40 protein-coding genes and 1 tRNA gene (2 of these 41 only partly in view) are annotated in these 57,671 nt (G+C 60.5%); 18 read left to right on the top strand and 23 right to left on the bottom strand.

Annotated elements, in window-relative coordinates:
- From hemH to FNV92_RS31435, 3 genes are all read left to right on the top strand, one after another.
- A protein-coding gene (hemH, locus tag FNV92_RS31445; RefSeq protein WP_143843177.1) for a ferrochelatase crosses the window boundary here: on the top strand, positions 1–320 show its final stretch. Its footprint begins 718 nt before the window's first position; only the last 320 of its 1,038 coding nucleotides appear in the window; its start codon lies off the left edge, out of view; its stop codon occupies positions 318–320.
- Between the two features lie 225 nt (positions 321–545).
- A complete protein-coding gene (locus FNV92_RS31440; protein ID WP_015688766.1) occupies positions 546–1,547 on the top strand; it encodes an SPFH domain-containing protein in 1,002 nt (333 codons plus the stop codon).
- Between the two features lie 52 nt (positions 1,548–1,599).
- Positions 1,600–2,043, top strand: a complete 444-nt coding sequence (locus FNV92_RS31435) for an NfeD family protein (RefSeq protein ID WP_143843178.1) — start codon at positions 1,600–1,602, stop codon at positions 2,041–2,043.
- Positions 2,044–2,077: 34 nt separating this feature from the next.
- On the opposite strand, the gene FNV92_RS31430 is transcribed toward FNV92_RS31435, so the two are convergent.
- Positions 2,078–2,398: a winged helix-turn-helix transcriptional regulator gene (locus tag FNV92_RS31430; protein ID WP_143843179.1), complete on the bottom strand. Its 321-nt coding sequence runs from the start codon at positions 2,396–2,398 to the stop codon at positions 2,078–2,080.
- Between the two features lie 73 nt (positions 2,399–2,471).
- Here FNV92_RS31430 and FNV92_RS31425 point away from each other — a divergent pair, with 73 nt between their 5' ends.
- Entirely contained in the window at positions 2,472–3,023 is a 552-nt protein-coding gene (locus tag FNV92_RS31425; RefSeq protein ID WP_143843180.1) for a carboxymuconolactone decarboxylase family protein, read from the top strand.
- Between the two features lie 149 nt (positions 3,024–3,172).
- Here FNV92_RS31425 and FNV92_RS31420 read toward each other — a convergent pair whose 3' ends face one another.
- Entirely contained in the window at positions 3,173–4,180 is a 1,008-nt protein-coding gene (locus FNV92_RS31420; protein WP_168213465.1) for a KpsF/GutQ family sugar-phosphate isomerase, read from the bottom strand.
- Positions 4,181–4,373: 193 nt separating this feature from the next.
- On the opposite strand from FNV92_RS31420, the gene FNV92_RS31415 reads away from it, so the two are divergent.
- Positions 4,374–6,131, top strand: coding sequence for an outer membrane beta-barrel protein (locus tag FNV92_RS31415; RefSeq protein WP_143843182.1), 1,758 nt, complete (start codon positions 4,374–4,376; stop codon positions 6,129–6,131).
- A 175-nt stretch (positions 6,132–6,306) separates the two neighbouring features.
- Here the strand turns inward: FNV92_RS31415 and FNV92_RS31410 are convergent, their stop codons facing one another.
- Both FNV92_RS31410 and gltB read right to left on the bottom strand, forming a co-directional pair.
- Complete coding sequence (locus FNV92_RS31410; protein ID WP_143843183.1) at positions 6,307–7,758, bottom strand: glutamate synthase subunit beta; 1,452 nt, start codon at positions 7,756–7,758, stop codon at positions 6,307–6,309.
- 156 nt (positions 7,759–7,914) lie between these two features.
- Positions 7,915–12,648, bottom strand: coding sequence for a glutamate synthase large subunit (gene gltB, locus FNV92_RS31405; protein ID WP_143843184.1), 4,734 nt, complete (start codon positions 12,646–12,648; stop codon positions 7,915–7,917).
- Positions 12,649–13,138: 490 nt separating this feature from the next.
- Here gltB and FNV92_RS31400 point away from each other — a divergent pair, with 490 nt between their 5' ends.
- Entirely contained in the window at positions 13,139–13,873 is a 735-nt protein-coding gene (locus FNV92_RS31400) for a hypothetical protein (protein ID WP_143843185.1), read from the top strand.
- 240 nt (positions 13,874–14,113) lie between these two features.
- On the opposite strand, the gene FNV92_RS31395 is transcribed toward FNV92_RS31400, so the two are convergent.
- The gene (locus FNV92_RS31395; protein WP_143843186.1) at positions 14,114–14,884 is read right to left on the bottom strand and encodes an alpha/beta fold hydrolase; all 771 of its coding nucleotides are present in this window, start codon (positions 14,882–14,884) and stop codon (positions 14,114–14,116) included.
- A 154-nt stretch (positions 14,885–15,038) separates the two neighbouring features.
- Positions 15,039–15,509, bottom strand: coding sequence for an Hsp20 family protein (locus FNV92_RS31390; RefSeq protein WP_015688756.1), 471 nt, complete (start codon positions 15,507–15,509; stop codon positions 15,039–15,041).
- A 208-nt stretch (positions 15,510–15,717) separates the two neighbouring features.
- Here FNV92_RS31390 and FNV92_RS31385 point away from each other — a divergent pair, with 208 nt between their 5' ends.
- Positions 15,718–16,665, top strand: coding sequence for an alpha/beta fold hydrolase (locus FNV92_RS31385; protein WP_015688755.1), 948 nt, complete (start codon positions 15,718–15,720; stop codon positions 16,663–16,665).
- Between the two features lie 129 nt (positions 16,666–16,794).
- On the opposite strand, the gene FNV92_RS31380 is transcribed toward FNV92_RS31385, so the two are convergent.
- Positions 16,795–19,551: a di-heme-cytochrome C peroxidase gene (locus tag FNV92_RS31380; RefSeq protein WP_143843188.1), complete on the bottom strand. Its 2,757-nt coding sequence runs from the start codon at positions 19,549–19,551 to the stop codon at positions 16,795–16,797.
- A gap of 184 nt (positions 19,552–19,735) precedes the next feature.
- Positions 19,736–21,532, bottom strand: a complete 1,797-nt coding sequence (locus tag FNV92_RS31375) for an adenylate/guanylate cyclase domain-containing protein (protein WP_143843189.1) — start codon at positions 21,530–21,532, stop codon at positions 19,736–19,738.
- Between the two features lie 235 nt (positions 21,533–21,767).
- On the opposite strand from FNV92_RS31375, the gene FNV92_RS31370 reads away from it, so the two are divergent.
- Positions 21,768–22,400 carry a LysE family translocator gene (locus FNV92_RS31370; RefSeq protein ID WP_143843190.1) on the top strand — a complete coding sequence of 211 codons (633 nt, stop codon included), beginning with the start codon at positions 21,768–21,770 and terminating at the stop codon, positions 22,398–22,400.
- 68 nt (positions 22,401–22,468) lie between these two features.
- Positions 22,469–22,879, top strand: coding sequence for a GFA family protein (locus tag FNV92_RS31365; protein WP_143843191.1), 411 nt, complete (start codon positions 22,469–22,471; stop codon positions 22,877–22,879).
- 5 nt (positions 22,880–22,884) lie between these two features.
- Here the strand turns inward: FNV92_RS31365 and FNV92_RS31360 are convergent, their stop codons facing one another.
- On the bottom strand, positions 22,885–23,637 hold the full coding sequence (locus FNV92_RS31360) for a sulfite exporter TauE/SafE family protein (RefSeq protein ID WP_143843192.1): 753 nt from the start codon (positions 23,635–23,637) through the stop codon (positions 22,885–22,887).
- A 90-nt stretch (positions 23,638–23,727) separates the two neighbouring features.
- Between FNV92_RS31360 and FNV92_RS31355 the strand changes: the two genes are divergently transcribed.
- Positions 23,728–24,618: a LysR substrate-binding domain-containing protein gene (locus FNV92_RS31355; RefSeq protein ID WP_015688749.1), complete on the top strand. Its 891-nt coding sequence runs from the start codon at positions 23,728–23,730 to the stop codon at positions 24,616–24,618.
- Positions 24,619–24,730: 112 nt separating this feature from the next.
- Here FNV92_RS31355 and FNV92_RS31350 read toward each other — a convergent pair whose 3' ends face one another.
- The 3 genes from FNV92_RS31350 to FNV92_RS31340 all read right to left on the bottom strand — a co-directional run bounded on the left by FNV92_RS31350 (position 24,731) and on the right by FNV92_RS31340 (position 27,941).
- Complete coding sequence (locus FNV92_RS31350; RefSeq protein ID WP_143843193.1) at positions 24,731–25,696, bottom strand: Bug family tripartite tricarboxylate transporter substrate binding protein; 966 nt, start codon at positions 25,694–25,696, stop codon at positions 24,731–24,733.
- Positions 25,697–25,723: 27 nt separating this feature from the next.
- Positions 25,724–26,506 carry a histidinol-phosphatase gene (gene hisN, locus FNV92_RS31345; RefSeq protein ID WP_143843194.1) on the bottom strand — a complete coding sequence of 261 codons (783 nt, stop codon included), beginning with the start codon at positions 26,504–26,506 and terminating at the stop codon, positions 25,724–25,726.
- Between the two features lie 544 nt (positions 26,507–27,050).
- Positions 27,051–27,941 (bottom strand): N-formylglutamate amidohydrolase, encoded by an 891-nt coding sequence (locus tag FNV92_RS31340; RefSeq protein WP_143843195.1) that lies wholly within the window; start codon positions 27,939–27,941, stop codon positions 27,051–27,053.
- A gap of 355 nt (positions 27,942–28,296) precedes the next feature.
- Between FNV92_RS31340 and cpdR the strand changes: the two genes are divergently transcribed.
- Complete coding sequence (gene cpdR / locus FNV92_RS31335; RefSeq protein ID WP_007597092.1) at positions 28,297–28,656, top strand: cell cycle two-component system response regulator CpdR; 360 nt, start codon at positions 28,297–28,299, stop codon at positions 28,654–28,656.
- A 76-nt stretch (positions 28,657–28,732) separates the two neighbouring features.
- Positions 28,733–28,807, top strand: a tRNA-Val gene (locus tag FNV92_RS31330).
- A 662-nt stretch (positions 28,808–29,469) separates the two neighbouring features.
- Here FNV92_RS31330 and FNV92_RS31325 read toward each other — a convergent pair.
- From FNV92_RS31325 to FNV92_RS31305, 5 genes are all read right to left on the bottom strand, one after another.
- On the bottom strand, positions 29,470–29,679 hold the full coding sequence (locus FNV92_RS31325) for a hypothetical protein (protein WP_143843196.1): 210 nt from the start codon (positions 29,677–29,679) through the stop codon (positions 29,470–29,472).
- Between the two features lie 798 nt (positions 29,680–30,477).
- Positions 30,478–31,155, bottom strand: a complete 678-nt coding sequence (locus FNV92_RS31320) for a 4'-phosphopantetheinyl transferase family protein (RefSeq protein ID WP_143843197.1) — start codon at positions 31,153–31,155, stop codon at positions 30,478–30,480.
- Between the two features lie 2,151 nt (positions 31,156–33,306).
- A complete protein-coding gene (locus FNV92_RS31315) occupies positions 33,307–34,230 on the bottom strand; it encodes an alpha/beta fold hydrolase (RefSeq protein WP_143843198.1) in 924 nt (307 codons plus the stop codon).
- Positions 34,218–34,988, bottom strand: a complete 771-nt coding sequence (locus FNV92_RS31310; protein ID WP_143843199.1) for a serine aminopeptidase domain-containing protein — start codon at positions 34,986–34,988, stop codon at positions 34,218–34,220. The genes FNV92_RS31315 and FNV92_RS31310 overlap by 13 nt, the downstream gene beginning before the upstream one ends.
- Before the next feature lie 8 nt (positions 34,989–34,996).
- The gene (locus FNV92_RS31305) at positions 34,997–41,392 is read right to left on the bottom strand and encodes a non-ribosomal peptide synthetase (protein ID WP_143843200.1); all 6,396 of its coding nucleotides are present in this window, start codon (positions 41,390–41,392) and stop codon (positions 34,997–34,999) included.
- A 366-nt stretch (positions 41,393–41,758) separates the two neighbouring features.
- On the opposite strand from FNV92_RS31305, the gene FNV92_RS31300 reads away from it, so the two are divergent.
- Together FNV92_RS31300 and FNV92_RS31295 are read left to right on the top strand one after the other, a co-directional pair.
- A complete protein-coding gene (locus FNV92_RS31300) occupies positions 41,759–43,162 on the top strand; it encodes an oligosaccharide flippase family protein (RefSeq protein WP_168213466.1) in 1,404 nt (467 codons plus the stop codon).
- Positions 43,163–44,606: 1,444 nt separating this feature from the next.
- Positions 44,607–45,365, top strand: a complete 759-nt coding sequence (locus FNV92_RS31295; RefSeq protein ID WP_143843202.1) for a hypothetical protein — start codon at positions 44,607–44,609, stop codon at positions 45,363–45,365.
- Positions 45,366–45,397: 32 nt separating this feature from the next.
- On the opposite strand, the gene FNV92_RS31290 is transcribed toward FNV92_RS31295, so the two are convergent.
- From FNV92_RS31290 to FNV92_RS31275, 4 genes are all read right to left on the bottom strand, one after another.
- On the bottom strand, positions 45,398–45,796 hold the full coding sequence (locus tag FNV92_RS31290; protein ID WP_143843203.1) for a hypothetical protein: 399 nt from the start codon (positions 45,794–45,796) through the stop codon (positions 45,398–45,400).
- Positions 45,797–45,905: 109 nt separating this feature from the next.
- Positions 45,906–47,015: a GNAT family N-acetyltransferase gene (locus FNV92_RS31285; RefSeq protein WP_083850105.1), complete on the bottom strand. Its 1,110-nt coding sequence runs from the start codon at positions 47,013–47,015 to the stop codon at positions 45,906–45,908.
- Between the two features lie 25 nt (positions 47,016–47,040).
- Entirely contained in the window at positions 47,041–47,868 is an 828-nt protein-coding gene (locus tag FNV92_RS31280; protein ID WP_168213467.1) for a glycosyltransferase family 2 protein, read from the bottom strand.
- A gap of 1,592 nt (positions 47,869–49,460) precedes the next feature.
- A complete protein-coding gene (locus tag FNV92_RS31275; protein ID WP_334266078.1) occupies positions 49,461–50,825 on the bottom strand; it encodes an undecaprenyl-phosphate glucose phosphotransferase in 1,365 nt (454 codons plus the stop codon).
- 594 nt (positions 50,826–51,419) lie between these two features.
- Here FNV92_RS31275 and FNV92_RS31270 point away from each other — a divergent pair.
- From FNV92_RS31270 to FNV92_RS31260, 3 genes are all read left to right on the top strand, one after another.
- The gene (locus FNV92_RS31270; protein ID WP_168213468.1) at positions 51,420–52,229 is read left to right on the top strand and encodes a heparin lyase I family protein; all 810 of its coding nucleotides are present in this window, start codon (positions 51,420–51,422) and stop codon (positions 52,227–52,229) included.
- A gap of 145 nt (positions 52,230–52,374) precedes the next feature.
- A complete protein-coding gene (locus tag FNV92_RS31265) occupies positions 52,375–53,469 on the top strand; it encodes a glycosyltransferase family 2 protein (RefSeq protein WP_168213469.1) in 1,095 nt (364 codons plus the stop codon).
- Between the two features lie 440 nt (positions 53,470–53,909).
- Positions 53,910–55,040 carry a polysaccharide biosynthesis/export family protein gene (locus tag FNV92_RS31260; protein WP_244623799.1) on the top strand — a complete coding sequence of 377 codons (1,131 nt, stop codon included), beginning with the start codon at positions 53,910–53,912 and terminating at the stop codon, positions 55,038–55,040.
- Positions 55,041–55,213: 173 nt separating this feature from the next.
- Here FNV92_RS31260 and FNV92_RS31255 read toward each other — a convergent pair whose 3' ends face one another.
- The gene (locus FNV92_RS31255) at positions 55,214–56,005 is read right to left on the bottom strand and encodes a heparin lyase I family protein (RefSeq protein ID WP_015688727.1); all 792 of its coding nucleotides are present in this window, start codon (positions 56,003–56,005) and stop codon (positions 55,214–55,216) included.
- 25 nt (positions 56,006–56,030) lie between these two features.
- Entirely contained in the window at positions 56,031–56,861 is an 831-nt protein-coding gene (locus tag FNV92_RS31250; RefSeq protein ID WP_051026626.1) for a polysaccharide deacetylase family protein, read from the bottom strand.
- A 537-nt stretch (positions 56,862–57,398) separates the two neighbouring features.
- Here FNV92_RS31250 and FNV92_RS31245 point away from each other — a divergent pair.
- Positions 57,399–57,671, top strand: the start of a protein-coding gene (locus FNV92_RS31245; RefSeq protein WP_168213470.1) for a glycosyltransferase family 4 protein. 753 nt of this gene lie beyond the right edge of the window; 273 of the gene's 1,026 nt are visible here — the first part of the coding sequence; the start codon lies at positions 57,399–57,401; its stop codon lies off the right edge, out of view.

Here is a 57,671-nt window from a genome sequence, read left to right as displayed (position 1 = left end):
GCCGCCGGCTCGGCATGGACGAGACCAAGCTGCTGCTGACGTTCCAATCGCGCTTCGGCTTCGACGAGTGGCTGCAGCCCTACACCGACAAGACCATGGAGCGCCTCGCCAAGGAAGGCGTACGAAGCATCGCCGTGGTGACGCCCGGCTTCTCTGCCGACTGCCTGGAGACGCTGGAGGAGATCGCGCAGGAGAACGCCGAGATCTTCAAGCACAATGGTGGCGAACAGTTTTCCGCGATCCCCTGCCTCAACGACAGCGAGCCCGGCATGGACGTCATCCGCACCCTGGTGCTGCGCGAGCTGCAGGGCTGGATTTGAGAGGCGTCCGCGCGGTACGGCTCGAAATCTTAACTTTTGCCGCTAGGTTTGCGTCTGCTCGCTTTCAAGAGCCTTTCGCAAATACATAATCGCGACCGGTCCTTGTCCGCACGTCTTGTGCGGAATCACGCTGATACCGACGTTACCGGCGACCGCTGAACCGGTAAGGTCGCGATCCCGACCAATGACAGCGCGGGAAACGGCTTTTCCTGCCTTGGAGGATATATGAGCGGCTTCGACATTTTCGCGATTGTTCTGGTTTTGCTCGTCATCGTCACCCTGGTCGCCGGCGTGAAGACGGTGCCGCAGGGCTATGACTGGACCATCGAGCGGTTCGGCAAATACACCCAGACCCTGAGCCCCGGGCTCAATCTGATCGTGCCCTATTTCGATCGCGTCGGGCGCAAGATCAACATGATGGAGCAGGTGATCGACATTCCCGAGCAGGAGGTCATCACCAAGGACAACGCCACCGTGACGGTGGACGGCGTCGCCTTCTACCAGGTGTTCGACGCCGCGAAGGCGAGCTATGAGGTCTCCAACCTGACCCAGGCCATCACCGTCCTCACCATGACCAACATCCGCTCGGTGATGGGCGCGATGGATCTCGACCAGGTGCTTTCGCATCGCGACGAGATCAACGAGCGCCTGCTGCGCGTCGTCGATGCCGCGGTGTCGCCCTGGGGCCTCAAGGTCAACCGCATCGAGATCAAGGACATCGTGCCGCCCGCCGACCTCGTCGAGGCCATGGGCCGGCAGATGAAGGCCGAGCGGGTCAAGCGCGCCGACATCCTGGCCGCCGAAGGCCAGCGCCAGTCCGAGATCCTGCGCGCCGAAGGCGCCAAGCAGGGCCAGATCCTCCAGGCCGAAGGCCGCAAGGAAGCCGCGTTCCGTGACGCCGAGGCGCGCGAGCGGTCTGCCGAGGCCGAGGCCAAGGCGACGCAGATGGTCAGTGACGCCATCAGCAAGGGCGACGTCGCGGCGCTGAACTATTTCATCGCCGACAAATATATCAAGGCGTTCGGGCAATTGGCGGACTCGCCGAACCAGAAGATCATCATGCTTCCGATCGAGGCGACCAGCATTCTCGGCTCGCTCGCCGGCATCGGCGAGATCGCCAAGGCGACGTTCGGCGAGAGTGCGGCATCCGCCGCCGCGGCCGCACGCCGCGGTTCGGTGCCGACGACCGGCGCTACGCCGCCGGTGGTGCCGCCACGGCAGGGATAAATCAAGCGCATGCCCCGTCCAGGGGCACGCGCCAATTCTCGGAGGTCGCGTCATGACCGACATGTTCGTATCGCTCGGTACCTGGAACTGGCTGATCTTCGGCTTCATCCTGATGGCGCTGGAGGTGCTGGCACCGGGCATCTTCCTGTTCTGGCTCGGGCTGGCCGCGCTGCTGGTCGGCCTGATCTCGTTCACGGTCGTCATATCCTGGCAGATCCAGCTCGTGATGTTCGCGGTATTCGCTGCCGCCGCGGTACCGGTGTGGCGCCGGCTCGCCCGGCCGAATCTGGATGCAAGCACCAGCCCCTTCCTCAACAAGCGCACTGAAGCGCTGCTTGGTCGCGAGTTCACGCTGGAGAAGCCGATCGTCGACGGCAACGGCACCATGCGCATCGGCGACACGGTGTGGCGTGTCGCCGGTCCCGATACGCCGGCCGGAACGCGGGTTAAGGTGGTGCAGGTGGACGGCGTCAATTTGACGGTGGCTACGGCGTAGTCGCTCTTACCCTCCCCCTCCAGGGAAGCGAGCTCTACCTCCGCCACTTCTCCGCAAACCGGTGCAGCGGCATGACCATCTCGCACAATTCCCGCCCGAGCGGCGTCAGTCCATAGCCGCCGCCGTCACCCAGCTCCACGAACCCCGCCGCGCGCAACTCCGTCAGGCGCGCCTGCAGCACCGTCGGTGAGGCCTCGTCGCAGGCCGTGCGCAGTGCGCGCGAGGTGAGGGGCGCGTCACGCAATTCCCAGAGGATACGCAAGCTCCAGCGCCGGCCCAGCAGGTCGAGCAGCGCCATGATCGGCCGCCCGGTGCGCGAGCCACGGACCTTGCCTGATGCTGGCTGTTTCGTCATCCCGGCCCTCTTGCGCGATGCTACAAATAGTGTAGCACTATGCTACATTAATTGTAGCATATGGAGACGGCGAATGTCCCAGCCTGAGCCGCGCATTGCCCCGCTCACGCCGCCTTATCCCCCGAGGATCCAAGCGCAATTCGACCGCATCATGCGCGGCGCGCCACCGCTGGTGCTGTTCCGGGTGATGGCGGGCCACAGCCGCGCCTGGGACAAGTTTCGCGCCGGCGGCCTGCTCGATCCCGGTCCGCTCTCCCTGCGCCAGCGTGAGATCGTCATCGACCGCACCTGCGCGCTGACCGGATGCGAGTATGAATGGGGCGTGCACGTTGCGATCTTCGCTGGCCCGGCGAAACTCACCGCCGAGGAGATCCGCGCGACCGTCGAGGGCGATGCGGCGTCACCGTGCTGGTCGTTGGCCGAGCAGGCGCTGATCGCAGCCGTGGATGCGCTGCATCACCTTGCAACGCTGAGTGACGCCGAATTCGCCGCGCTCGCGAACCATTACGACGAGGCGCAGATTCTGGAGATCATGCTGCTGTGCGGCTTCTATCGCACGGTGTCGTATCTGGCGAACGGGCTGCGACTGCCGCTGGAGCAGATTGCGGCGCGGTTTCCGGCGTAGCTCTAACCGCCGTCATATGTGAGGAGCGCCTCACCCTCGCTGTCATTCCGGGGCGCGCCGCTTGGCGCGAGCCCGGAATCCATCGAGAGAAGAACTCCGCGGCCCGATGGATCCCGGGTTCATCGCTTTGCGATGCCCCGGGATGACGATCAGGCCACGCCCGCGCGCAGCAGATCGTGCAAGTGCACGATACCGACCACCTTGTCCGCTTCCGTTACGACCAGCGTGGTGATCTTGCGCGTGTTCAGCACCTCGATCATCTCGCTGGCGAGCATCGAGGGCGGCACGGTTTTCGGCTGCTTCGTCATGATGTCGTCGACTGCCACCGTCAGCAAATCGGGCCGCATGTTGCGGCGCAGATCGCCGTCGGTGATGATGCCTGCGATTTTGCCGGCATCATCGACGATGCAGACGCAGCCCAGTCCCTTCGCCGACATCTCCATGATCGCATCCGACATCTCGGCGCCGAGCGGCTTGACCGGAATCTCCGCGCCCGTGCGCATGTAGTCGCGGACGAATTTCAGCATCGCGCCCAGCTTGCCGCCGGGGTGGAAGTGCGCGAACTCCAGCGCGGTGAAGCCGCGGCCTTCGAGCAGCGCGATCGCGATGGCGTCGCCGATGGCGACTTGCATCATGGTCGACGTGGTCGGCGCCAGATTGTGCGGGCAAGCCTCGCGCGCTTTCGGCAGCTCGATCACGAGGTCGGCGGCCTGGCCCAGCGAGGACGTCGCGCTGGACGTCACCGCGATCATGGGGATCGCGAAGCGCGCCGAATAGTTCACGAGCGTCTTCATCTCCGGCTGCTCGCCGGACCAGGACAGCGCCATGATGACGTCGTCGGTGGTGATCATGCCGAGGTCGCCATGGGCGGCCTCCGCGGTGTGGACGAAGAAGGCCGGCGTGCCGGTCGAGGCCAGGGTCGCCGCGATCTTGCGTGCCATGTGGCCGGACTTGCCGAGCCCGGTGACGATGACGCGGCCCTTGGCATTGCGGATCAGATCGACCGCCTTGGCGAAGGTCTCGCCCAGCGGGCCGCGCAGGGCGGCGGCGAGGGCGTTGATGCCGCCGCTCTCCGTCTCAAGCGTGCGGAGCGCGGATTCGACGCTGGCAGGGTTGGAGCCGGATGATTGGGTCATCAGCGGTTTCGATCTCGGCATGTTTTCGTCCAAGGAAGGGTGGGGCGGTGGCCCGTTGGCGCCTGCTTAGCACGCCCGGGCGGGCGAGGCGACGCGACCTCCGGGACCCTCAACCGGTCATTAACCATAATTGTTTTAACTCCATTAACGATGGTCTCCGCCAGCCGGCGGGGACGATCGTGAAAGTATCTGATTTCGTTGGGGTAATTCTATCGTGGGGTCGTCTCCAGGCACCGGCCGGAGCAAACGCGCGCATTTCCTGCGCGCGGCCTTGCCGTGCTTCGTGCTGACCGCCCTCGGAAACGCGCCGGCGGCGGCCCAGAGCCTCACCCCCGACCTCTTCAATCCCACCCGCGGCGGCTTCGCTTCGCCCGACACGCTGCCGACGCGCCGCACCGCAGGCGTCCCGCAGGCGCCGTCGGACACTCTGCCGACGCCGCCCGACCCCAATGCCGATCCGCGCAAGCGCCAGCAGACGCCGGCGAGCTCACGCGTCGGCCAGAGCCCGACCAATCAGGTCCCGACCTATGGCCTGCCTGCCGCCAATGGCGCCAGCAGCTCCGGATACGACTCGCTCAACCGTAAGCGGCAGCAGCCCAAGCTCTATCCCGGCCAGCCGAAGCCGAAGCGCGCCGGTCCCGGCTCGCCTTTGCCGACCACGAAGCCGCAGCCGTCGACGCTCGGCCTGCCGAAGATCGCGCCGCCGCCATCCGCCTCCGCCAACAAGGCGCCGGTGCCGGCCGCGATGGCGGGCACCGTGCCTGGCCAGCCGCTGCGCCGCCGCCTCAAGGCTGACAATGATCCGTTCGGCGCGGTCGGCGATTACGCCGGCAGCTTCCTGATCAAGGGCGGGCTCGAGCTCTCCGCCGGCTATGACACCAATCCGGCGCGCCTCAACAAGCCGGTCGGCTCGCCGGTCTATGTCGTTGCGCCAGACCTCCTCGTCGTGTCCGACTGGGAGCGCCACGCGCTGGTCGCCGATCTGCGCGGCTCGTTCTCGGGCTACACCAACAACATGCCGGCGACGATCGACGGCTCTGCTTCGCCCTCGCCGGTCGAGATCGATCGCCCCGACTTCACCGGCCACATCGACGGCCGCCTCGACGTCGACCGCGATCTCAAGCTGACCTCGCAGCTGCGCCTGCGGCTCGCCACCGATAATCCCGGCAGCCCGAACGTGCAGGCCGGCCTGCAGAAATATCCCATCTACGCCACCTATGGCACCACCGTCGGCTTCGACCAGACCTTCAATCGCTTCCAGGTCGCGGCCGGCGCCACCATCGATCGAACCGCCTACACGGATTCGAAACTCACCGACGGCTCGGTCTTCGACAACCACGACCGCGACTTCAACCAGTATGGCGGCGTCGGGCGCTTCTCCTACGATCTCAAGCCGGGCCTGAAGCCGTTCGTCGAGATCCAGGGCGACACCCGAATCCACGACGAGGCCGCCGACCGCAACGGCTACTTCCGCGATTCGAACGGCGGCTACGCCAAAATCGGTTCGTCCTTTGAGTTCTCGCGCATCCTCATCGGCGAGGTCTCGGTCGGCTATTCCGCGCGCAACTATGTCGATCCGCGCCTCAGCCAGCTGGCGGGCTTCCTCACCTCGGGCTCGCTGATCTGGAACGCGAGCGGCCTCACCACGGTAAAATTCTCAACCGACACGCAGATCGCCGAGACAACGATCCCCGGCTCCTCCGGCGTGCTGGTGCACACCTACGCCGCCGAGGTCGATCACGACTTCCGCCGCTGGCTGACCGCGGTCGGCAAGTTCACCTACGGCACCTACGACTATCAAGGCCAGAACCGCAACGACAAGACCTACTCGCTCGAAGGCAATCTGATCTACAAGATGAACCGCAACATCTGGATCAAGGGCACGCTGCGCCACGATATCCTGGATTCGAACGTCGCGGGATCGAGCTCGCAAGGGACGGTGGTGATGCTGGGGGTGAGGCTGCAGAATTGACGTCTGTTGGCGTGCGTTTGGTGTGAGAGAGGCGCGATGGCGCGGCTCTCTCCGCTCGTCATTCCCGGGCGCGCCGTTTGGCGCGAGCCCGGAATCCATCGGGCCTCAGGGCCGTGGATGAATGGATTCCGGGCTCGCGCTTCGCGCGCCCCGGAATGACAGTGTAACGGCTCACCTACCTTGGCAGATCCGTCTTCCCCATCAGGAACGTATCGATCGACCGGGCGCACAGCCGGCCCTCGCGGATCGCCCACACCACCAGCGACTGGCCGCGGCGCATGTCGCCGGCCGAGAACACGTTCGGACGCGAGGTCTGGTAGTCCAGCGTGGTGGCCTTGACGTTGCCGCGCGGGTCGAGCTCGACCGAGAGCAGCTTCAAGAGGCCCTCGTGCACGGGATGGACGAAGCCCATCGCGAGCAGGACGAGGTCGGCGTCGAGAACGAACTCGGTGCCGGCAATCGGCTTGAACTTGTCGTCGACGCGGACGCAGTGCAGCTTCTTGACCTGACCGTTCTCGCCGGAGAACTTCTGGGTCAGCACGGCGAATTCGCGGACGGCGCCTTCGGCCTGGCTGGAGGAGGTGCGCATCTTCAGCGGCCAGTTCGGCCATGTCAGGCCCTTGTTCTCGTGCTCGGGCGGTGCGGGCATGATCTCGAGCTGGGTCACCGACAGCGCGCCCTGGCGCAGCGAGGTGCCGATGCAATCTGAGCCGGTGTCGCCGCCGCCGATGACGACGACATGCTTGCCGCCAGCCAGAATCTCGGTGACGCCGCCCAGCGGTTCCTCGGAGACGCGGCGGTTCTGCTGCGGCAGGAAGTCCATGGCGTAATGGATCCCGGCGAGGTCGCGGCCGGGGATCGGCAGGTCGCGCGGGGCTTCGGCGCCGCCAGTGAGCGCAACGGCGTCGTACGCGTTGAGCAGCTCGCGCGGATCGACATTGCCTTCAGCGCCGACATGGCTGTTGTAGTGGAAGGTGACGCCTTCGCCTTCCATCTGCGCGATGCGGCGGTCGATGACGCCCTTCTCCATCTTGAAATCAGGGATGCCGTAACGCAGCAGGCCGCCGGCCTTGGCGTACTTCTCGAACACATGCACGTCGTGGCCGGCGCGCGCCAGTTGCTGCGCGCAGGCCATGCCGGCCGGACCCGCGCCGATCACCGCGACCTTCTTGCCGGTCTTGTGGGAGGCAATTTCAGGCTTCAGCCAGCCATTGTCCCAGGCCCTGTCGACGATGGCGCATTCGATGGTCTTGATGGTGACCGGGTTGTCGTCGATGTTGAGTGTGCAGGACGCTTCGCATGGCGCCGGACAGATGCGCCCGGTGAATTCAGGGAAATTGTTGGTCGAGTGCAGGTTGCGCGAGGCTTCTTCCCAGTTGCCCTGATAGACGAGGTCGTTGAAATCGGGGATCTGGTTGTTGACCGGGCAGCCCGGCGTGCCCGGCGAGACCGAGCCGGTGCCGTGGCAATAGGGAATGCCGCAATTCATGCAGCGCGCGGCCTGGTCGCGCGTTTCCTTCTCGGAGAGTGGAACGACGAATTCGTGAAAATGCTTCACGCGCTCGGCGACCGGTGCGTACTTGCGGTCATGCCGTTCGATTTCCAGAAAACCCGTGATCTTGCCCATTAAACCCGAAGTCCCTGCCGCTTGAATTCGTTTTCTCTCTAGCTAGACCCTCATCCTGAGGAGCGCGGAACGCGCGTCTCGAAGGATGAAGGCCCGGCTGGTGGTCTCATGGTTCGAGACGGCGCTTCGCGCCTCCTCACCATGAGGCTCCTTTGTTTACGCCCCGATCGCGATTTTCGGCTCGGCGTCCGCGTTGGCGGCCAGTTCGCGCAGCGCGCGCCGGTACTCGACCGGCATCACCTTGCGGAATTTGGGCAGCCAATCCTTCCAGTTCGCAAGGATGTCGGCGGCGCGCTTGGAGCCGGTCGCTTTCGCGTGGCGCGTGATCAGGATGTGCAAGCGCTCGACGTCGGAGGCGAGCAGATCCTTGAACACGTCGACCCGCCCATGGGCCTCGAGATCGCCGCTGGCGTGATAGCTGTCGGCGTTGATCATCTCTTCCGACAGCACCGGCTCGAGTTCGACCATCGCCATGTTGCACAGCTTGTCGAAATCGCCGGCCTCGTCCAGCACATAGGCGATGCCGCCGGACATGCCGGCCGCGAAGTTGCGCCCGGTCTTGCCGAGCACGACCACGATGCCGCCGGTCATGTATTCACAGCAATGATCGCCCGCGCCCTCGACCACGGCGACCGCGCCGGAGTTGCGCACGGCGAAGCGTTCGCCGGCGATGCCGCGGAAGTAGCACTCGCCCTGGATGGCGCCGTACATCACGGTGTTGCCGACGATGATGCTCTCTTCCGGCACGATGGCGGAGTTCTTCGGTGGCTTGACGATGATCTTGCCGCCCGACAGTCCCTTGCCGACATAGTCGTTGGCTTCACCTTCCAGCTCGAAGGTGACGCCTTGCGCCAGCCACGCACCGAAGGCCTGGCCTGCGGTGCCCTTGAGGCTGACCTGGATGGTGTCGTGCGGCAGGCCGGCATGGCCGTAGATCTTGGCGACCGCGCCCGACAGCATCGCGCCGGCGGAACGGTTGGTGCTGTTAATGGCGGCGTCGATCTTCACCGGTGCGCCGCGATCGAGCGCGGGCTGCGCCTTCTCGATCAGCGTACGGTCGAGCACGGCTTCCAGATGATGGTTCTGGCGCTCGGAGTGATAGATCTTCTGGCCCTTCTCTTCCTTCTGCTTGACGAACAGCTTGGAGAAATCGAGGCCCTTGGCCTTCCAGTGCGCGACCAGCTTGGTCTGGTCGAGCAGCTGAACCTGGCCGACCATCTCGTTGAAGGTGCGGAAGCCGAGCGAGGCCATGATCTCGCGGACTTCCTCGGCGACGAAGAAGAAGTAGTTGATCACGTGCTCGGGCTGGCCGGTGAAGCGCTTGCGCAGGATCGGGTCCTGCGTCGCGACCCCGACCGGGCAGGTGTTGAGATGGCACTTGCGCATCATGATGCAGCCGGCCGCGATCAGCGGCGCGGTGGCGAAGCCGAACTCGTCGGCTCCGAGCAGCGCGCCGATCACGACGTCACGGCCGGTACGGAAGCCGCCGTCGACCTGGACCACGATGCGGCTGCGCAGCCGCTCGCGCACCAGCGTCTGATGGGTTTCGGCGAGGCCGATTTCCCAGGGCGAGCCGGCATGCTTGATCGAGGTCAGCGGCGAAGCGCCGGTGCCGCCCTCGAAGCCTGCGATGGTGACATGGTCGGCGCGCGCCTTGGCGACACCCGCGGCGACCGTGCCGACGCCGATCTCGGAGACCAGCTTGACCGAGACGTCGCCGGTCGGGTTGACGTTCTTGAGGTCGTAGATCAGCTGCGCCAGATCCTCGATCGAGTAGATGTCGTGGTGCGGCGGCGGCGAGATCAGGCCGACGCCGGGCGTCGAGTGGCGAACCTTGGCGATTGTCGCGTCGACCTTGTGGCCGGGCAGCTGGCCGCCTTCGCCGGGCTTGGCACCCTGCGCCATCTTGATCTGCATCATGTCGGAGTTGACGAGATACTCCGTGGTGACGCCGAAGCGGCCCGAGGCGACCTGCTTGATCGCCGAGCGCATGCTGTCGCCGTTCGGCAGCGGCTTGAAGCGGTCGGCTTCCTCGCCGCCTTCGCCGGTATTCGACTTGCCGCCGATCCGGTTCATGGCGATCGCGAGCGTGGTGTGCGCCTCGCGCGAGATCGAGCCGAAGCTCATCGCGCCGGTGGCGAAACGCTTGACGATGTCCTTGGCCGACTCGACCTGGTCGAGCGGCACCGGCTTGCGCTTGTCCTCCTCGGCGTTCTTGATCCGGAACAGGCCGCGCAGCGTCAGCAGGCGCTCCGACTGCTCGTTCAGGATCTTTGCGAAGGCGCGATAGCGGTCCAGCGAATTTCCGCGCGCGGCGTGCTGAAGCAGGCCGACCGATTCCGCGGTCCACGCATGGTCCTCGCCGCGGCTGCGATAGGCATATTCGCCGCCGACGTCGAGCGAGGTCTTGTAGACCAGCGCCTCGCCGAACGCGTCGGCATGGCGGCGGACGGCTTCTTCCGCGATCTCGGCGAGGCCCACGCCCTCGACACGGGTATGCGTGCCGGCGAAGAACTTGCCGACGAAGTCCGCCTTCAGCCCGACCGCGTCGAAGATCTGCGCGCCGCAATAGGACTGGTAGGTCGAGATGCCCATCTTGGACATCACCTTCAAAAGGCCCTTGCCGATCGACTTGATGTAGCGCTTGACGATCTCATAGTCGTCGAGCGAGCCGGGCAGGCGGTCCTTCATCGCGATGATGGTCTCGAACGCCAGGTAAGGATTGATCGCTTCGGCACCGTAGCCGGCGAGGCACGCGAAGTGATGCACTTCGCGCGGCTCGCCGGATTCGACCACGAGGCCGACCGACGTGCGCAGGCCGGTGCGGATCAGGTGATGATGCACGGCGGCGCAGGCCAGCAGCGAGGGGATCGGCACGCGGTCGCTGCCGACCATGCGGTCGGACAGGATGATGATGTTGACGCCTTCGCGCACCGCGCTTTCCGCGCGCGCGCAGAGTTCGTCGAGCACCTGGTCCATCCCGGCCGCGCCGAGGCCGGCGTGGAAGGTGGTGTCGAGCGTGCGCGACTTGAAGTGCGATTCAGCCACTTCCGAGATCGAGCGGATCTTTTCAAGATCGGCGTCGGTCAGGATCGGCTGGCGCGCTTCGAGACGCTTGGTGGTGGCGAGGCCCTGCAGGTCGAACAGGTTCGGCCGAGGTCCGATGATCGAGACCAGGCTCATCACCAGCTCCTCGCGGATCGGGTCGATCGGCGGGTTGGTGACCTGCGCGAAGTTCTGCTTGAAATAGGTGAACAGCGGCTTGGCCTTGTCCGACAGCGCCGAGATCGGCGTGTCGTTGCCCATGGAGCCCGCTGCTTCCTCACCGATGGAGGCCATCGGCGTCATCAGGATCGTGATGTCTTCCTGGCTGTAGCCGAACGCCTGCTGGCGATCGAGCAGCGACAGGTTGGAGCGCACGCCGGTGGTCGGCACCTTCGGCAGCTCCTCCAGCACGATCTGGGTCCGCTCCAGCCATTCCTTGTAGGGATGGCTCCTGGCGAGATCGGCCTTGATCTCGTCGTCGGGGATCAGGCGGCCCTGCTCGAGGTCGACCAGCAGCATCTTGCCGGGCTGGAGTCGCCACTTGGTGATGATCTGGTCCTCGGGGATGGTCAGCACGCCCATCTCGGACGCCATGACGATGCGGTCGTCCTTGGTCACGAGGTAACGCGCCGGCCGCAATCCGTTGCGGTCGAGCGTGGCGCCGATCTTGCGGCCGTCGGTGAAGGCGATCGCGGCGGGGCCGTCCCACGGCTCCATCAGCGCGGCGTGATATTCGTAGAAGGCGCGGCGCGTCTCATCCATCAGGGGATTGCCGGCCCACGCCTCCGGAATCATCATCATGACCGCGTGCGGCAGCGAGTAGCCGCCCTGCACCAGGAATTCGAGGGCGTTGTCGAAGCAGGCGGTGTCCGACTGGCCTTCGTAGGAGATCGGCCAGAGCCGGTTGATGTCCTTGCCGTAGAGCTCGGAGCTCACCGAGGCCTGGCGCGCCGCCATCCAGTTGGTGTTGCCGCGCAGCGTGTTGATCTCGCCGTTATGCGCGATCATGCGGTAGGGATGCGCCAGCGACCATGCCGGGAAGGTGTTGGTCGAGAAGCGCTGATGCACCAGCGCCAGCGCGCTCTCGAAGTCCTTCTCGTGCAGGTCGGGATAGTACTTGCCGAGCTGGTCGGCGAGGAACATGCCCTTGTAGATCACGGTGCGGCAGGACATCGAGCAGGGGTAATAGCCCGCAAGGCCGCGGTCGCGGCGCTGATAGATCGCCTGCGAGATCGACTTGCGCAGGATGTAGAGCCGGCGCTCGAAATCGTCCTCGGTCTTGGCGGTGCCGTTGCGGCCGATGAACACCTGCATGCAGGCGGGCTCGGTCGGCTTCACGGTGACGCCGAGCGAGGAATTGTCGGTCGGCACGTCGCGCCAGCCGAGCAGGGTCAGGCCCTCTTCCTTGATCTGGTCGGCGATGATGCTCTTGATGACGTTGCGCCAGGCGGTGTCGCGCGGCAGGAACAGCGCGCCGATGGCGTATTCGCCGGGCTGAGGCAGCGTGAAGCCGAGCTCGCCAGCCTTGCGGCTGAAGAAGGCGTGCGGGATCTGCACCAGAATGCCGGCGCCGTCGCCGGCGCGCGGGTCGGCGCCGACAGCGCCGCGATGCTCGAGATTGCAGAGGATGTTGAGCGCGTCCGAGACGATCTCGTGGGACTTCTTGCCCTTGATGTTGGCGATGAAGCCGACGCCGCAGGAATCCTTCTCCAGGCTCGGATCGTAGAGGCCTACGGCCGGCGGACGCGAATTGTGTTCCTGAATCGGATCGGTCGTTTTCGAGGCGACCGTCGCCGACAGCTCTTCTGCCACGATGTTTGCGCGCTCGAATTGCGACCCGTTCATGTCCTCGTCCTCTCCATGCGGCAAGCTGCCTCACCGCTCTCTTCGGCGCACCTTGGGCGTTCCGCGGCACCCGCTTCTGGGTCACCGCTCGTCCGCTGCGAGCCGCATGTTCTTAGAGTCAGGCTAGGCGTTCTTCGTCCCCGAGAACGGCTTTGCCTGGTGCCTTCCTGGTGCTCGAGAGCACCGACTTTCGTTGCAATCCCTATGCCGGAACCGCAAGCAAAATTGAGACAGTCTTCCTGTCCTAACCATCACCTTGCCAAATTTTTGTCTATCACACAAGCGCGCGGAAGTCCCGATTCCCGATCTGTCAATCAATCGCTTTCCGAAAGTTGCGCGGCCCCGGTTTTGAAGCAAACGCGCCCTGATCCGGCCCAAGCGGCGCCGGAATCCCCAGTGAAGCTTCGGATCGGCCCTTCGAAAGGCGCGTCACGCCGCAAGAAGCGAAAGCGCGCGAGGCATTCGGGGGCCTGACAGGAGCGTGCCGACCATGAAGTTTTTCACAGGATGTGTAGCCGCCGCCGCGCTGGCGCTGGCTGCGACCGCGGCTCAAGCGCAGATTCTCGCGCAAGTCCCGGCGAACGGTATTTCAGTCGGGGCCGCAATTGCCGTGTCCGATTTCGACGGGCCCTATGCGCCGCCGGAGGCCGCGCCGCCGCCGCCGCGCTACGGTTACGGCTACGGCTACGAGGAGCGCGGCGCGGCACCGGCGCTGCTGCCCTCGACCGAGGTCTATGCGGTGCTGCGCGACAACGGCTTCTCGCCGCTCGGCATCCCGCGCCTGCGCGGCAGCGTCTATACCATCGCGGTGATCGACCGCCGCGGCGACGACGGCCGGCTGGTGATCGACGCCCGCGACGGGAGAATTTTGCGCTTCATGCCTGCCGCCGACGCCTACGGCATGGCCCCCGCTTTCGAGGAGCGCGCGGTCGCGCCTTACGGGCCGCAAAGCGCGCTGCCGCCGCCCACCATGGTCCGCGGCGGCCCGCCGCGTCCGCCAGCTCCGATCCCGCATGTCGCCAGCCGCGCCGTGCCGCTGCCGAAGGCCGCTCCGCCGCGCGGCGCGGCGCCTGCCGCAGCGGCGAAGCCGGCCGAGCCCGCGACGCAGACCGCCGCCGTGCAGGCAAAGCCGGCCGAGGCTGCCGCGCCAACTGTCGGTATGGCCAAGCCCTCGCCGACGATCCTGCCGACCCAGGAGATGCCGGCCGCGCAGGGGCTGGAATAGCTTTGCTCGTTTGATGCGACGGCGCTAACCACACCAACGCTGTCGTCCCTGCGAACGCAGGGACCCATAACCAAAGGGAGAAGTTTGACGAAGACTCGCGGCCCGGGACTCAGACCTCATCCCCACCGATAGATCACGCGGTATGGGTCCCTGCGTTCGCAGGGACGACACCGCGGAGAGGGCTAAGCGAACGAAAAGCGCCCGGAAACTCGGGCGCTTTTGCATCTCGGCGGCGGTGGCTCAGCTCCGCGGATACCCCGCCGCTTCCAGGATCAGATTCGCCACCTCCTTCGGATGCGACACCAGCGAGAGGTGGCCGGCATCGAGCTCGACCGTGGTCGCGTTCATGCGCTTGGCGAGGAAGCGCTCGAGATCGGGATTGATGGTGTCGTCGTTCTTCGAGACCGCGTACCAGCTCGGCTTGGCGTGCCAAGCCGCTTCCGTGGTGCGGCTGGCGAAGATCGAGGCGGCCGTCGGCCATTGCACCGCATAGAGCTCCCTGGCCCGCTCCGGCTTCACGCCATTGGCGAAATACTTCAGGAACGCGTCTTCCGAGAGCTTGGTGTAGCCGTCGCGCTCGACGATGCCGGCGCGCGCCGGACCGGTCGGAAACTGCTTCGACAGAGCGACGAAATCCTCGTTCGCGTCGGGGGCGCGCGCGGCGATGTAGACGAGGCCGGTGACCTTCGCGTCGGTACCGACCTGGCTGATCACGGTGCCGCCCCAGGAATGCGCGACCAGCACGGTCGGTCCATCCTGCTCGGCCAGCGCGCGCTTGGTCGCTTCGACCGACTCGGCGAGCGAGCCGAGCGGGTTTTGAACGGCAGTGACGTTGAGGCCTGCGGCCTGGAGGATCGGGATCACCTCCGACCAGCTCGAGCCGTCGGCCCAGGCGCCGTGCACCAGGACGACATTCTTCGCCTTCACCGTCTGCGGCGTCTGTGCGTGAGCGAGGCTGAGAGGGGCCGCCAGCAGGCTCGCGGCGACGAAAAGGCTGCGCCAAAGTGTCATGATCGTTCTCCGTCTTGTTTTGGGTGCGACGTCCAAATGACGGAGTGCGGGGCTGCGACGTTACGCGTCTTCACCGCTCTGTGATGCGGTGCAATACGAAAAAACGCCCCGGGGCACCGGGGCGTTTTCGCAACCTGGAAGTGGTGCGCGCGTTTTACGCGGCGACTTGCGCGGCCGAGTTCTCGATCACCTGCGCCTTCGGCGCGCCGGTGTTGATCGCGATCTGGCGTGGCTTCTTGGCTTCGGGAATCTCGCGCACGAGGTCGACGTGAAGCAGCCCGTTCTCGAGTGAAGCGTCCTTTACCTGCACGAAGTCGGCAAGCTGGAAGGCGCGCTCGAAGGCACGCGCGGCGATGCCGCGATAGAGCACTTCGGCCTTGCTGTTCTCGTTCGCGACTTTCTCGCCCTTGATCGTCAGCGTGTTTTCCTTCGCGACGAGGGAGAGCTCATCCTTGGCGAAGCCCGAGACCGCAACGGTGATGCGGTACGTGTTCTCGCCGGTACGCTCGATGTTGTAGGGGGGATAACCGGGACTGCCATCCGAACCGGCCTGGTCGAGCAGGTTGAAGAGACGGTCGAAGCCGACGGTGGAACGGTAGAAGGGGGTGAGATCGTAGGTACGCATGGTCAAGTCCTCCATTGAGCGACTGTTGGCTAACCCGCCCGCCAATCGGGCCGGGCTTTCGTCTGTGTGCAGCCTGATGTTCCGGTTTCGAAACACTGGTAGCGGCCTGCACCATGGTGATATGGGTTCAGGGACACTGCGTTCAAGAGGGCGGCAATTTGCGCCTTTTCGGCGCTCCCGCCCCTTGATTTTCAGCACTTTGCGCCCAATGACGCTGGTCTCGATTCCGTCCAATCCCGTGCCCGAAAACGTCGTCAGCGGCACCATCAAGACGCCCGACGGCGTCGAGCTGCGCTTTGCGCGCTGGGCGCCGCCGGCGGGCCGCAAGGGCACGGTCTGCGTGTTCACCGGGCGCAGCGAGCAGATCGAGAAATATTTCGAGACCGTGCGTGACCTGCGCGACCGCGGCTTTGCGGTGGCGATGATCGACTGGCGCGGGCAGGGCCATTCCTCGCGCCGCCTGCGCGATCCGCGCAAGGGCTATGTGCGCGATTTCTCCGATTTCGAGATCGACGTCGAGACCTTCGTGCAGCAGGTGGTGCTGCCGGATTGCCCGCCGCCTTTTTTCGCGCTCGCGCATTCCATGGGTGGCACCGTACTGCTGCGGGTGGCGCATGCCGGCAAGCGCTGGTTCGACCGCATGGTGCTGTCGGCGCCGATGATCGACCTGCCCGGCCGCGCCACCTCGTTGCCGGCGCGGGCGCTCCTGAAGACGATGCGCCTGATGGGGATGGGCGGCCGTTATGTCCCCGGCGGCAGCGACCAGATCACCGGCCTCAACCCGTTCATCAACAATCCCCTGACCAGCGATCCCGTGCGCTATGCGCGCAACGCCGCAATCCTGGAGGAGGATCCGACGCTCGGGCTGGCGTCACCGACGGTCGCCTGGGCCGATACCGCCTTCCGCGCGATGCACACCTTCAAGGGCATGCACTACCCCTCCGAGATACGCCAGCCGATCCTGATGCTGGCGGCGTCCAACGACACCGTGGTCTCGACTGCGGCGATCGAGGAGTTCGCCTATCACTTACGCGCCGGCTCCCATCTCGTGATCGCCGGCGCCAAGCACGAAATCCTCCAGGAGCAGGACCGCTACCGCTCCCAGTTCTGGGCCGCCTTCGACGCCTTCGTGCCGGGCACGCCGCTGTTCAAGTGAGCGTTTGTATTGCGGACAGAGCCGCAAACTCGTCATGCCCGGGCTTGTCCCGGGCATCCACGTTCTTCGTGTCGCGCTAAAGGTCGTGGATGGCCGGGACAAGCCCGGCCATGACGATGAGGGCTTTGGCTACAGCGTCTTCAGATACTCGATCAGCTCGTAGCGCTCGTCGTCGCTCTTGAACTCGCGGCCGATCACGCCGGGACGCCGCGGTTCGCCCGGCTTGCGCTCGAAGGAATGGCCGAGCACGCTGTTGCCCTGGAGCGGCTTGCCGTCGGGTCCCGTCGTCGAGAACTGCGTCTCGCCGGTCTTGCAGCGCTCGTCGGTGGTGACGGCAAAGCCGACGGTGACGGGATCATAGTCGCGGCGGCCCATGCAGAATTTCTGCGGGCGCTCGCTCGCGGGCTTCAGCAGCCAGTACAGCGACGGCACCGAGCCGTTGTGCAGATAGGGCGCCGTGGCCCAGATCCCGTTCAGCGGCCGCGCGCGATAGCGTGGCCCGGGCGCCGGGTTGGGGCAGTTCTTGCGCGCGAGATTCCAGATTTTCGCCCGCTCGGCGTCCGGGATCTTGTCGTCGTCCATCCATTTGCGGGCGACCAGATCCACCACCGTCATGAGGCCGAGCGCATATGACATCTCGGTCGGCGAGCTCGCTGTCGAGCCATCGCATTGCCACCAGGTCTTGAGGTCGGCCGTGTTCACCTTCAGGAAGCCGGGCACGTCGACCGTCCGGTTGCCGAGCACGAGCGACTGCTCGGGATCCGTCTTGATCTCGTCGGTGGGAATCGTCACCGCGTTCAGCACCTTGCTGTCGCCGCTCGGCTCCCAATGCGTCGAGGACCAGAAGGCCGGTGTGTTGACGGCCGGCAGGTGACATCCGGCGCACATCTCCTCGTAGATCTTGCGCCCGTTCTCGGCCTTCTTCTGATCGATCTTCCAGGCGTCGCCGAGAATCTGCGACGGCCATTTCGGCGACAGCAGGCCGCCGAACTCCGGCGCGGCCGCCTTGAACGGATCGGGGCCCCTCAGCATCTCCTCGATCCAGCCCAGAGTGGGCACGTGAACCGAGGAGCGCCAGATTCTGTCCTCCGGATAGGCGTCGGACAAATTGAGCAGCGCCGTGACGCCGAGTGCTTCGCCGGCGTTGCGGATCAGCGGCTGCTCGATCGAGGCATCGTACTGCGCGAACTTGAACCACGGCACGGTCCAGATCGCGGGATAGCTGACCGGCGCGTCCTGGGCATGCAGGTTCTTCTCGAAGCCCTTGACCCCGCTGAGCGCGAAGTCCTGCGAGAACACCTGGTTGCCGATGCGATTAAGGGCATCGAGGCGACCGAAGCCTTCCTCGGTGTCCTGCTGCTGCTTGCCGTCCCAGGTCTTCTTGCCTTCGATGGTCTTGCCGTAGTTCTTGGCCCAATCGATCAGGAAATTGCCGATCGCGCTGAGCTGCTGCTTGAGCGCGTCGCGGTCCGACTTGCTGGCCTCGGGGCCGAGCACGCGATCGGCAAAGCGCTGGAAGCGAAATGGCACGTAAAGCGTGTAGGCGATCGACAGGCCGGTCGAGAGCTCGAGCTTCTTCAGGTCGGTCATGGCCGGGCCGCCGTCGAAGCGGACGTCGATGCCCTTGTAATGGATCTGGCCGGTATGGCAGGCCGCGCAGGTCAGCCCGATCTTGTCCTGCTCGCGGCGGCCCGTCGCGGGATCGGTGACGCCGGTCATCCGGGCGAAGCCGACCGGCAGGCCGTCGACGTTCTCCGCGGGAGTCCATCGTGTCGACCAGTCCGATGCCTGCGTCGTCTCATAGACATTGGCATAGCCATAGCGGCGCAGCGTCGTGGTGTCGGTCTGGATCGATTGCGGGCTCGGGATGAAGCCGTAGCGCTCGAGATAGGCGCTGTCCTTCATCATGCCGGGCCGCGAGAACAGATGCAGCCGCGGCTGCTCCAGCGCCATGAACCAGTCATAGGGCACCGGGAAGGTCGCGGTGCCCTGGCTGGCATGATGGAACCAGTGCCGGTCCTTCAGCGACCAGTTCTGCTCGAGCCAGAACGCGGCTGTCGTTTCCGGAAGCTTCGGCAAGGGCGGGGGCAGAAGGTTTACGAGGATGCCCTTCTGCGGCAGCATCGCGCGGACCTGGTTGGGGAATTCGGCGACCGCGACCAGGATGGCGAGACCGATGGCGACGAGCAGGGCCAGAAGCTTCGCGGCCCCCAATGCCACGCGCTGGCAGGTGGACGGCACCGGCTGCGACACCAGCCGCTGGTTGATGCGGACGGGGAATTGGCGCGCGTTGAACAGCGTGCGCACGTCGGCGACGCCGAGATAGCGGTTCTCGCCTTCGCCCTTGCCGATGATCTTCAGGAGGATCGGCCATTCGAACTTCATCAGCAGCGGGTAGTACCAGCGCCCGGCGCTGCCGGCGCGCTTCAGGTTGTCGCGCATGAAGGTCTGGATTTCCGCGGCATTGAGGCCGGGCTCGGTGCCGCCGCCGTTCGGATCCGGGTAAGTCCGGCCAAAGCTCTCGAGCCGCTTGATCTCGCCCTCGTTGACCTTGCCGTCGACGCCGAGGATGCGTGAGCCGGCGCCGAGCTTGTCGAGCGGGCCGCCGCGCAGCGCGTCGAGCTGCGCGCCCGAGAAGATGCTCTTGAGGATATGACCGAGGCCGTTGGCGATGAGCGCCACGCCGCGGACCTGGAGACGGGCGAATGCTTTCTTCAGCCCGGTCTCGCCGCTCGCATTCGCAATCGTCTCCGACAGCTTGCCGAGCGGGACGGTGTCGCCATCGACGAAGCCTCCGCCCACGAGGCCACGCAGGAACGGACAGGGATTATTCGGCGAGACCTGGATCGAGGGATCGAAAGGGGGCTTGGAGGCGGGGTCGTTCATGGCCCAAATCCTGAAAACGGCGAATCGTCAAATGCAGGCGCGCCGATCAAGCGCGGAAAGTCCTAACAAACCGGCATCAGGCTATACTACTTCAGCGTGTGGCGAAGTGTGGCTGAATTCACTGTCCCGTCAACAAAAGCGGGCCGGAGGGCGCGACGAGTTGCCGGTGACCGCGGGCCGCGGGTCAGGACTCCGCCGCACGTTTGACGTCGCTCTGGATCAAGGTCAGCCTGGCGAGCGGCACGCCCGCCTTCAGAAGCCCGTCGCGGTAATGGGCGAGGTCCTCGGGCCGCTTCCAGTGAAAATTGCGCAAGTGCCGGTCGACGTTCAGGGTCGGGTAGTGGCCCATCAGCACGCCGGTGGCCTCGGTCGCCTCGCCGATGCGGCCCAATTGTGCCAATGCCGCAGCGCGAATCGCCAGCGCCTGCATGTGGTTCGGGTTGATGTAGAGCTGCTCGCGGGCCCATGACAGCGTCGCGTCGTACTGCCCCAGCAGATAGTGGCTGAAAGCGTTCAGCGCCGCCCATTGGTAGCGCGGGTCGCTGTTGTCGCGCTGCGAGGCCATCGAGAACAGCTCGATCGCCTCGCGATGCTCGCCGACGATGAAATGGCAGATGCCGAGCACCCCGCGTGCGCCGTTGTCATAGGGGTTGAGCGCGACGGCGCGCTTGGCGGCGTCCATCGCCGCCTCGTAGTGCCCTTCCATCCCGTGCGCCCAGGACAGGATCGAGAAGGCGAAGGAGGAGCGCGGGTCGAGCCGGACGCTGGTCTCGGCGAGCTTCATCGCCTCCGCCCACATCTCGCGCGTGCCCTTGATCCAGCCGAACTGGATGCTCTGGATCTGGATCGTGGCGAGGTAGGCGTGCGCGATCGACAGCTTGGGGTCGAGCTTGATGGCCTCCCCGAACAGGTCGATGGCGAGGTGCAGATCTTCCTTGGTCTGCCGGTAGTAATGCGACAGCCCCTTGAGGAAGCGGTCCCAGGCGGTCACGTCGGTCGAGAGCCGCGCCGGCGCGGAGGCCTCCGCCCGGACGATCTCGGTAGCGATGGCGGCTGACAAATTGGTGGTGATCTCGTCCTGCATCGCGAAGAGGTCGCCGATGTCGCGGTCGTAGCGGCCGGTCCAGAGCTGCTCGCCGGTCTCGGGCGCGATCAGCTCGGCGGTGACGCGGATCTTGGCTCCGGCCCGCCGCACCGAACCCTGGATCAGATACGTGGCGTCGATCTCCCGCGCGATCAGCCGGGTGCTGACATTGTTGCCCTTGAAGGCGAAGGTCGAGTTGCGGCTCAGCACGCGGTAGAACGATTGCAGCGACAGCGCGTGGATCAGATCCTCGGTCAGTCCGTCGGAGAAATATTCGTCCTGGGCATCGCTGAGATTGGCGAAGGGCAGCACGCCGACGATAGCGGTGCGGTACTGTTGCGACAGCGCCGATGCTTCCCGCTGCTCGGGGGCCAGCGCCGGTGCACCTTCCGGGGACCAGGTCCAGATCGCGACCGGGTCCTTGATGTTCTTGAAGCGATGGTTGCCGCCATCGACCAGCGGCACGGTCAGATGCCGGCTGGCCTCCTTGTAGGCCTTGGCCGAGATCGCGAAGCCGCCGGGGCTCGCCACGGATTCCAGGCGGACGGCAATGTTGACATCGTCACCGAATACCTCGCCCTCGTCGGCGATGACGTCGCCCATGTGGATGCCGAGTCGAAACTGCATGGCGCGGTCGGCGGGCAAATGGTGGTTGCGCTCCGCCATCAGCGTCTGCATCGCGATCGACGCCTCGGTGGCGCCGACGATCGAGGGGAACTCGAGCAGGAAGCCGTCGCCGGTGTTCTTGATGACGCGGCCGCCGTGATTGAGGATGATGGGATGGATCGCGCTGCGGTGAGCCTTGAAGGCGGCATGGGTGCCGGCCTCGTCGCTGCCCATCATGCGCGAATAGCCGGCGACATCGGCGCAGACGATGGCAGCCAGACGTCTTTCCATATTCCGGGGCTCCAAGAGACTTGGAAGGGATCTGTGACCGGCCACGGCGTGGCAGCCGCCTCGAATCCCGCATTGCAAGAACCCTGCCTTTATAGAGCAGATGCAGCCGAGCGATAGTATGATCCGTATTGCAAATTCGAGGTAAATCCTCCGCGATTCCGGTGGTGGACGGCGGAGGGTGAACCAACTAAGCCCACCCCTTGAGACGCGGAGCGGGGCGGCGGGGGCACCTCACATGCTGGGCATTCACGAAATGTGGCTCTTCATCCTGTCGGGCGTGCTGCTCAACATCACGCCGGGGCCGGACTCCGTCTATGTGATCGGACGCAGCATGCAGATGGGCTGGCGAGGCGGTGCCGCTGCCGCGCTCGGCATCAGTTGCGGCTGCTTTTTCCACGTTGCGGCCGCGGCGATCGGCCTGTCGGCCCTGCTGATGGCGTCGTCGACCGCGTTCTCGATCCTGAAGCTTGTTGGCGCAGCCTATCTGGTCGTCACAGGACTTCAGATGCTGTGGTCGCGTCCGGCGCTGGCGTCGGCGATCGACGAGCCGGTGCGGAGCTCGCTTCGGCGGGTCTTCTTCCAGGGCGTTTTCACCAACGCGCTCAATCCCAAGGTCGCGCTGTTCTTCCTGGCCTTCCTGCCGCAATTCGTCGCAGCCGATTCGTCGCACAAGCCGCTGGCCTTCCTGACGCTCGGCCTGATCTTCATCTTTACGGGGACGCTGTGGTGCCTGGTGCTGGCGGCGTTCGCGGCCAAGGCCGCGCACCGCCTGCGGAGTTCGGATGGCGCAATCGCCTGGGTCAACCGCGCGCTCGGCGGCCTCTTTATCTATCTCGGCATCCGCGTCGCCATGCTGGAGACGCGGTAGCTCGTTCGAACGAATGACTGGTGCAGCCGCAGTCGGCCCGATGGAGGCCGCGCGGGAGGGAGGTTTCGATGGTTCGTGGAAGCTGTCTCTGCGGCGCCGTGCGTTTCGAGGTCGATCAGGTGCGCGCGCTGACGCATTGTCACTGCGCCAATTGCCGCAAGCTCACCGGGGCGGCCTTCGCCACCTACGCTCATGTCGACGCCGACAAATTTCGCTTCGTCGCGGGCGAGGACACGACCTTGGCTTATGAATCCGCGCCGGGAAGTTTCCGCAATCGTTGCAGGACCTGTGGCTGCCTGACGCCGGGCAGGGCGAGCTATCTGCCGACCGTCAGCATTCCCGCCGGCCTGCTCGACGACGATCCGCAAGTCAGGCCTCGCCTGCATGTCTTCATCTCGTCGCGCGCGCCGTGGTGGACGATCCAGGACGATCTGCCCCAGCACGAAAAATGGGTGCCGGGCTACGAACCTAAATCCTGAGCGTCTCAGGCAAACTCTTTCAGCAGCGCGCTGCCGGCGAGATAGACGCCGAGCAAAATCATCGCGATCAGGAACCAGCGGCGGAAGGCTTCCGCCGGCATCCGCGCCCGCACGGACTGGCCGATGAACATTCCGGCAAAGGCCATGGCCATGCCCACGGCGCCCGGCACGGCGTTGGCCGGCGTCAGCAATCCGCCAGCGGTCAGGGTGAAGGCGAGCGCCAGCGTCGCGGTCGTGAAGAACACGCCGAGCGCCTGCACCAGTTCGTCCTTCTCCATGCCGATCGCCTGCATGAACGGCATCGAGGGGATCACCTGCACGCCGGTCGAGGCCGAGATCATGCCGGTGATCACCCCGACCACGCCGCCGACCCATTTCTCGTTCTCTGGCGCGACGTGGAACTGAAACTTGTTCAGCCCGATCACCGCGTAGATCACCAGCAGGACGCCGAGCACGATCGTGCCGTAGCGCGCATGCGGGCCGGTCAGCGCGCCGGCATTGAGCCAGCAGCCGATCACGGTGCCGATCATCAGCGGCCAAAGCCGCCTCAGGATATCGCGCAAATAGGGGCCGGCGAAGGTCTGCCAGATGTTGGTGACGATGGCCGGCACGATCACGATGGCGATGGCGCGGCTTGGCGCCATGCTCACGGCGAGCAGGCCCATGGACACCGTCGGCAGGCCGAGCCCGACCACGCCCTTGACGAATCCGGCGATCAGGAAGACGGCAGCGATGACAATGAGAAGCGGGTCGATCATACCGGGCACATTGACCGAAGCCGCGCGCCGGCGCAATCTGGAGGTTACGGAGACAGCCTTCGTCACTGACGAAAGCTGCGGAGACCAGCCATGCGTTTCGACCTCGTCGACCTCCAGCTCTTCATCGCGGTCGCCGACCAGCGCAGCATCACCCGCGGCGCGGAGCGGTCGCATCTCGCCTTGGCCTCGGCCAGCGCCCGCATCAAAGGGCTCGAGGATGCTCTAGGCGTCGCGCTGCTCAAGCGTGGCCGCCGCGGCGTCGAATTGACGGCGGCGGGCGAGAGCCTGCTCGACCATGCCCGGGTCGTCATCCATCAGATCGACGCCATGCGCGGCGACCTCGCCGGCTTTGCCAGCGGCGTGCGCGCCAGCGTGCATTTGCTCGCCAACACCTCGGGGCTGTCGGAGCATCTGCCCAAGGCGTTGGCCGGCTTCCTGCGCGAGCATCGCGACGTCGCCATCGACATCGAGGAGCGCGAGAGCACCGACATCGCGGCGGCGATCACCGCGGGCGCTGCCGATCTCGGTTTTGCCGCCGAGCATGCGCTGCCCGATCATATCGAGCGCTTCGCCTTCAGCGAGGACCGCCTGACCCTGGTCACGTCGCGCCGCGGCCCCTTCGCCGGCCGCCGCCAGATCGACTTCAAGGAGGCGGGCGCTTGCGACTTTGTCGGGCTGACCAGCGCCACCGCGCTTCAGGTCCATATTTCCAAGCACGCCGCACGGCTCGGGATGCGTCCGCATTTCCGCGCACGGTTGCGCGACTTCGACGCGATCTGCCAGATGGTCGCCGCCGACGTCGGCGTCGCGCTGGTGCCCGAAGCCGCCGCCCGCCGCTGCGCCAAGCTGATGCCGCTCGCCATGGTCCGCCTGCGCGATGCCTGGGCCAACAGGCGCCTCGTGATCTGCGCGCGCAGCTTCAAGGCGCTGCCACGGCCGGCCAAGATGCTGGTGGAGCATTTGCGGGCCGAGGCGGTGTGAGAGGGGACCCCACAAATTCGTCATGCCCGGGCTTGTCCCGGGCATCCACGTTCTTCGTGCCGAGTGGGAGAGACGTGGATGGCCGGGACAAGCCCGGCCATGACGGTGTGGCCTACTTCGCCGTCTCGACCCCGGCGTCCTTGATCACCTTGGTCCATTTCGCGGTCTCGTCCGCGATGAATTTGCGAAAATGCTCTGGCTCGTCACCAACGAGCGTCGCGCCCTGGGCGGCGAGCTTTTCCTTCACCGCGGGATCGGCCATCGCCTTGGTCGCCAGGCCATGCAGCGCCGCGACGATCTCCTTCGGCGTGCCCTTCGGCGCCACCATGCCGTACCAGTTCTCGATGCGCAGGTCGGGAAAGCCGGCTTCTGCCGTCGTCGGCACGTCAGGCGCAGTCGGTGATCGCTCGGCCGAGCCGACCGCGATCGGCCGCAGGGCGCCTGCCTTGACCTGCGGCAGCAGCACCGGCAGGTCCAGGAACGTCATTTGCACCTGCTGGCCCAGCAAATCATTCACCGCCGGCGCGGCGCCGCGATAGGGCACGTGGACGATGTCGATCCTGGCTGTCAGCTTGAACAACTCGCCGGCCAGATGCGGCAGGCTGCCGGGGCCGGAAGACGCGAAGTTGAGCTTGCCGGGCTGCGCCTTGGCCAGCGCGATCAGCTCGCCGATGTCCTTGGCCGGCACGTTGGTGGCGACGACAAGCATTTCCGGCACGGTCGCAACCAGCGTCACCGGTGTGAGGTCGGCCAAAGTGTCGTAGGCGACCTTCTCCATGCTCGGGCTGATCGCAAGCGCGCCGGCGCTCGATATCGCGATGGTGTAGCCGTCAGGCTGGCTCTTTGCGACCGCGTCGGTGCCGAGCACGCCGCCCTGGCCGCCGCGATTGTCGATCAGCACCGGCTGGCCCGACAGCTCCGACATGCGCTGGCCGATCACGCGGGCGATGATGTCGTTGGGGCCGCCGGCCGGGAACGGCACGATCAGCTTGATCGGCTTGGCCGGGAAATTCTGCGCCGACGCCATCGTCGGCAGCAGCAGCAGGATCGTGAGGAGCAGCGTGCGGGGGATCTTCATGCGGGCTCCTGCAGGCTTCTTAACGGCCTATTGGTTGAGCAGCTTCAGTGCTTCTTCGTGAACCCGGGCGTCACCGGCGGCGATGATGCGGCCGCCGCCTTGCGCCGGCTTGCCTTCCCAGGTGGTGACGACGCCGCCGGCGCCGGTCACGATCGGGATCAGGGCCGCGATGTCGTAGGGCTTCAGCTCGGTCTCGACCACGAGGTCGACGTGGCCGGCCGCGAGCATGCAATAGGAGTAGCAATCGCCGCCATAGCGCGACAGCCGCGCGCCCTGCTCGATCCGTCCGAAAATGGCGCGGTCGCGCTCGTTCATCAGCAACGGGCTGGTGGTGTAGGTCGTCGCCTCCGACAGCGAAGCGCAGCGGCGGACCTGGAGCCGGCGCTCGCCGGAGGGGCCATGATAGGTGGCCGAACCATTGTCGCCGGAGAAGCGTTCGCCGATGAAGGGCTGGTGCATCATGCCGTACACAGGCGTGCCCTTGTGCAGCAATGCGATCAGCGTGCCCCAGATCGGAAATCCACCGATGAAGGATTTGGTGCCGTCAATGGGATCGAGCACCCAGACATAGTCGGAATCCTCGCGCTCATTGCCGAATTCCTCGCCGACGATACCGTGCTGGGGGAAGCTGGCCTTGATCAGCCGCCGCATCACCGCTTCGGCGGCGCGGTCGGCCTCCGTCACGGGGTCGAAATCCTTGGTCTTGCTCTTGTCGTCGATCGACAGCGAGGTGCGGAAGAACGGCAGGATGGTTTCGCCGGAGGCGGTCGCGAGCCGTCCGATGAAGGCGGAGAAGTCGATCACCGTCACGGCGTATCCTCAAAACGAAAGTCGGGTGAAGCTCGCTCCTGCCTAGCTTAAATCGTCTCTCCCGTGCAGCGCTGTCTTGATTTGCTCCCTGGTATTTTGGATGCCGAGGCGGGTTGACTTGTCCCTGTCACATGGTGGCCAAATATCGATCATTGAGTTGAAAACTTAGTTCCGAATATGCCTCGTTCGTATGCAAATGACTATCAACCCATTGAATTTCCTTATCAAAGAAACTGAATCTGGGTTTCTGTATAAGCAATTGAGCCATGTGCGTTTTGCATGGGAAATGGCTCGAAAGCCCTTGCACTTTGTGCGTCGCGGCCGCATATTGTTGCGGTGCGGTAGCGCTCTGCGTTACCGCTGCCCTCCTTGGGCGTTTCCTCCCTAGACTTGGGCCGCTTCTTCATCAGAAGCGGCCCTTTTTTCTTATGGCCTCCATCTTCACTTCAGCCGCGCGAAAACGCGAAGCGAAGATTCGGCGTTCGATATGCTCGCAGCTGTGTTGGGTTGATCCGCGACGTGATCGCGCGGCGACGGCTTGCGCCTATTCCGCCGCGGCCTGGAACGGGCCGAGGTCGCCGAACGGGATCGTGGTCGCCAGCACGTCGGCGAGCACGCCGAAGTCGGAGGCAACCTGGCCGAAGCGCGGACCGCGCTCGCGCCGCCGCTCGTCCATGTAGATCCCGCGGTTGAGCTCGAGCTGCACGGCGTGCAGGCCGCTCGCGGGATTTCCGTAATGCTCGGTGATGAAGCCGCCGGCATAGGGCTTGTTGCGGCCGATCGAATAGCCGAGCCCGCCCATGGTCTCCTCGACCCTGTCGGCAAGCAGCGGCGTGCAACTCGTGCCGTAGCGATCGCCGATCACGATGTCCGGCCGGCGCGGCTCGTCGCGGGAGACGCCAACCGAGGGCATCGAATGGCAGTCGACCAGCACCACGGTGCCGAATGTCTGGTGCACCTTGTTGATCAGCCGGCGCAGCGCGCGATGGTAGGGCTTGTAGAGCGTTTCGATCCGCGCCAGCGCATCGTCGACCACGATGCGGTCGCGGTAGATCTCCTGGCCGTCGCCGACCACGCGCGGAATGGTGCCGAGCCCGCCCGCGACCCGCATCGAGCGCGTATTGGCAAAGCTCGGCAGGCGGCCGGTGAACATGCGGGGATCGAGCTCGTAGGGCTCGCGATTGACGTCGACATAGGAGCGCGGAAAGTTGACCCGCACGGTCGGAAAGCCGCGATCGCTGAGATGGCCGATCAACTCGTCCATGAAGGAATCTTCCGAGCGCCGCAGCGTCACCAGGTCGATCCGCGATGCGCTCAGGAATTCGTCCGGATAGGTCGAGCCGGAATGGGGCGAGTTGAAGATGACCGGCGCGCGCCATTGCGCGGGCTCTACGATCTCGAAGGCTGGCGACATGTCGCCGTCAAACCGGGTCATCTTCTCAGGCTTCGTCCCTTGTTCCAGGCTTGGTCCCTTGCACCGCAGGATCCGCAAAGAGGCCCGGATCGAATGATTCGGCCGATCAAGCGGCTCTTATGTGTCGTCATTGTCCGGAATCGCAACCATTCTGCCAAGCGAAAAGATGTGATCGGCACTGGAACATGTCTTAACCGTGCGGGCAGCGAGGCGGGGACTGCATCGGGCGCCGCGATTGATTCGTGCCGCGTTCGGGTTCACAAGGGGTGCGCGCCGGTCGGGCCAGGGTAAAGATTTTCACCCGAAATTTACCCTCTGTCGGGCTTAGTGAGCTGCTGCTGCCTTGTAATTGTCTTGGGGATTCGACGTTCCAGCCATGCCAAAGATCCTGCTCGCCGAAGACGACAACGACATGCGACGTTTCCTGGTCAAGGCACTGGAAAACGCCGGTTTTCAGGTTTCCTCCCATGACAACGGCATGGCCGCCTATCAACGGCTCCGCGAAGAGCCGTTCGAGATGCTGCTCACCGACATCGTGATGCCCGAGATGGACGGCATCGAGCTCGCTCGCCGGGCTTCGGAACTCGACCCGGACATCAAGATCATGTTCATCACCGGCTTCGCCGCGGTCGCCCTGAACTCGGATTCGGACGCCCCCAAGAACGCCAAGGTGCTGTCCAAGCCCGTGCATCTGCGCGAATTGGTCAGCGAAGTGAACAAGATGCTGGCGGCCTAAATCGGCCCCCTTCGGTCCTTGCACCGGCTCCCCTGAGCCGTTATAGGGACCCGACCCGAACGCAAGTGGACTTTTAGGGCGCGTAGCTCAGCGGGAGAGCACTACCTTGACATGGTAGGGGTCACAGGTTCGATCCCTGTCGCGCCCACCATCTTCTTCAATAACTTAGGCGCCCCGCGTCAGGGGCTTGAAAAGGTGGTTCCCACGAAATTTCCATGAGGGTTTATAACGAGCGGGGGTGTCGGAATGCGGGCACTCGGTCTCCAGGCCGCTGGAGAGTGATGCCGAAGCATAGCCTTGCTTCCCCCGCGTTACTCCGAAGGTAACGCAGAAATGCGCCCCTAGCTCATGTCTCCGTATCGAGGAAGAATAGCCGGGCGAGCGGCTCGTTTACATTCGGGCCTCACGTCATCCAACGAGGCGCTGGGCCGGGGCGATCGCCGCGACTACACCGCCAAGCTATCGAAGCGGGTGAAGCCAGGCGACAACACGGTTCGGCGTTTCATCTCGGCTGCCCAATACCTGGGAGAGCAAGTCGGGTGCGCGGGAAATCGTTTGCTCAGTGCCAAAGGAGGTACCGGTTTGGTCGTATCCATCAACGGATCAGCCGTGACGTACCGATTATGGGCTCGCCATCAGTGCTCGAACAATCGGTGCAATGTGCCGTCATATGGCGAAGTCGACGCGGCGGTGTTATGCGCTTGCGCCGGTTACGCTGTGTCAATGAGCTCCTCAAATTAGGACCTGCCTGTACTGGAAGACTCCAGTGCCCGGTACTCGTGGAGGGTCTCGGTAGCACAGCGAAATCGAGGATCACTGATCCTCTTCTTCGCCGTCGGAGGATGAAGGGCGGACCATTCCAAAACCCTTCGGCCTGAGCACGCGCACCTCGGAGCGACGGAGTTCGGTTTCCAGTTCCACGAGAGCGACTTCAATGCGCAGCCTTCGGAGTCTCTCCATCGCCGCGTCGATTTGTTGTTCCGACAGTTGCTTGGATTTTCGAGAAAGAAAGGGGATCTTCATAGCGATTCCTCTTGCACAACTCGACATACCCAAATTCGTTGCGTACTTTTCTCATGAAATCCAACGAGTGCGAGACGCACTGTTCTATCGCAACAGGCTTGCTGATCAGTTTCCGCCAAAGTTGCTTTGGCGAGTTCCTCAAATCAGTTGCGTGGGAGTTTTCGACTTCAACCAGTTTCCTGGTTGATCGCTTTGAAATCGCGCCGCGGCCTCGCGCGTGGTTTGGGAGATTGCTTTGCAAAGCGAAATCACGTCCGCAACCAGTTCTCGACGCAACGAAATGAAAGGGATGTCTCAGAGCTCCATGTCCTCCGCGCACTACTGGCGGCGCTCAACATTCAAAGCGGAGTACCGATGGACCGCTGGTATTACCTGCGTTCATGCAATGATCGAATTTTCTCGGACTGCTACGTAGCGTCGCGACACCAGATTTCGATTGCGTTGGCCGCAGCGTCAGCCGTGCTTCGTTTGCCTGGCAACGAGTCCCACGAGTTCGCCGCAACAGTACCTTTATGAGCACCGTAACGAGTTATGGACCGTATTGGGTCGCTGTAATCCTGGCGGTCCTCGCAAAAAAGATCGGCCTATTCTTGGTCGTGGGGCGGAACTGTTGACCGATGTAGCGCCAGCCCGCGGGCTCTCGATCTTACATGCAGACAAGCTCGCCTTAGATGGGCAGCCGCTGATGGGTAGTTCAGATGCTTCGAGCACAAATTTGATTTTTGTTGCGCCACGATCGCCAGGAAACATCTCTCCTCTCCGCAACCTGCTGTACGGAGGCATGATCAGTCGACCAGACTACCGCCTGGCAGTGCTTTGTTGCACAGGCATCGCAACCACCGCGACCATATGTCCACAGCTGTTACCAAAACGCCCTTGAATCACGCGGTAACCGGCCAACGAAGGTTTCGACAGCTGGACCAACTCTGCATGGAAGGATTGATCATGCATGTCGATCGTCACCGAAACGTCATGAAATTCCAGGAAGGTACCTGTAACTGGGAAATAGGACTTGTAGAACGCCTCTTTGATGACAAAGAGCAGCTTACCCGTGTCCATTCGGTCCTGTTCGCTCGCGCGAGCCCTTGCCCGTTCTTCCGGGCGACAGACCAGAGCAATGAGATCGGGATCAAGGGCAGTATCTCCCTCAATGTCTATACCAAGTGCGCGAAAATCGTGACTTCGGGCCACAATCGCAAATGAGAGGCTATTGGAGTGTGTGATCGATCCCACAATTCCAAGCGGCCAAATCGGCTCGCGATGCTCGCCGACCGGGATGCCGCAGGATTCGGTGCCAAGAATGCTCAGTGCTGCACGGGCGTAGGCGCGACCCGCGCGAAATTCATGAGCTCTCTTGGGTACAGCACGAGCAAGCGCCTTTTCCTCAACTTCAAAACCAGGAAACTCGCGGCGACCAATCGGTCCGCCGGCGACCGCTACACCCTGAGGCAGAAGATTCTTGAGCAGGTTAATCATGATGGCAGCGAGATTTTAATTTTTTAAACTTTGCAGTAGATTTATCTCAGTGACATGCCAAAAGGTCGTCAGGAAGCTTTCGAAGAATGGATTATTTTAAGCCGTGAGACCAGCGCGACGTCGGGAACTGCCGGTCATTAAGCAGGGCGCATTTCCGTCAGGTGGCGGATTCATCATTTGTCTGCTACTGGGCCTCATTGCTACGGTTGCATACTTTCACTGATTTTCGAGCTTTGAGTTTCTGTTGTGGATTTATCGTCGATCTCGGATCACGCCAGTCCGCTATAGGGCTTGAAAAGCCGGTAACAAAATCAAGTGATTGCTTGAACTTAATGTCGAAGTCTTCCCGCTGGTGCCGCGAGGCGGTTGTTCAGACAACACCCCTTGCATGCTGTTTCTCGCGGCTGAGCCGCGTAGTTTGTCTCGTTCGATCAAGCTGCTCGCCTAGCGGGTGCGAGACATGAAAGTCCTGCCACGGAGCAAAACAAAAGCTCCGCTTGGGGTTCACCCAACGCCGTTAGCTTCGCCGCAACTGATTTCTTGAGGCTGTCATTCAAATTAGTCGAGTCGCCTCAGCTTCGCAGCTTCGCATTAAAGCACACTCGTATTTCGAGCAGTTTCTCATCGCATGATGGCGAGCGAAACTACGGAGTATACTAAATCAACTGAGGGGCGGACGGGCGGCGAATTCACAAGAAGCTAAATTTGTATTGCCAGCTCCATAAATAAGGCTAAGGTTAGGCGGATAGTTTTATGCTTTTATGTGAGGGGCCTTTGAGTAGTTCCACCCCGAGTCTCCGACGTATTTATGAGGCAGATCTAAAGCTGAAAGGCATAATGCTGGATATCCAGCGGCTGCGCGGGCTTGTGACTCGAGCAGAGGCCGAGGTGCATAATAGGCGAAAAAGAGTTCGGTTGGGACAAATTCGTGACCTTGGGTGCCTCCGAAATACAAGTCTAGAAACGATCGCAACTCGCCTTACCGTCTTCTCTAGAAGGGAATTCCGGTAAGTTTGATTTGGTATGCCGGTCCTTCAGTCTGCATAGCGCTATCGAGTTGGATAACACTCGTTCGTATGCTTGGGACCTGAAGATATTTTAATCAGATCTGATTTCAGCTGCGGCCTGACGCGACTCTTTCATAGCGGCATTGGTGCTTGCCGCCCACTTACTGAGAGAATGTCGCCCAACCTGATCATTGACTGTAATAATCCGTGTCGCGATAGACCACCCCGGCATGGGCGAGGGCAGTTGAAGAAGGACGATCTTCGCGAACCCAGCGGCCGGATATCGCTTCGAGCGCGAAGACCGTGTCTCTTAACTCTATCAATCAAGCATAATGTTAAACACGTCTTGTCCGATCAGAGCGGTAGATTTAATTTGTTGGCTATTGATTTCATTCGTTTGATTAAGAAGAAATCGCATCGTGTGGTTCTACATCGGGATAGCGTCGATTTCATTAGTGGTCGCTGTACTTGCCTTCGTCCTGTACATCGCCTTCAACTTGCCCGAAGACATTTATCTCGATGAGGACTAGGCACTCTAGGTATAATCATTGAGCGTCTGAGTGGTCGTAATTCAAGGTCCCTGGACGACCTTCAATCACGAGTCGGTACGATGTCTCCGAGAAGATTGGCGTTTGATCACAGCCCCTGCCGCCCAACAAACCGCGCGTGCGTGGCGCGGGTGGATGACCGACTCATCATCAATGCGATCTTTTATGTCTCGAGATGGGATCGTCTTGGCAGGATCTGCCCAATCGATACGGACCTCAGCGACCATCAATAATCGCTACAACCGCTGGCCAAAGGCTGGCATCGGGCGGGCCGCGGATTTTCGAGACATCTGTTGCAATCATCCCTATCCCTGCACTTCATAGACTCCTCGGTCATTCGCGTTCACACCAGCTTGCAGCCGGTAGCAAAAAGGGGCGCACGGATTCACACCAAGGCCCGCTCTCGTGGAGAACTGAGGACCAAGATCAACGCCGTCGTGAGACGAAATTCGCGCCAATCGGGCGCGCATCATCTCGAGCAGGCGGCGCGGCCGATGGGGTGATTGGATCTGTCGTTCTGCTCGCTCGTTGAATGAACGAGGAATGAACTGAGCTGAGGTTCGTCCGCGCTGACGATGCGCGCGAGGCAATATCTGTCATGCTGACCAAAGCGCTGTAACGTCTGCAATAGGTGGCGTCAGCGGCGTCGAGCGTTCGAATGGCGTGTTTTTGCACCAGCTTGCCACCAGTTCGTCGAGTTCGCTCCTCGACCTGATGGAGCTGAAAGTGTGATCAGCGTTCTGAAAAAACTCCAATTGCAAGGAATCGCCGAACGAAACCTTGGAGAAGGCGTTGATGAACTGTTCGCGGTAGGTTTGCCGAGGCGCATGATGCTGCCCCGTGCAAATCACAAGAAATTTCACCCCTGCCTGGGCAGTGGCCTCATAGGCTTTCTCGAGTGAAGCGCGAGGGTCTAATCCATGATATTCTAGGTGCAATGGGCCCCCGTCCAGATGCAGGGTCCGCGAAATATGTTCGAACAGGCGCCTCAGAAGCTTGCTCTTGTGTAGGCGAAAATTCCTCCAGTTCCTGACGTCCCGCAAACGGTGTGAGAGATAGTCGAAGAAGTAGCGGGCGGTTGGCGGGATGTAAGGATCAATCAATACCAGCCCGACGACGCGAGGATCGGAAAACCCGTACAGGATTGCGTGATCGGCCCCGGAACAAAGGCCGATCAGCACGACCCGCGAAATCCCGCGCGTTGTCTGCAGCCATTCCAGAGCGGCCTCGATGTCCGTCAAATTGGACTGAAGAAGCGGCTGATCCGACAAATGGGGCGAGCTGTCGCCAAGACCGGAGAAGTCGAACCGCAGGACCGTGATGCCGGTTCGAGCAAGCTTCCGGGACATTCCGACGTACATGCGGTGATGGCCGACGCGGTGAATTGTTCCAGTGTTCAGGATGACGACGGCCAGTCTGTTTTCGTTGGACGGCACAGCTGGATCCGCAACGATTCCAACCAGCCCCTTCTCGCGACCGAATTGGGCGATCTTCTCGACAATGTGTGTTACCGAAGCCACTTCAGGATCCGTTCAAATACCTCGACTGGCAAACCCTCTTCTTGGTCTGCAGAATCCCTCCAGGGTGAGGGGGCTTCGAGGATCGCAACTTCGCTGTCCTTCGAGGCGCTGCCGATGTTGCACTCTCGATGCTGATTGTTGCTGAAAATCGTCAAGACATTCGAGGGGAGCCGCACTTCACGCGAGGACAGATCAATGGACCTCAAGCCATCGATAAAAGATGATGAAACAAGAAGGCCTCCCAGTTGGGATGCAGCAACCTCCGGCGGTCCACACATTGGAGAAACGGGCGTGGTTTCGCGGCGATCGCCTTGCGGAGTTTGGAGTGACTTGAGGTAGTCGGTTCCGCACAAAATTGGATCCCACAGGACGACGCTGTCGACCCTGGCGGGCAACTGCGGTGCCGCTTCCACGACGAGTGTGGCGCCGAGCCGCATGCCGATGATGGCGATACGCGACGTTCCACTCATTTCCGTCAATTCCCTTAACGCCGTGCCGATATCGTTCTTCCAGCCGTCGAGTTCCGCGTCAATGGTCTCTCCGCCGGAATCGCCTGCGCCGAAGTAGTCGAACCTCAATGTGTCAAAGCCCGCGGCGCAAAGTCGCTTAGAAAGAACCCGCATCGCTCGATGTGCGTTGGTATATTCTGTCCCCCATGATCCGCACAGCAGCGCAGCGCCTGCGCCACCGCGGTGCGTTGCCGGTTCGAAGGAGCCGAACAGGGAGCGTTTCTTTGATCCGAAGAAGAACGGCAACATCGCAAGAGTTACTCGTTTTCACGATTGGCGTATTCGGCGAATTGCCGCAGAGTCTTGAAGTAGAGGGTTCGTGGATCTAATGTGCGCCCAGTGCGCTGTTTGATGATGCTGACCATTCTTACCGCCAGCAGAGAGTGTCCACCCAATTCAAAGAAATTGTCGTCTGCACCGATTTCCCTCACATGGAGCAACTCACGCCAGACGTCGGCGACCAGTTTCTCGATGGCTGAGGCCGGATCGATTCGCTCCGGATCCATCCGTACTTGGGCCATGAAAGGATCCGGCAAGGCCTTGCGATCGACCTTTCTGTTCGGCGTCATAGGGATGTTGTCTATCGGCACCACAACGGCCGGGATCATGTAGTCCGGAAGGTGATTCCGGAGGTAGTTTCGCAACTCACTGACGATTACATCTTCGTCCCTGTAAACGACATAGGCGACCAGCCGGCAATCTGACGAACTCAGTTCCCGTGCGACGACGACCGTGTCAGCTACAGCAGGATGCTGTCGCAACACCGACTCGATCTCGCCGATTTCGATCCGAAAGCCCCGCACTTTGACCTGACTATCAATGCGGCCAAGGTGAAAAAGCTCGCCGTTTGAACTCCATTTGCCCAGGTCACCGGTCTTGTAAAGTCGTTCTCCCTCGCGTCCGTTGAATGGATCCTGCAAAAACCGCTCTGCAGTGGCTTCCGGGAGGTCCTGATATCCAATTGCGACACCGTCGCCGGCGATCAGAATTTCGCCGGGAATTCCTATCGGACATAGTTCACCTTCTCGATCCGCAATGTAAATGCGAGTGTTCTCGATCGGGCCGCCTATCGAAATGGGCCCGTCGCCCGGCTCAATTCGCGCAACAGTCGACCAGATCGTCGTCTCGGTCGGCCCATACAAGTTCCACAATTCGCCCACTCGGGCGAGTAGCGCGTCCGCGAGATCGCGAGAGAGCGGTTCACCGCCGCACAAGGCACGCAGCTTTCCGTCACCTTTCCAGCCGCCGTCAATGAGCATGCGCCAAGTTGCCGGCGTCGCCTGCATAACGGTAGCACCACTGTCCGCAAGCAATTGGGATAGCGCGGTCGCATCGGACGCCGTGGTCTTGGAAGCCAGCTCGATACATGCGCCGATACTCAGGGGCAAATAAAGTTCGAGCCCGGCGATATCGAACGAAATGGTCGTGACGGCAGCCATCACGTCGGTGGGATGCAAGCCCGGGCGTCGTGACATCGAAGAGAGGAAATTCGATAGTGAATGATGGCCGACGACGACGCCCTTCGGTCGCCCCGTCGATCCCGACGTATAAATAATGTAGGCGGTTCTTTCCTTCGACGAGTCGATCGGGCATCCGCGGTCGCTTGCGGCTCCGGTGACGATCGTGAGGGAGCTGCTATCGAAGTGAAGTATGTCGTCAGGCGCAACAATATGGTCGTTGGAATCCGCGTCCGTAATCAAGGCGCGAACCTTGCTATCGGTCAGCATATACGACAGTCGGTTTGCGGGGAATGACGGATCAAGGGGGACATAGTATGCTTCCGCCTTTTGTATCCCGAGCAGGAGCACGACCATGTCGATCGATCGGGCCATACAAAGCGCTATTCCGGCGCCTGGTTGGATACCGAGACTACGCAGATTATTTGCGACGACGCCGGCGCGCGCGTTGAGAGCAGCGTAGGTGATCGTTTGCCCGCAGAAGGATATCGCGGGTGCGTCGGGGGACCGGACGACCTGCTCTTCGAACATCGTTATGAATCGCGGCCTGCTTGCGCACGGCGTAATACAAGTACCCGCGTAGCGTAGAAGCTGAGTGCGCTCCACCTCAGGTAAAATCGGAACCGATGCGACATTGGAGGTAGGGTCGTCCGCGAGCTGTTCGAGAATGCGAAGGTACTGGGCCGCAAAACGCTCGATCGTGCGCTGCTCGAACAGATCCGTATTGTACTCGAACGTGATGCTGTGCGACACTTGAGCATCCATAGACAGGCTCAGTTCGAATTGAGCGCCCCCGCGGTCGATGACGGCCGGCTCCCACTTCAACCCGTCAAATGAAACGCCGTGAAACGGGGCGTTCAGCATATTGAACATCACCTGCACGAGAGGTGCTCTGTTGTTTTCCCGTGCGGCCGAAATGTCCTGCACCAATCTGTCGAAGGAAACGTCCTGCCGGGCGTAAGCATCGAGTGCAACAGTGCGGACCCGCTTTAGGAGCGCTAGAAAGCTGGGCCTGTCCGAGAGATCAATGCGTAGGGCAAGAGTATTGACGAATGTCCCTACGAGGTTCTCCAAATCGCTGTGGGTACGATTCGCGATCGGCACTCCGATCGCGAAATCGTCTTGCCCGGTCAAGCGATACAACTGAAGAGCGAACGCCGCCAAGGTCGTCATGAAAAGGGTGCATCCCTCACGCTTACTCAGTCGATCCAGCTTCGACAGTACCGACGGGTCTATCGATGTCAGATAGCTCGCGCCATTCAATCCACGTACTTGCGGTCGAACGAAATCGGTCGGAAGCTCAAGTGCGGGCAGCCCTTGCAGTTGCTCGCGCCAATACGCCAACTGCGTCTCATGGTGGCTTTGCTGCTGTCGCTGCCACGCTACATAATCGTGATAGCGAAGCTTGAGTGGTTCAAGCGCCACGCTTTGTCCGATCCGTAACGCATTGTATGCGGCGGCCAATTCTCGTGCAACGATTCCGACCGACCATTGGTCGCCCGAAATATGGTGCAGGGTCAGCTGAAGCAGATGTTCTTTGTCTGCGATCTGGAACAGTGACGTCTGAAAGACCGGGCCGCGGGATAGATCAATTGGAGTTTGCGCGGCTGCTTGAGCCATCCGCATTGCCTCGGCCAGTGCCGAGTTCCCGAGAAAGCGCAGATCGGTCGCGCTGAGTTCTTGAGGCTGCCAAGCGTTGATCTGTTGCCGTACTTCGCCGTTCACCTCTTGAAACGTAGTCCGCAAATTTTCATGCCGCCGGCGCATCTCATCCAGGGCGCGAGAAAGAGCCTCTCCATCCAGATCGCCGAATAAACGTACAGCACCACTCAGATTGTAGGCTGTATTTTTCGGATCGAGTGACTGTATGAGCCACATTCGTTGCTGTGAATAAGAGAGTGTCGAAGGCACTTCCACTGATGGAGCTATTGGAGCGACGATACGCGTAAGCGATTTATCGCTTCCATCCGAATCGGAATCCGGCGATCGATGACCAACACCGCGGGACTGCACAACGGACTGTTTGGTCGCTCCTATGGCTTGCTCGATTTGTCGCGCCAGATCGTTCAAGGTCTGAGCTTCGAAGATCATGTGAAGCGGAATTTCAAGATTGAAAATTCGGGATAGGCGCGAGGCGACTTGGGTTGCCAGTAGGGAGTGGCCGCCCAACTCGAAGAAATTGTCGTACCGTCCAAAATGCTCGATCCGAAGCACCTCTTGCCAGATCGCATGGAGGGCAATTTCTGTACTTCCCTGGGGCGCGAAATCGGCGACAGCATCTTCTTGGGGTGGATGTCGTGCGGCGAGCGAGGGTCGGTCCACCTTTCCGTCGGCGGTTAAAGGCAGCGCTGCGACGGGTAAATATCGGGTCGGCCTCCAGTGAACGGGAAGGCTGTGGGACGACGCCCGCTGCATAGCTGAGATCGTGAGCGGGTCTGGATGGCCGAGCGCGGCCGGGTCTGCATCGGTCTCGGTGAAATAAGCTAGCAGCTCGCGCATACACACAGTGTTCTCGCGCAAAACGACTGCTGCGTCTTTCACCCGCTTGACTTGCTTTAGGCATCTCTCGACTTCATTCAGGTTCATCCAGATGCCGTGAAGCTCAATTTGGCCGTTGCGGCGGCCCATCAGTTCCACCGAGCCGTCTGGTTGCCACCGTCCAGAGTCGCCGGTCTTATAGAGCCGGATATCCGGATCGTCCGGGGCAACGATTGACGAAACGAACCGCTCTTCATTGAGCGCCGGTTGCCGGAAATAGCCCCGCCCGATGCCGGCATCGGCGATGTAGATCTCGCCCGTGGCTCCTACTGGTACCGGCTGCATCAATTGATCGAGAATATAGATTTGGGTATTCGTGATCGGACGTCCAATTGTGTTTGAACTTAGATCAGCAGCTAGACACTCACGGTGAGAGGCCTCGGACGCTCCGTCGGTTGGCTGATAGAGGTCGTAAAGCCTTATATCCGGCAGAAGCTCGAGGCAGCGTCGCGAAACCTGCGGCGAAAGCCGTTCGCCGCTACAGAGAATGCGGCGGATGGACCTGCAGCTATCCATGTCGGCACAATTGAGGAACGACGACAGGGCCGACGCAAAGAAGTGGATGGTCGTGACGCTATGCGCGCGGATCAACTGTTTTAGATACAGCGGCTCGAGATATCCGCGAGGTTTCGCCACGACAAGTTTCGCCCCAACCGTGAGTGGCCAGAAGAATTCCCAAACGGATGCGGACAGTTGCAGCGATGTCTTTTGCAGAACGCAGTCATTGTCCGATAGACGATATTGGTCCTGCATCCACTGCAACCGACTTACAATCCCCTGGTGCTCGTGCTGCATTCCCTTTAGGTCGCCCGTGGGGCCCGGCGCAAATATCACGGCGGCGAGGTTGCCGGGCGCCAATCTCATCGCCTCGTCCTCAAGGTCGGGCCCGGCGAATTGCGCAAGGTCTGCTTCATCGATAGAGATGACTTTATAGCGAGTGTCCTGCAGGTGCGCCCGCAGGTGACCTGCGGTCAGCACGACCGACGGATCGATTGCCCGGAGCAAGGATGCCATTTGGTCCGATGCCAGATCCGGATCGATCGGGACATAGGCTCCCCCCGCCTTCAAGACAGCGATGACAGCCACCAGCATGTCGATGGACTGGCAGAGGTAGACGGGAACCAAGACCTCTGGCCCGACTCCTTCACTACGCAGACGGTGGGCGAGCTTGTTGGAAAGAACATTCAATTGAGAGTAGGTCAGACTGATATCTTCAAAGCAGACTGCAATCGCATTCGGACTAGCTTTCACCTGCCGCTCGAAGAGCCGGTGAACAAGCGTATCGCCAGCATGGCCGTCGCGATTGCCGGCGAAACCGATCAGTATCCGCTCTCGCTCAGTGGATGTGAGCAGATTAGCGCGACCGCAAATCGTGCTTGGCCTTGCGGTGCACTGATTTATCAAGTCGCAGAGTTTGTGAAGGTGCTGATCGAGTTGCTCGACGGTATATTTGGCGGAATTGCCGACAATGTCGATCCGGTATCCGGTTTGGACCGAACCTCCATAATAGACAAATTGGATATCCTCCACGCGCCAATTACCCAGCGGAGCGCGGCGGATGGGGTAGTCTGCGAATTCGATATCCTCATCAAGCGGCATATAATTCGCGAAGACAGAAAAAATGTCGTTCTGCGGCAAGATCCCCAGATCGCGCCTGAGGTCTTCGATCCGGTATAACTGATGACGGAAGGCCCCCCGCATTGCTCGAACGGTACGTTGCAACAGGGCATCGAAATCCTCGTCTAGGTTTACGTTGAGGCGAAGGGGGATGACGTTGGCCGCCATGCCGACGGCGCGTCTCGATTGACTTCCAAGTCTCGCCGATACCTGCATCCCGAGCACGATGTCGCGGGCTCCCGTCATGCGACAAAAATAAAGAGCGATGCCGGCCATCATCACGGCCGCGGCACTCGATCCGTAAGCACGGCTGAGGCGCTCAATCTCCACGTCGCCGGGAATCCACCCGGTGAGCTGCCGCACGCCCTGTCGCGTGGCGCTGATGGTTGAAAGACTTGCAGTCTTCGGTCGATTCCTAAGGACGGTCAGCCAATAGTTTCGATCGCGCACGAAATGTTGGGATTCGCGATACGCTCGTTCGGCTTCGATCAGGTCGTCCTGAGTGGCGAAGCGCTGAGGTTCGTAGTCGCTACGGCTGGTCAGATGGCCGTACAGTTCCGCGACGCGGCGGAGCAGGAGCGTCCAGCCAGCGCCGTCGTTGACCAAATGATGGTTGACGGCATACCAAAAGTAGCAGGCAGTGCCGATGCGAAGGAGAGAGAATCGAAACAAGGGGCCGCGAGCAAGGTCGAAGCTGCGAGACATATCCGTCCGCATCCATGCTTCGGCCGCCGAACGGGGATTATCCTGCGGCGTAAAGTCGACGAACGGCATAGCCCAGTCGTCGTCTCTTCCAAGGTATTGCCGGGGCCCGTCATTCGTATCCACCACTCGAAGGTGAAGCGCGTCCGCCTCCATAACTGCTTCACGCAGAGCCAATTCGAAACGTTCCTTGTCGACGGCACCGCAAATTTCGACGCACTCGCCGATATTGAACGCGGGATCGTTCTCGTCGAGCATTTGGGCCAGCCAGATACTGAGCTGGCCTTGCGATAACGGGAGAAGTTTCGAATTATCGAAATTGGAATTATCGAAGTCCAAGGGGAGTCTGCTCCTGGCCCACTCGAAATTAACGATGTAAAACTAAGTGTCCGTGGCTAAGCTATCGGAGTATCACAGATTGCATAATACTGGAATAATTCCGCCGATGCCCACATCCGCGTCATAGGATTAATAGACCGATTAGCCTGGAACCGGAGCGACTTTGCCTAGGGTGCATATATGCTGGACTGATCGGGTGTGTCGATTTGCCGCCGATTCTGCCGCGTTTTATGGCTGCCCGTTGAACCCGGAGCCTGTTGCGCGGGAAGACATTACCATCAGGGCATTCGCGACCGGTTCCATGGAGCGAGCAGGATGGGGGTGAGGGGTGCGTTCCTCTGGGCATCGTTCGGGCGATATCTCGTTATGTCGATCAATCTTGCGGTCGCAATTGTCGTCGCAAGGTTGATCGGCCCCGCCGCCTTCGGCGTTTCAGTTCTCGGCAGTTCAGTCTTCGTGATCGCAGAAGCCTTTAGAGAATTCGGCGGAGGCGCCTATCTGATTCAGCAGAAGGGGCTTACTCCGAAAAAGGTCCGCACGAGCATCACGATAAGCATTCTCGTATCAGTGGCGATTTCCCTCTGCCTGTATTTCTCCGCGGGTTTTATCGCGAATTTCTACGGTCTTACTGAGGTCGGTCGTTATATTAAGATCGCTACCATCGGATATCTTCTTGGCTCTTTCGTCTTTCCGGTTTTTGCGTTGCTGAACCGTGAAATGGAATTTCGAACCTTTGCGTTGATCAACATACTGATGGCCCTTTCCGGAGGGCTCACAAGTATTTGGTTGGCAAAGTTGGGTTTCGGCTTCCTGTCGCTCGCTTGGGCGGCGACCGCTTCGGCTGCCTCGGGGAGCATTCTCTGCCTTCTTCTTTATGCAGACCGCTCGATCTACCGGCCGTCGTTGAGCGAATGGCGCAGCGTGATGGGGTTTGGGGCCTTCGACAGCGCCGCAGCCCTAGTTTCAGCGATTGGTGAATATGCGCCTTATCTAATTATCGGGCGGACGCTGGATTCTGCAAGCGTCGGACTTGCGCAGCGCGCCGTACTTATTTCCGTGTTTCCGGAGCGCGTGATCCTCGCTGGCGTCGGAGCAGTCATGCTTCCGATCTTCTCACAAAGTGTACGCGACAAGTCAGATACGAAAGCGATCTATCTCAGTGCGCTTGAATTAATTACGGCAGTGCATTGGCCCTGCTTGGTGTTGTTGGCCGCGCTTTCGACGCCGTTAATCTCGCTTCTCCTCGGGCCTCAGTGGCTGGACGTTGCGCCGCTTGTGAGGATCCTGTGTCTTGCCGCGGCCTTTTCCTTTCCTTGGGCTCTTCAGTATCCCGTTCTCGTGGCGGTCGGGGCCGTGAGAAAGTTGCCCTTTCTGGTGGCTGTGCAGGCGGTGCTGAATACGGCGGCCGTTGCTTTGGTTGCCGGACATGGTCTTTTGGCGATCTCGTGGTGTTTGGTCGGCATCGTGCCCTTGAACGCGCTGATCGCCGTTGCGGTCGTTCGTCGATATCTTGATTTTGGCTGGGGCGATTTCTTCGGCGCACTTCGCAAAAGCATTTTGCTTTCGATTTTAAGTAGCCTTGGCCCGACTTATTTGATCTTCACTCATGGCGGGCCTGACAGCCTTTCGATCGAAGCAGGGGCGCTCGGTGTATCACTCTCGTTAGCCGGGTGGGGCATTGGACTGGTCATCACGCACCATCCCCTTCTTCAGCAACTGGTACGAGCATGTGTAATTTTAAGGCGAAAGGTTGCCGTGCAGATGTCTTAACCAGTAAAAACTTGAGAACGATCGATGCCGATCCACACCTTCTCAATCAAACCATCGTTAGATTCGGGCGAACGGGGGATCGAGTTGCGGTGTTCTTGGAAAGAAACGTAGCTCCTTGAGCAAGGATGATTTGTGGGGCATTTAATATCGCGGAGTTTGAATTCTAGCCCGCAACCTACGAGGCAAGCGGGTGCCTTTTGGCCGCAGGGCCGCGCTTTCTGAGCGCAACCGACGTTCGGTCGACCCCTCACGAGGAATGGGCAGTCCGATGCACTGAATGAGACGGGTGCGGATCGGGCTTTGTAGGAGCAGGTTTATCGCCGCTTAGTATGCTAACGCGATCCCTCCGTTCAGCCTCAGAACGCGCTATCATAGAGCTCGCGTAAATTGCGATCGCAATGCTCACGCCTATGAGCGTGCAAGCGCATGCGAGCAAGATCCACATTACCGACATTAGGGTCCCCTAGGCACCACGCCGCGCATCGGCATGTTCAACATTCCTGAGCGAATCGTGTCGCAATCAGCCACCGTCGGTAAGGGTGGTACAGGAATTAGGCGGCTTAGGGGCCTGACGTCATTCGCTTAGCGGATACATAATGGACGCCGCTCAACCCCAAGATGAAGTTACCTAGCCGTCGCAGGAGATTGGGGGGGCGCGGGATCAAATCGCCTTTGGGGGTGATAAGTACTTATTGCCCCCTAGGCTTCGGGTTCACCCGAAACGCGGTTGTGGATTGATTGAACGCCGCGCCACTACCGACGCCCCGCGAAGGCGCGCCTAAAGTCCACACTGTGCATGCTCAGAGTAATTGCAAGTCCAGAGCCTCGATCAATCACCCTATGCTCATTGAAGGCGGCACCATTGCTGGGGAAAGCCGTATGAAACTTCGCGATAGCTCCACGAACCGACCGTCGTCCTCACCGGTTGATTGCTGAAGGTGCTCGTCGCAATGACAGGGTAGCGCGGAGGGCCGCCATCTTTCGGGCAACCGGCATAGAGCGGGTAATTGTAGTACTGAAAGTCAGGTCCCCAGGAAAAGGCATTTGTCGCCCCGTAATTGTACGGCCCGGAAGCGCGTCGTGATTTGGCATCTGCGGACGCGGGTAGAAGAACCAGCAGGAGCAATCCGAACGTGCCGGCTATGCTGAAGCGGGGAGCAGCTTTCACCATGTACCTTCCCTTTCATGTCGTCCTTGTCCAAGCAACGGCGATTCGCGCGCGATGGTCGGGCTATTGTTGAACGCAGTGTAGCAGAACCGCCGCATTGTCTTTCACATTTACTTTCCGATTGGCCAATCTTTTGGAGCGGTTCATCCGGCCCCCCTTCGAGACTAAACTTCCCCTTGAGAGACCTGCGGTCGGGGCCATCAGGCCATACCTTGCGAATACTGTCGCAATTAAATACCATCGAGTCTTTATTCGTTTAATTGGCGATTGTGCGAAATGAATGTTGCAGGGGCATTGTTGCTGATTTTCGGATTCTTCCTATGCATCTCGATCGCTTGGGCAACGATCGGGTTTGTTGCCATGGGACTTGGCCTGATTTTCCTCCAAGTCGCCGCCAAACGTCCGCCGATCGAACTGGAAGAAAAATTGGTTCAACCAAATTTCCTGGACGTCTCACCCAATGAACTTGCCATCCCGTCCAAGATGGCAAGTGGAATTGAGCATAAGGAACGGTGGGAGCTTCTTTTGAGATCCGATTCGGAGCTCGCAAGCGTCGCGACAGTCCTCGGCCGATTTGGCTCCCAATATGTTGATCAACTCGCCCGAGTGTACATGGCGATCAACCGAAGAGAGCTTCTGCCTGCCATACTCGAGCTGATCCTCAGCGCCGCAAGACTTGATGCCAAACAGAGCGAGGCAGCAAAGTTGCCGGCGCAAGTAATCATCTGTGCGGATAACGCGGAGGCTACAACACCTGTATCGCCGGCTGCTCGACTGCCTTCCTCCTTGCTCACCGGCGGATCGTGCGACGCCGCAGAGGATGGCATAATGCCGTCCCGCGCGTTTGAGGAAGTGTGGGACGGTCACAAGACGGCGATCGGCGAGATCGCCACGACGTCTCCTGTGCTCGACTTCGATGACCAGAACAACCTCAAAGAACTCTTCGAAAAATTGGCTTCAATTGAGGATAACGACAATCCTTTCGCCACACCGCGCGACCGACCTGGTGGCCAGGATAGTATCCGTAAAACTTGAAGGGGCGACGAAGCGCCGAACACTTGACCTTGTCAGAGGGAATTGTGGTCGCAGCCTTCTGATCGAGGTAAGTCGATCGCGATGGAGCCTGGCTGGGCCGAGCCCTCATCATACTGCTGTACAGCTGCCGACATGAGAGCTGCCAGAGCGAAGCTTTCCTCCATCAATCGGCGTTCGATAAACTCGCTCTCCAACGAGGTAAGCGTTGTCGCCTTCAATTCACGATAGCGGCAGATATTGTTGTAGTGCGTCCGCAACCGGATGAAATCCTCCTCCATAGCGGGATTGTCGGGAAGCAATTCGCCACCTAATCCATTCTGCAGATGTTTCTCGACTTGCTTAAGCAGATCACCAGGAGCTTGAGGCCTTCTGCGTCGATGAGGACGAGGCCGATTGGCACGAAGTAAAGGTGAATTGCCGAAATACTTCATGTGAAAAGCCTTTCAAAATCAATCGCGGCCCAATTGTGACTGACGATCTACTCAAAGGCGCGGCTTCTCCTCCCATAACCGCCACCTCATCGGACGTTGGAATCCAACGCTACGGCACCGCTTTGAGACCGCGCCGTCGCCAGAGCTCAGATCGAGCGACCAGCTGACTCCGCATTGATTCCCTCGACTGTACGATGTCGTGCAGAACGATCTCCGTCGGCATCCAGCGCAACTTTGATTGGTCCTTGCCAGTCGACAGGTTGAGCGCTGAGAAGCCCTGCTCGATCGCCCATTTGATGATCTCCACGACAAGAGTGGTCATCACTCCATACTTCTTCCAGCTCGGCTCAAAACCGGAGAAGTAGAGATAGATGTCTCGGCCGAGGGCAAAGGCAATCCGGGACGCAACAACCTCGCCATTAACCTCGAGTTCGAAAACGCGTACCAGCCCTCGCGACGCCAATTTACCTATGACATCGTCTAGGAAACCTCGGCTCTGAGCGGTATGGAAGTTGTCTCGATGCTGCTTCATATCGGCGGCCGACGATCGCGCCTGATGAAGTCGAAAGAAGCGGTGCAAGGTTTCAGCGTCGATGTTAGCGGAATCGGCTACGCGTAACGCCAATCTGTGCCCGTCTCGATCAAGAAACTCATACCCCTTCCGAATGCTCTTGCGGGTATTGTTGGAGAGGGTCGCGTGGAGCGCTTCCCAACGGTCGGGCAAATTCACAACGTAGTCAGGGAGGATCCGCTCGGTTCTTAGTTTGTCATGAGGAAGTTGACTGAGCGCGTCGGACCGAAGACCGCTCCACTTGAATACATCCCAATTGTTTTCATTCTCGCTAAAATGCTTGGCGAGCGCATATAGCGCATCGCTTTGATGTTCGGCCCTGCACACCAGCCCCCGCACCTCGGTAAGGCTCGGGTCAGTGCCGAAGAACTGCACCTTGCACAAACGGACTGGTCCGAAGCCGGGCTCATAAGTTCGCATCATCGGGGCAATCGCGACGAGTTCTCCATCGGGACGGCGGATTTCATGGAGCAAGAATTCGTCACGCCGCAACAATCCAGATCGAGAAAAGTGTTTCCACCATAGTTCGTTCCAGACCGGCGAAGTAAATGGAGTCCGGGGCGACAAACTACTGTCGAGATTCTCCCACTCGTGTTGCAGCTGCCCAAAGGCCGTTGACTGTGATAGCCTGTTGACGATCAATGACATCGCTTTGCCATATAAGCTTTTTGCCTCATACGAACTTGAATACTGTGCGAGCAAATATCTTTAAGGCATAAAATTCGAAGACACCCCAGGTCGACTTGTACCGTGTATTTGTTCGATGCTGAGCTGCGCGAAGATCGTCCACATCGCATTGCGTGAGGTTGGGCGCATGCATGAGTGAGGGGCTTCCAATGCGATATCTAAGTCCAACCCGATCGAGAAAGCACACGTCAAATTGTCGCATAGCTCTCGCATAAAAATCTACATCTTCGCGGAGCCGAAGTTGCGGATCGAAGCCGCCGAGTTGATCGACGCACCGTCGACGCAGGACTCCTGCGCTGCAGACGAGTAGTGCCCAATGGAACATGAGGCAGGCGACAAAGGCACGTCGCGAGCGAAGGCGCTGGCAGAAGTTTGCAAGCCGCGCTGCTTTCTCGAAGTACAATTTTTCTTGGTGCAACTGTGTTGGTGAACAGTTGCCGAAGGGATCGATACGGCAGAAAACGACGCCGACATCGGTGTGCTTGGCGAAAAGGTGCTTGACGGCTGCATAATGCCCCTGAGGAATAATATCATCGTCGTCGAGAAAATGGACAAAGTCTCCGCGCCCGGATGGCCAGCCCAAATTTCTTACGGCGCTGGGGAAGCCACCTGTCGGTTTGGGGTTGGCCATATATACTATTCGCTGGTCGTTCAGGCTTGCGACCACTGACTCGGCTGACCCCTCCGGGCTGTCATCGACCACAAATATCTCAATCTCCACATCGCGCTGATCGAGTACGCTCGAGATAGCTTCCCGGAGTTCGAGCGGACGGCGGAACGTTGGAATTACGACTGTGAAATCAATTGGTTTCACTATTCACCACCGAAAACTCAAGGGTGCGACAAAACGCGACTTGAAATACGTAATTGTTAGCATCAAGAGAGCCCGTTTTATAGGTTTAAATGCACGGTTGGTTATCGATCGTTCGATCAAGGACTGCCGGATCGACAGCCGAATAGGATGGACGGAAGACTCGGTGAGCGCGGCTGGCGCCCGAGGGCGGGGAACCAGTCCTGTGATCGAGAGCTGTGAAACGATCGCATGCGCCACCCGCCATCCGGCTTAGACCTTTCACGACAAGAAGACTGGCAAGTTCTGCGTAGAAGTATAGGGTACAAGCACGGGATCGTGTTTTGTGCACGGGAGGTGACCATGCGGCTAGTTCTTGCGGTGCTGTTGTTGTGGGGGTCGTCGGCTCAGGCTCAGAATTGCCAGTCAGCGGCTGGGCAGGCCTCTTGCGGGTCCGATGGCTATTCCGGGACGCGCAACGGAGCCGTTACCTATTGGAGCGACGGCGACACCTCGCGGCGCTTTGGGAGTACAAACTATAGTAGTGATGGAACGACCTTCCAAAGCTTTGGCAACAGCACGTATTTCAGCAACGGTACGACGGCGCAGACTTACGGCAACACAACTATCTTCAGCAATGGTCGTGCCTGCCAGCGTTATGGCAATCAACAATTCTGCAACTAGATCGGATCCGAGGCGGCGTCGTGGAGAGAACATTGACGCCTTGTCCGCTGCAAACAGGCAGTCAGGTTGCTGACTTATGAGCGAGCATCCTTCCTACTCCGATTTTCCGTATACCTATCGGTGGATGAACGGGGGCCGGCAGGGGCAGCAATGCCGCCTTCTCGCGGTGGGAACCATGTATGCCTGCCTCATCGAGTTTCCCGATGGTTTCAAAATGGTGAGCACGGTAAACGCTCTGAGAGAGGAAGTCCGGGGCGCCAGCGATGGCGAGCCGGCGGCTCAGCTCTCGTACGCTTTTAAATAGGCAAGCGTCTATCCACGCAATACTCACATAATCGAGGTCCGCTTTATCGTGAGCCGTAAGCGGACAGTCGTGCGTGAAATCACTCGACAGAACCGATTTGGTGCGTGCATCGCGTTTTGGCTAACTGAATATTAACCTTACTGTTATATTTAAATCGTTAATCATCACTGTGAGCCAGGGGTGTTGACCCGTATGGCCGAGCGCATCGTGATCTTGCTGGCGATGGCTTTGTGTCTCTGCGGGTGCTGCGGGGAGACAAGAGGCTACGTACAGTTGTCCAAGAATGCGGGCCTAGAGCGGGGTGCACGCGCCGCCGTGCCGGTTTTCCTTCCCACCCCCCATCGGCCGGGTAGTCTTCGCGATGCAAGCACGGGGGCTGCTAACTTGCAGCAAGTAACGCGAGATGAGGTTCCCACGGAAGCCGATCTTGCTAAGCTCAAGCCGTACTCCAAAGAGTGGGGAACTGCACTTGATGCTATGAACCGCGCGGCCGATGAGAGGTTGAGCAAGAAGCTTATCATCTGCCGTGGTTGTTTATCCCCCGCGGATGAAGATCGAACGGAGTCTTCCGCGTCTTACCTGCAAGGCATCTCAAGGGAGGAATCGGCCCGTCCTTTTCCAACGCCTATTAATATGCATTCCGTTGTTTCAAAACTTCCGAAAGCGTTTTGATCAGGATCCTGGCGTCCAGTTTCAGGCTCCAGTTGTTGATATACCAAAGGTCCAGTCGAACTCTTTGCGCAATATGGTCGACCGATGGAGTAGCGCCTCTGGCGCCGTTACATTGAGCCCATCCGGTAATGCCCGGCTTGACGTGTTGGCGATTCGAATAGTTGCTCAGTATTTTTTCAAACTGGTCGTCGTGGGCCAGTGCGTGAGGACGCGGTCCGACCAGGGACATGTCCCCCTTCAAGACATTGAACAGTTGCGGCAGTTCGTCGACGCTCATGGATCGCAATATGCGCCCGAGATCTGTCACCCGCGGATCGTCCCGGATGGCTTGCGCGACCGCCGGACCGTTCTCCTGAACAGTCATCGTTCGAAACTTGAATATGGTAAAATGCTTCTTGTTGAAGCCTTTTCGTTCTTGCCGGAAAATGATCGGACCCGGACTGTCCAATTTGATGGCGATCGCTGTAATGGCCAGGAGTGGCGAAAAGAAGAGCAGAGCCAAGGTGGAAAGAACGATGTCGACCGTACGTTTGATCAGGCATTCGGCTTCGCTGAGCGGAGCACGTTGGACGTGAAAGGCAAGGGTACGAATGCACTCGGACGCTGCATCACGCGTCAGCAGACGGATATTGGCGTCGGGCAGAAGCCAGACGGTTACCGGAAGGGTCTTTAAGTAACCCCGGACGCGTTCGAGGCGCCCAGCGTCATTCCAAGGCAAAGCGAGTAGAATTTCCCGGCAGTCTTGACGTCTCGCGAAGTCGCATGCCGAACGCAGGATATTTGCTTCGGCAAGCGTGGTCACCGGACTTGCTAGCTCGCTTAGCACAAAGGTCTTGATATCACCCGCGCCAACGCGAGTCAGAAGGCGTTGCTCTCTCAACGCGGCAATCTCATCCGAAAAGCCAATCAATACGATTGGACGCCAGCCAACGATTTTGTGAGAAACGGCAATGGACAGGGATGCTTTCGAGAGGCTACGCGCCGCCAACAGAAGCAACGGCGTGAGAAGGTTGAAGGCAACGAATGCGCCACGGGAGTAGCTCGGACCAATCTTGAGCAGGAAAGCAAGGAGCGCCAGCAAGAGCGCCGTCACAAACCAGGAAGACAGGATTGCGCCGGTCTCAAGGGCGGGCGCCATCGCTTCGGGAAGCCCGTAATGTCCACGCCCTCCCATTCGGAGCACGTAAAGCAGCCCAGCGAGGGTCCCTATCGCGCAATAGGAAGACAGGTTTGGCAGGTCATGATTGACCAGCATCTGATAGCCACCTCCTGCAACGGCGCACGAAAGGAGGATGACCGTTAAATCGAGCGCCGACAGCAAATAGGGTACGACGCTCTCCGAAACGCGAAAACGCGTTCCTGAAGACCAGCGCTCGAGTCGACCAACGTCGCCTGAGAAATCCGAGCCGTTTGTCAAATTAGCACCGAACCAATTGAATATGATGGATATTAATGTTGCCGGGAAATTAAATAAGAATTAACTATGCTACTATAGCCAAGTGACGACTTGGTGCAACATTAAATAATTGGTCGGTGCATAGGGTGTTCTTGCGCCCTCGGGCCGTCAGAGGCAGTTGGTGCCGTGGGGCAGGAAACGATCGGTTGATCCAGAGGTCTGAAGGGATGGGGGCGATACGGCCTTCGTGGCTTGAATCATCGACCTGTTGCGCCGTCCACCCAAATGGCCTGTTGAGAGCCGGTGCCTAGGTAATATGCTCAGTCCATCTGACGGTCCGAGCGCCGCTGGAGGCACCCGGCCTTGATAAAATGCTTGTCTTTTCTGTTTGGTGTCGCCGCCCTTGCAGCCGCAATTCAGGCATGGCCCGTTGGGGAGCGCGTTCTGCGGAATGGAGCGGCGGCTGTTACGCCAGAATCATCGAAGCAATGCCAGATGGCGCCTCGTGGAGGGAGGCGCGTGACCTATCGGCTCCCTCCCAGCAGCGGGCCCCTGGATGAAAGCGTCACCTTCGCGACGAACTGGGGGGAGCTTCGAACAGGCGGCTGGTACGGTCAACAGGCCGTGGACGATTGTCGGGTGCAGGTGGATGGTTTCCAGACTTGGCACGGCAAGCCGGCCGTCCGCATCGAAGTGCAGCCTAACGACGACCCGCTTTCGCTCAACTCCAACAGCGAGCGCGCCGAAATGTTTTCGATGCAAGACAGCAGCGGAACAGAGATTAGGGAAGGACCTGCGAGCGGACTGCAATACTATGCCACCAGTTACTATTTCCCAAGCAATTGGGAGGGGCAGCAACTCCCTTGGTCCGCGTTCGCCCCTGCCGACTGCTCGGCCGACGGCGGAAATGCTTGCAATAGCTGGTCCTTTGTTTGGCAATTCTACGGGTGGGGAGGACTGGCAGCAGCTCAACATACCATGGGCGGCCCTCAGCGATATACATTCAATCAAGCTGCTTTGTCGGATGGCGGGTTCGTGACACTAGGTCGATGGACTGATTTTGTTTTTAGGGTGGACTGGCGTAGTGGCGCCTTCGCCATCTGGCGGCGGGACGAAGGCGAGAAGCAGTTCAAACTAGCGCTGGAGGGAACTGCTCCGGCTCCGTCTGGCAGACGTGTCTATGTCAAGCAGGGACTTTATCGCGGTGGCAGGGTCGAGGGGCGGACGGACGTCCTTTGGATCGGTCCAACGATTCGAGGCGCCACCTTTTCCGGAGTCGAGCGGCAAGCGTTTGGCACCAGAGACGGTCGTCTTGACGATCATGACTAGGTTGGCCCTGCCCATCCGGGCATCGGCGCGATCATGGTCAAACGCGTTCAGCATGTTGAACGCGCGACCCAGTCTCAATGGATTAAATCCCATTCTCTTGCTACAGTTGAGCTTTGGCGCGGCTTCGGAGTGCACAGGGCGCAAAATGAGTAAGATCAGTATTATTATCAAAACCCTTAACGAGGCGACGAACATCGCGAGGGCCGTCCAGAGCGCGCTCGCCGCTATTGCAGACTACGAGGGCGAAGTCATTGTCGCCGACAGCGCTTCAACGGATGAAACAGTCGCGATCGCGAGGCAGTTCCCGACGTCTGTTGTCGTGCTGGAGAGTGCCTCACAGCGACGATGTGGCGTTGGGCCCCAACTGGGCTATCAGTACTGCAAGGGCGAATATATTTACATCCTCGATGGTGACATGGAGCTCGATGCCGGCTTCATCCGCAAGGCAGTCGACATCCTGGATCATCAACACGACGTGGCAGGCGTAGGCGGATATATCCATGAGATGCGGACCGACAATCTCGAGCTCAAAGGGCGGGTCAAGCGCTTCCAGCGCGCGCGCAGGAAGGATAAGCTTGATGTTGATTGCCTGAATGGCGGCGGGCTGTATCGGCGGGTCGCCATTTCGCAGATCGGGTATCTGTCCGACCGCAATCTGCATGCATTTGAGGAATACGACTTGGGAGCACGGCTTCGCGGCGCGGGGTGGCGCCTTGTGCTGTTGGAAGACAAGGCCGTCGACCACTACAGCTACGTTATGGGAACGTGGTCCCTCCTTTGGCACCGCGTCCTCAGCGGCCGCTTTTTGAGCTGCGGTGAACTCTTCCGCGCGGCGATGGCAGGTCAGTACGTCGGACGCCTGCTACGGGAGGTAAGAATTGTTCCACTCTCGATTGGCGTATGGGTTTATTGGGCGCTCGCCATCGTAGTGGCCCAATCGGCCTTGCCGTCTTTGACTCTGCTCGTCGCCCTGGGAATACCGGTCATCGCAATGGCCGTCCGCACAAAGTCATTAAACCTCGGACTCTTCAGCGTCATCACCTGGCATCTTTCAGCCGGTGGGTTTGTCGTTGGAGTTCTTAGATCTCGTTGTTCTCCCAACGCAGTAATTGCAAGCCGCCTTGTCCATTCAGTTGAACGTGACGCCGCTGATACCGGAAGAGGCCCATTGTACGCCGGTGCAGGTCTCGAATCAGGGATCTATCCCGTTTGGTCGAAGCAGCCGGCTGCACAACGATAGCCCTCCAGATTACTGTTAAGCTTCTCGGCCTTGCGAGCGGCCGTTCCGGCGGAGGGGCGAAGCGCGGCTTTCCCCGAGGAGCGCGTAAACCACGCAGGTAGGTGATTCGGACGATCGGCTCGAGCGGTCCAATGCCGGGGAAGACGACCCGCAATAGCGAACCATTTACCTGAATCAGGCAAAAACTCAGCGTGAGACGGCCGAATATGCATTTCCGCGGCCAAAATATCCCTTCGGTCGGGGTTTCTTCGCGTCTATTACGGCTTTTTCTGTGCTTTTCGGGAAACACTTGGTTGAAAATATTAAATCGCAGGCTTTCAGGTCATCCTCCTCTGCAGTCTCTCCGTGTTAGAGCGGAGCAACACAGGGGTAGGGGCATGCATTTCCGCCTAGCGTTTCTGACAGCGCTTATTGCAACGTTGGTAGGTGGGTGCGCGATCATGCCGGTTGCGGGTCCGCAAAGCTGGGACATCACGTCCGGGCAGGGTGATCTTCCCTATGCCCTTGTTCGATTGCGGCCAGAGGCACTCAATATCCTGGCGGCCCACGCGCCGAGGATCGCAGGCAGAATTGCCGACGGGCGGGGGCCCCAGCGGGTTGTCGTGGAGATTGGGGACATTCTCGGTGTGACCGTCTACGAAACGGGCGCCGGCCTGTTTGTGCAGAACGATCTGGGAGTGCGACCGGGCAACTTCTTCACCGTCCCGCCCCAAGCGGTCGGCCCGGACGGCAACATAACGGTACCGTCGGCAGGGCCCATACCTGCAAAGGGGCGGACGACGGCTGAGATCGAGCGCGAGATTGTCGCGGCCCTGAAAAAGCGATCGCTTGAGCCCAATGCTGTTGTCACCCTTCTCGACCAGCGTTCCTCCGCCTATACGGTATTGGGAGACGTTCGTGCGGCTGGCCGTTATGCTGCAAATGCCGGCGGAGAACGCCTGCTCGAAGCGATTGGACGTGCTGGCGGTCTTTTGGGGGCAGGCAACGAATCATGGGTGGTGCTTGAGAGGAACGGTAAAAAGGCTGTCAGCCCCTTTGGCGCTCTCATCGACGAACCCGGGAACAACATTTACGTTCGTCCGCGTGACTTGATCTACCTGTATCGCGAGCCGCGCACGTTCCTCGCCTTCGGGGCATCGGGCCGCCAGGGGCAGTTCCCGTTCGAAGCGTGGCGTGTTTCGTTGTCCGAAGCTATCGCAAAAGCGACCGGCTTGAGCGACCTGACGGCAGACCCGGCCTCCGTGTTCCTCTATCGCGGCGAAACGCGCGAGGTTGCAGCGCAACTTGGGGTCGACATTTCTCGCTTCGAGGGACCTGTTATCCCGATCATTTATCAGGCCGATTTGCGCGATCCCGGCGGCTATTTTCTGACCTCACGGTTCGAAATGCGCAACAAGGACGTGATCTATGTTTCGAACGCCGCGGCTGTTGAATCGACAAAGTTCCTGAATTTTGTCAGGACGATCGTGGCGACCGTTCAAGACCCGGTCACACTCGCGAACTCGGCGAAAGCGCTTAGCACGGGCGGCGGAACCACTATTGTGACCCAGCCCATAAGCGCAGGTAACTAAGCTACCGAAAATGTCCTCGGTGCTCGGCTGGCCCTGTTGAAACGTGGGGGACTTGATTTGCCCCGCAGTTGGCACGCCGCCGACTTGTGGCAGAGCACTAAGTGGCCATATGCATGACCGTTCATTGTACGGCGGGTGCCCCCGAGTGTCTGTGGCGGCTCGCTTAGTTGGTCCTATTTGACCGGCAGCGGCGTCGCCACCCTTGCGACAAGCTCGGACTTTCCGACCTCCATGTTGGCGAATTGAATAGCGAGGGGCGTGGTGATCGGGCCGTAGCCACGGTAAATCCCATACTTCCAGTAGGCTTGGTTACCCGGCGCCCCGATCATCCCCGAAAAATCGACGGCCTTTTTGCCATCGAGCCAGATTTCGAGCTGCCCGTTGGTCGATCCCTCGCGCAGGTGGAATACCACGTGGTGCCATTCGTTGCGGCTGAGCATTTGGTTGTAGCGAATGCTTGTCTCCGGCCCTGAGCGGGATCCCGATGCCTCACTGTAGATGATCAGCCGACCAGCCTTGAAGTGTATGTGGAATGGCCGAATTTTGGATCCGTGCATCTGGCTGATGGCTGTCCAGTCGGATTGGTATTCAGCGCCAGGCTCAATCAGGAACGAGTAGGCACCCCAAACGTCCGAGCCGTACTCATAGCGACGCTTGTAGCCATCAAGCTCGGAACGCTCTTTGTTTTCGCCAGAAGAGCGGTCCTCACCCCAAACATCCCCCGCCCGCACTTCGAAGCGCGTTATATCGGTCGTGTCGACTGATGCCCTGCGGATACTCCAGTCTGCGCCGGCTGTTTCAGCTACGTACGGCGTGCCCCGGATGGTGATAGGTCCTTCCGAGCTTCCGACGGACGTCCATCTCATTGGCGGTGCATCCTGCGCTTTGGAGGAGCAGTTCACCGGCAGCAGGATGGCGAAGAACGTGGTTGTCACCGCAGTGGCGAGCCGGTGTGCGATCCGCATGATTGAGCCTCTCATTCGAGGGATATTAGCCTCCCTGCGTGGCTTGCCTGCAGGCGACGCGACGTTGATCTGCGGCGTAGCCGTCAATCCACTGGCCGACGTCTATGAATTCCACCGATGCGTGCGATCTGAGGAAGTCCAACAAGCTCTCGAGAGCGTGCCAGACAGGCTCATCGTGCACCAGGTGATGTGTCAGAATCCCGATCGGCGCATCGGACTTCAAGAGGCCGAGCCTTCTACCCCGCAATTGCTGGACAAGGCAGTCAGAGACGACTTCGACGCTCTGAGCCGTTCTCGCCTTCCAATCGATGATGTCCAGGTGAACGTCGATCCGATGACCGTCCTTGAATTCCGGCATTCTGACAATTCCACGCCATTGCATGCGAGAACTCAACTGCAAGAGCTTCCGCTCGAAATAGCTAGGCATGAGCGAAACTCCAGCGAATCCGACTTGCGGCAAGGCGCTGACCAACGCAGGCGTAATACGGTTGAAGGGCGGAACAAATATTGGCTGCGACGAGCCAAAGAACTGTCGGAAGGAGCGCAATGCAACCTCTGCGTCCTCGATCATGCTGGCAATCGGTCGGTCGGGGCCAAACTCGGCGGGCTTTTTTCCAAGGTTGTGATTGATGTGCTTCCAGCCGTGGCACATCGGGTAGAATTGATGAACGCTTTCGGCCAGGTATTCTTGGAGGCCCGTAGTTATTTCTCCCGGAATAACTGCCAACCCGATCTTGGTCTCGTGTCGAGTAGCCACGTCGCTGAGGCGCTTCAGATTTGTTGACGTCTCAACGGCATCGTCGTCGCGAATCCAGAAATGAGCCTTTGAAGAACTGGAATCCGCCCAGATGTCCAATTCTCGTCGTGCGTAGTCCCATAAGCTAGTCACATGCAGTCTCGCAATTTAGCAGCCGACCTTGCTAGATCTGGTCGAAAGCTGTGAAACGACGCACGCAGTTGGAGCTGCTCGACGCCTCGTTTTGTGATCGGACGATCAAGTGACCGTAAGGATCCCGCGGGTATGTTGACTTCGATGCAAATCGCATCCCAAAGGCGGTGGTAACAACCGCACTCCAAATATATATGGCGGTGCATTAAACTAAAAATACCTATGGAACACCAGAAATAAATTCGTTCTTCTATTTGAGCTTAACGCGCTTCCTCCATCCGTGGCGGAGATATAATTTTGACCTTTGGGAGGCGAGTTGCCGAGGCGAAATTAACCCTTGTCCAATTGATCGTCTGCCGATTGTAGGATTTGCCTTGCCTCGCTCCGAGTTAGAAACGCACGTTAATTCTACAACAAGGGGTACTTCCAATGGTTTCTGCCCGGCCGATCAAGGTGATGATTGCCACCCCGTTCGGGGAGCATCAAAGGGGGGGGATCGACCGCTTGACGGATTTGATCGTTGCGAAGATCAGCGAGGGTCATTCAGCGCGCGCCGGAGTTTCCAGATTGGTTACGCGCGGTCCCGGTGCGCGGATCATGGCGCCGTTCGTTTTCGGCCGGGCCTTGGCCCGTCTCTGGATCGCCAAACAACGAGGCGATGTCGACATACTGCATATCAATGTGGCCGCCGATGGAAGCGCTATTCGAAAGGCGTTTCTGGCGCGCTTTGCGCGGGGTCTGGGGATACCTTACGTCGTTCATCTTCATGGTTCGCGG

The sequence above is a fragment of the Bradyrhizobium cosmicum genome, from assembly GCF_007290395.2.
GTDB lineage: Bacteria > Pseudomonadota > Alphaproteobacteria > Rhizobiales > Xanthobacteraceae > Bradyrhizobium > Bradyrhizobium cosmicum.
Note: the sequence above shows the minus strand (reverse complement) of the source record. Positions and strands in the feature narration are given on the sequence as shown.

What these genes read in the sequence shown, in the direction of transcription:
- FNV92_RS31440 (WP_015688766.1), top strand. Translation starts at nt 546, where the DNA reads ATGAGCGGCTTCGACATTTTCGCGATTGTTCTGGTTTTGCTCGTCATC.
- FNV92_RS31435 (WP_143843178.1), top strand. Translation starts at nt 1,600, where the DNA reads ATGACCGACATGTTCGTATCGCTCGGTACCTGGAACTGGCTGATCTTC.
- FNV92_RS31430 (WP_143843179.1), bottom strand. Translation starts at nt 2,398, where the DNA reads ATGACGAAACAGCCAGCATCAGGCAAGGTCCGTGGCTCGCGCACCGGG.
- FNV92_RS31425 (WP_143843180.1), top strand. Translation starts at nt 2,472, where the DNA reads ATGTCCCAGCCTGAGCCGCGCATTGCCCCGCTCACGCCGCCTTATCCC.
- FNV92_RS31420 (WP_168213465.1), bottom strand. Translation starts at nt 4,180, where the DNA reads ATGCCGAGATCGAAACCGCTGATGACCCAATCATCCGGCTCCAACCCT.
- FNV92_RS31410 (WP_143843183.1), bottom strand. Translation starts at nt 7,758, where the DNA reads ATGGGCAAGATCACGGGTTTTCTGGAAATCGAACGGCATGACCGCAAG.
- gltB (WP_143843184.1), bottom strand. Translation starts at nt 12,648, where the DNA reads ATGAACGGGTCGCAATTCGAGCGCGCAAACATCGTGGCAGAAGAGCTG.
- FNV92_RS31400 (WP_143843185.1), top strand. Translation starts at nt 13,139, where the DNA reads ATGAAGTTTTTCACAGGATGTGTAGCCGCCGCCGCGCTGGCGCTGGCT.
- FNV92_RS31395 (WP_143843186.1), bottom strand. Translation starts at nt 14,884, where the DNA reads ATGACACTTTGGCGCAGCCTTTTCGTCGCCGCGAGCCTGCTGGCGGCC.
- FNV92_RS31390 (WP_015688756.1), bottom strand. Translation starts at nt 15,509, where the DNA reads ATGCGTACCTACGATCTCACCCCCTTCTACCGTTCCACCGTCGGCTTC.
- FNV92_RS31385 (WP_015688755.1), top strand. Translation starts at nt 15,718, where the DNA reads ATGACGCTGGTCTCGATTCCGTCCAATCCCGTGCCCGAAAACGTCGTC.
- FNV92_RS31380 (WP_143843188.1), bottom strand. Translation starts at nt 19,551, where the DNA reads ATGAACGACCCCGCCTCCAAGCCCCCTTTCGATCCCTCGATCCAGGTC.
- FNV92_RS31375 (WP_143843189.1), bottom strand. Translation starts at nt 21,532, where the DNA reads ATGGAAAGACGTCTGGCTGCCATCGTCTGCGCCGATGTCGCCGGCTAT.
- FNV92_RS31370 (WP_143843190.1), top strand. Translation starts at nt 21,768, where the DNA reads ATGCTGGGCATTCACGAAATGTGGCTCTTCATCCTGTCGGGCGTGCTG.
- FNV92_RS31365 (WP_143843191.1), top strand. Translation starts at nt 22,469, where the DNA reads ATGGTTCGTGGAAGCTGTCTCTGCGGCGCCGTGCGTTTCGAGGTCGAT.
- FNV92_RS31360 (WP_143843192.1), bottom strand. Translation starts at nt 23,637, where the DNA reads ATGATCGACCCGCTTCTCATTGTCATCGCTGCCGTCTTCCTGATCGCC.
- FNV92_RS31355 (WP_015688749.1), top strand. Translation starts at nt 23,728, where the DNA reads ATGCGTTTCGACCTCGTCGACCTCCAGCTCTTCATCGCGGTCGCCGAC.
- FNV92_RS31350 (WP_143843193.1), bottom strand. Translation starts at nt 25,696, where the DNA reads ATGAAGATCCCCCGCACGCTGCTCCTCACGATCCTGCTGCTGCTGCCG.
- FNV92_RS31340 (WP_143843195.1), bottom strand. Translation starts at nt 27,941, where the DNA reads ATGACCCGGTTTGACGGCGACATGTCGCCAGCCTTCGAGATCGTAGAG.
- cpdR (WP_007597092.1), top strand. Translation starts at nt 28,297, where the DNA reads ATGCCAAAGATCCTGCTCGCCGAAGACGACAACGACATGCGACGTTTC.
- FNV92_RS31325 (WP_143843196.1), bottom strand. Translation starts at nt 29,679, where the DNA reads ATGAAGATCCCCTTTCTTTCTCGAAAATCCAAGCAACTGTCGGAACAA.
- FNV92_RS31320 (WP_143843197.1), bottom strand. Translation starts at nt 31,155, where the DNA reads ATGATTAACCTGCTCAAGAATCTTCTGCCTCAGGGTGTAGCGGTCGCC.
- FNV92_RS31310 (WP_143843199.1), bottom strand. Translation starts at nt 34,988, where the DNA reads ATGTTGCCGTTCTTCTTCGGATCAAAGAAACGCTCCCTGTTCGGCTCC.
- FNV92_RS31300 (WP_168213466.1), top strand. Translation starts at nt 41,759, where the DNA reads ATGTCGATCAATCTTGCGGTCGCAATTGTCGTCGCAAGGTTGATCGGC.
- FNV92_RS31295 (WP_143843202.1), top strand. Translation starts at nt 44,607, where the DNA reads ATGAATGTTGCAGGGGCATTGTTGCTGATTTTCGGATTCTTCCTATGC.
- FNV92_RS31290 (WP_143843203.1), bottom strand. Translation starts at nt 45,796, where the DNA reads ATGAAGTATTTCGGCAATTCACCTTTACTTCGTGCCAATCGGCCTCGT.
- FNV92_RS31285 (WP_083850105.1), bottom strand. Translation starts at nt 47,015, where the DNA reads ATGTCATTGATCGTCAACAGGCTATCACAGTCAACGGCCTTTGGGCAG.
- FNV92_RS31265 (WP_168213469.1), top strand. Translation starts at nt 52,375, where the DNA reads ATGAGTAAGATCAGTATTATTATCAAAACCCTTAACGAGGCGACGAAC.
- FNV92_RS31260 (WP_244623799.1), top strand. Translation starts at nt 53,910, where the DNA reads ATGCCGGTTGCGGGTCCGCAAAGCTGGGACATCACGTCCGGGCAGGGT.
- FNV92_RS31255 (WP_015688727.1), bottom strand. Translation starts at nt 56,005, where the DNA reads ATGCGGATCGCACACCGGCTCGCCACTGCGGTGACAACCACGTTCTTC.